60 protein-coding genes are annotated in these 57,548 nt (G+C 40.4%); 18 read left to right on the top strand and 42 right to left on the bottom strand.

The features are described 5' to 3' along the window. Positions 1-731 precede the first annotated feature (731 nt). The 8 genes from bshC to CSV73_RS00270 form a co-directional block, all read right to left on the bottom strand. Positions 732-2,348 (bottom strand): bacillithiol biosynthesis cysteine-adding enzyme BshC, encoded by a 1,617-nt coding sequence (gene bshC, locus CSV73_RS00305; RefSeq protein WP_085133157.1) that lies wholly within the window; start codon positions 2,346-2,348, stop codon positions 732-734. Between the two features lie 84 nt (positions 2,349-2,432). After that, entirely contained in the window at positions 2,433-2,813 is a 381-nt protein-coding gene (locus CSV73_RS00300) for a DUF3397 family protein (protein ID WP_158232256.1), read from the bottom strand. Continuing rightward, positions 2,807-3,700, bottom strand: a complete 894-nt coding sequence (locus CSV73_RS00295; RefSeq protein ID WP_158232255.1) for a ketopantoate reductase family protein — start codon at positions 3,698-3,700, stop codon at positions 2,807-2,809. The genes CSV73_RS00300 and CSV73_RS00295 overlap by 7 nt, the downstream gene beginning before the upstream one ends. 55 nt (positions 3,701-3,755) lie before the next feature. Further along, positions 3,756-5,243 carry an acyl-CoA carboxylase subunit beta gene (locus CSV73_RS00290; protein ID WP_099626569.1) on the bottom strand — a complete coding sequence of 496 codons (1,488 nt, stop codon included), beginning with the start codon at positions 5,241-5,243 and terminating at the stop codon, positions 3,756-3,758. An 81-nt stretch (positions 5,244-5,324) separates the two neighbouring features. Next, positions 5,325-5,540, bottom strand: a complete 216-nt coding sequence (locus tag CSV73_RS00285; RefSeq protein WP_085133154.1) for an acyl-CoA carboxylase biotin carboxyl carrier protein subunit — start codon at positions 5,538-5,540, stop codon at positions 5,325-5,327. 136 nt (positions 5,541-5,676) lie between these two features. After that, positions 5,677-6,438 carry an enoyl-CoA hydratase/isomerase family protein gene (locus CSV73_RS00280; protein WP_085133153.1) on the bottom strand — a complete coding sequence of 254 codons (762 nt, stop codon included), beginning with the start codon at positions 6,436-6,438 and terminating at the stop codon, positions 5,677-5,679. Between the two features lie 106 nt (positions 6,439-6,544). Next, on the bottom strand, positions 6,545-6,718 hold the full coding sequence (gene rpmF, locus CSV73_RS00275; RefSeq protein ID WP_085133152.1) for a 50S ribosomal protein L32: 174 nt from the start codon (positions 6,716-6,718) through the stop codon (positions 6,545-6,547). A 24-nt stretch (positions 6,719-6,742) separates the two neighbouring features. Continuing rightward, a complete protein-coding gene (locus tag CSV73_RS00270; protein ID WP_085133151.1) occupies positions 6,743-7,273 on the bottom strand; it encodes a YceD family protein in 531 nt (176 codons plus the stop codon). Positions 7,274-7,399: 126 nt separating this feature from the next. On the opposite strand from CSV73_RS00270, the gene CSV73_RS00265 reads away from it, so the two are divergent. Next, positions 7,400-8,578 (top strand): nucleotidyltransferase, encoded by a 1,179-nt coding sequence (locus tag CSV73_RS00265; protein WP_099626328.1) that lies wholly within the window; start codon positions 7,400-7,402, stop codon positions 8,576-8,578. A 4-nt stretch (positions 8,579-8,582) separates the two neighbouring features. On the opposite strand, the gene CSV73_RS00260 is transcribed toward CSV73_RS00265, so the two are convergent. Next, positions 8,583-9,629 (bottom strand): SepM family pheromone-processing serine protease, encoded by a 1,047-nt coding sequence (locus CSV73_RS00260; protein ID WP_099626327.1) that lies wholly within the window; start codon positions 9,627-9,629, stop codon positions 8,583-8,585. 127 nt (positions 9,630-9,756) lie between these two features. Here CSV73_RS00260 and CSV73_RS00255 point away from each other — a divergent pair, with 127 nt between their 5' ends. Next, the gene (locus CSV73_RS00255; protein ID WP_143560922.1) at positions 9,757-10,641 is read left to right on the top strand and encodes a hypothetical protein; all 885 of its coding nucleotides are present in this window, start codon (positions 9,757-9,759) and stop codon (positions 10,639-10,641) included. A 116-nt stretch (positions 10,642-10,757) separates the two neighbouring features. Here the strand turns inward: CSV73_RS00255 and coaD are convergent, their stop codons facing one another. From coaD to CSV73_RS00240, 3 genes are read right to left on the bottom strand one after another with little or no spacing between them, the layout of a single operon-like run. After that, positions 10,758-11,240 (bottom strand): pantetheine-phosphate adenylyltransferase, encoded by a 483-nt coding sequence (gene coaD, locus CSV73_RS00250; protein ID WP_085133147.1) that lies wholly within the window; start codon positions 11,238-11,240, stop codon positions 10,758-10,760. 4 nt (positions 11,241-11,244) lie between these two features. Next, positions 11,245-11,799: a 16S rRNA (guanine(966)-N(2))-methyltransferase RsmD gene (gene rsmD, locus CSV73_RS00245; RefSeq protein WP_099626326.1), complete on the bottom strand. Its 555-nt coding sequence runs from the start codon at positions 11,797-11,799 to the stop codon at positions 11,245-11,247. Continuing rightward, positions 11,796-13,238, bottom strand: coding sequence for a hypothetical protein (locus CSV73_RS00240; protein ID WP_099626325.1), 1,443 nt, complete (start codon positions 13,236-13,238; stop codon positions 11,796-11,798). The genes rsmD and CSV73_RS00240 overlap by 4 nt, the downstream gene beginning before the upstream one ends. Positions 13,239-13,309: 71 nt before the next feature. Here CSV73_RS00240 and CSV73_RS00235 point away from each other — a divergent pair, with 71 nt between their 5' ends. Continuing rightward, a complete protein-coding gene (locus CSV73_RS00235) occupies positions 13,310-13,705 on the top strand; it encodes a DUF7147 family protein (protein ID WP_085133144.1) in 396 nt (131 codons plus the stop codon). Positions 13,706-13,719: 14 nt separating this feature from the next. On the opposite strand, the gene CSV73_RS00230 is transcribed toward CSV73_RS00235, so the two are convergent. Then, on the bottom strand, positions 13,720-13,992 hold the full coding sequence (locus CSV73_RS00230; protein ID WP_029052395.1) for a YlbG family protein: 273 nt from the start codon (positions 13,990-13,992) through the stop codon (positions 13,720-13,722). Between the two features lie 285 nt (positions 13,993-14,277). On the opposite strand from CSV73_RS00230, the gene CSV73_RS00225 reads away from it, so the two are divergent. Continuing rightward, entirely contained in the window at positions 14,278-15,147 is an 870-nt protein-coding gene (locus CSV73_RS00225; RefSeq protein ID WP_085133143.1) for a glycerophosphodiester phosphodiesterase, read from the top strand. Between the two features lie 140 nt (positions 15,148-15,287). Here CSV73_RS00225 and CSV73_RS00220 read toward each other — a convergent pair whose 3' ends face one another. Continuing rightward, complete coding sequence (locus tag CSV73_RS00220; protein WP_085133660.1) at positions 15,288-15,728, bottom strand: YlbF/YmcA family competence regulator; 441 nt, start codon at positions 15,726-15,728, stop codon at positions 15,288-15,290. A 71-nt stretch (positions 15,729-15,799) separates the two neighbouring features. Next, positions 15,800-17,212, bottom strand: coding sequence for a UDP-N-acetylmuramoyl-L-alanyl-D-glutamate--2,6-diaminopimelate ligase (locus CSV73_RS00215; RefSeq protein ID WP_158232254.1), 1,413 nt, complete (start codon positions 17,210-17,212; stop codon positions 15,800-15,802). A gap of 111 nt (positions 17,213-17,323) precedes the next feature. On the opposite strand from CSV73_RS00215, the gene CSV73_RS00210 reads away from it, so the two are divergent. Next, a complete protein-coding gene (locus CSV73_RS00210) occupies positions 17,324-18,052 on the top strand; it encodes an amino acid kinase family protein (protein ID WP_099626324.1) in 729 nt (242 codons plus the stop codon). On the opposite strand, the gene CSV73_RS00205 is transcribed toward CSV73_RS00210, so the two are convergent. Beyond that, positions 18,049-19,065, bottom strand: a complete 1,017-nt coding sequence (locus CSV73_RS00205) for a CAP domain-containing protein (RefSeq protein ID WP_158232253.1) — start codon at positions 19,063-19,065, stop codon at positions 18,049-18,051. The genes CSV73_RS00210 and CSV73_RS00205 overlap by 4 nt on opposite strands. A 332-nt stretch (positions 19,066-19,397) precedes the next feature. Between CSV73_RS00205 and CSV73_RS00200 the strand changes: the two genes are divergently transcribed. Further along, positions 19,398-19,757, top strand: a complete 360-nt coding sequence (locus CSV73_RS00200; RefSeq protein WP_029052401.1) for a YugN family protein — start codon at positions 19,398-19,400, stop codon at positions 19,755-19,757. Between the two features lie 104 nt (positions 19,758-19,861). Continuing rightward, positions 19,862-20,917, top strand: coding sequence for a sporulation integral membrane protein YtvI (gene ytvI, locus CSV73_RS00195; RefSeq protein WP_085133139.1), 1,056 nt, complete (start codon positions 19,862-19,864; stop codon positions 20,915-20,917). Between the two features lie 127 nt (positions 20,918-21,044). On the opposite strand, the gene CSV73_RS00190 is transcribed toward ytvI, so the two are convergent. The 7 genes from CSV73_RS00190 to cyoE form a co-directional block, all read right to left on the bottom strand. Next, positions 21,045-21,506 carry a DUF420 domain-containing protein gene (locus CSV73_RS00190; RefSeq protein ID WP_099626322.1) on the bottom strand — a complete coding sequence of 154 codons (462 nt, stop codon included), beginning with the start codon at positions 21,504-21,506 and terminating at the stop codon, positions 21,045-21,047. Between the two features lie 25 nt (positions 21,507-21,531). Next, positions 21,532-22,455, bottom strand: coding sequence for a cytochrome c oxidase assembly factor CtaG (ctaG, locus tag CSV73_RS00185; RefSeq protein WP_085133137.1), 924 nt, complete (start codon positions 22,453-22,455; stop codon positions 21,532-21,534). A 223-nt stretch (positions 22,456-22,678) separates the two neighbouring features. Beyond that, positions 22,679-23,026 (bottom strand): cytochrome C oxidase subunit IV family protein, encoded by a 348-nt coding sequence (locus tag CSV73_RS00180; RefSeq protein WP_085133136.1) that lies wholly within the window; start codon positions 23,024-23,026, stop codon positions 22,679-22,681. Next, positions 23,026-23,652, bottom strand: coding sequence for a cytochrome (ubi)quinol oxidase subunit III (locus CSV73_RS00175; protein ID WP_085133135.1), 627 nt, complete (start codon positions 23,650-23,652; stop codon positions 23,026-23,028). The genes CSV73_RS00180 and CSV73_RS00175 overlap by 1 nt, the downstream gene beginning before the upstream one ends. After that, a complete protein-coding gene (locus CSV73_RS00170) occupies positions 23,652-25,529 on the bottom strand; it encodes a cytochrome c oxidase subunit I (RefSeq protein WP_085133134.1) in 1,878 nt (625 codons plus the stop codon). The genes CSV73_RS00175 and CSV73_RS00170 overlap by 1 nt, the downstream gene beginning before the upstream one ends. Positions 25,530-25,562: 33 nt before the next feature. Next, positions 25,563-26,630, bottom strand: coding sequence for a cytochrome c oxidase subunit II (gene coxB / locus CSV73_RS00165; protein WP_099626321.1), 1,068 nt, complete (start codon positions 26,628-26,630; stop codon positions 25,563-25,565). A gap of 102 nt (positions 26,631-26,732) precedes the next feature. After that, the gene (cyoE, locus tag CSV73_RS00160) at positions 26,733-27,650 is read right to left on the bottom strand and encodes a heme o synthase (RefSeq protein WP_085133132.1); all 918 of its coding nucleotides are present in this window, start codon (positions 27,648-27,650) and stop codon (positions 26,733-26,735) included. Between the two features lie 374 nt (positions 27,651-28,024). Here cyoE and CSV73_RS00155 point away from each other — a divergent pair, with 374 nt between their 5' ends. Then, positions 28,025-28,969, top strand: a complete 945-nt coding sequence (locus tag CSV73_RS00155; protein WP_085133131.1) for a COX15/CtaA family protein — start codon at positions 28,025-28,027, stop codon at positions 28,967-28,969. Positions 28,970-29,073: 104 nt separating this feature from the next. Here CSV73_RS00155 and CSV73_RS00150 read toward each other — a convergent pair whose 3' ends face one another. The 3 genes from CSV73_RS00150 to CSV73_RS00140 all read right to left on the bottom strand — a co-directional run bounded on the left by CSV73_RS00150 (position 29,074) and on the right by CSV73_RS00140 (position 34,050). After that, positions 29,074-32,520: a pyruvate carboxylase gene (locus CSV73_RS00150; protein WP_099626320.1), complete on the bottom strand. Its 3,447-nt coding sequence runs from the start codon at positions 32,518-32,520 to the stop codon at positions 29,074-29,076. Between the two features lie 14 nt (positions 32,521-32,534). Continuing rightward, positions 32,535-33,704: an FtsW/RodA/SpoVE family cell cycle protein gene (locus CSV73_RS00145; protein WP_085133129.1), complete on the bottom strand. Its 1,170-nt coding sequence runs from the start codon at positions 33,702-33,704 to the stop codon at positions 32,535-32,537. Between the two features lie 64 nt (positions 33,705-33,768). Beyond that, positions 33,769-34,050: an Fpa/YlaN family protein gene (locus tag CSV73_RS00140; protein WP_085133128.1), complete on the bottom strand. Its 282-nt coding sequence runs from the start codon at positions 34,048-34,050 to the stop codon at positions 33,769-33,771. Positions 34,051-34,226: 176 nt separating this feature from the next. Between CSV73_RS00140 and CSV73_RS00135 the strand changes: the two genes are divergently transcribed. Beyond that, positions 34,227-34,724 (top strand): hypothetical protein, encoded by a 498-nt coding sequence (locus CSV73_RS00135; RefSeq protein WP_085133127.1) that lies wholly within the window; start codon positions 34,227-34,229, stop codon positions 34,722-34,724. A gap of 13 nt (positions 34,725-34,737) precedes the next feature. Then, on the top strand, positions 34,738-34,941 hold the full coding sequence (locus CSV73_RS00130) for a YlaI family protein (RefSeq protein WP_099626319.1): 204 nt from the start codon (positions 34,738-34,740) through the stop codon (positions 34,939-34,941). A gap of 18 nt (positions 34,942-34,959) precedes the next feature. On the opposite strand, the gene CSV73_RS00125 is transcribed toward CSV73_RS00130, so the two are convergent. Continuing rightward, the gene (locus tag CSV73_RS00125; protein ID WP_369802560.1) at positions 34,960-35,295 is read right to left on the bottom strand and encodes a YlaH-like family protein; all 336 of its coding nucleotides are present in this window, start codon (positions 35,293-35,295) and stop codon (positions 34,960-34,962) included. Between the two features lie 24 nt (positions 35,296-35,319). Continuing rightward, positions 35,320-37,161 (bottom strand): translational GTPase TypA, encoded by a 1,842-nt coding sequence (typA, locus tag CSV73_RS00120; protein WP_085133124.1) that lies wholly within the window; start codon positions 37,159-37,161, stop codon positions 35,320-35,322. Positions 37,162-37,261: 100 nt separating this feature from the next. Here typA and CSV73_RS00115 point away from each other — a divergent pair, with 100 nt between their 5' ends. After that, positions 37,262-37,447, top strand: a complete 186-nt coding sequence (locus tag CSV73_RS00115; protein WP_085133123.1) for a YlaF family protein — start codon at positions 37,262-37,264, stop codon at positions 37,445-37,447. A 55-nt stretch (positions 37,448-37,502) separates the two neighbouring features. On the opposite strand, the gene CSV73_RS00110 is transcribed toward CSV73_RS00115, so the two are convergent. Continuing rightward, the gene (locus tag CSV73_RS00110; RefSeq protein WP_099626317.1) at positions 37,503-38,294 is read right to left on the bottom strand and encodes an inositol monophosphatase family protein; all 792 of its coding nucleotides are present in this window, start codon (positions 38,292-38,294) and stop codon (positions 37,503-37,505) included. Between the two features lie 153 nt (positions 38,295-38,447). Further along, positions 38,448-38,648 carry a hypothetical protein gene (locus tag CSV73_RS00105; protein WP_085133121.1) on the bottom strand — a complete coding sequence of 67 codons (201 nt, stop codon included), beginning with the start codon at positions 38,646-38,648 and terminating at the stop codon, positions 38,448-38,450. Positions 38,649-38,808: 160 nt separating this feature from the next. Here CSV73_RS00105 and CSV73_RS00100 point away from each other — a divergent pair, with 160 nt between their 5' ends. Further along, positions 38,809-39,438: a YktB family protein gene (locus CSV73_RS00100; RefSeq protein WP_099626568.1), complete on the top strand. Its 630-nt coding sequence runs from the start codon at positions 38,809-38,811 to the stop codon at positions 39,436-39,438. A 155-nt stretch (positions 39,439-39,593) separates the two neighbouring features. On the opposite strand, the gene CSV73_RS00095 is transcribed toward CSV73_RS00100, so the two are convergent. From CSV73_RS00095 to CSV73_RS00065, 7 genes are all read right to left on the bottom strand, one after another. Continuing rightward, a complete protein-coding gene (locus tag CSV73_RS00095; protein WP_099626316.1) occupies positions 39,594-39,872 on the bottom strand; it encodes a UPF0223 family protein in 279 nt (92 codons plus the stop codon). A gap of 11 nt (positions 39,873-39,883) precedes the next feature. After that, on the bottom strand, positions 39,884-40,843 hold the full coding sequence (locus tag CSV73_RS00090) for an NAD(P)H-dependent flavin oxidoreductase (RefSeq protein ID WP_085133119.1): 960 nt from the start codon (positions 40,841-40,843) through the stop codon (positions 39,884-39,886). Between the two features lie 76 nt (positions 40,844-40,919). Beyond that, positions 40,920-42,332 (bottom strand): dihydrolipoyl dehydrogenase, encoded by a 1,413-nt coding sequence (lpdA, locus tag CSV73_RS00085; protein WP_085133118.1) that lies wholly within the window; start codon positions 42,330-42,332, stop codon positions 40,920-40,922. 4 nt (positions 42,333-42,336) lie between these two features. Next, entirely contained in the window at positions 42,337-43,710 is a 1,374-nt protein-coding gene (locus tag CSV73_RS00080; RefSeq protein WP_099626315.1) for a dihydrolipoamide acetyltransferase family protein, read from the bottom strand. 34 nt (positions 43,711-43,744) lie between these two features. Beyond that, entirely contained in the window at positions 43,745-44,722 is a 978-nt protein-coding gene (locus tag CSV73_RS00075; RefSeq protein WP_085133116.1) for an alpha-ketoacid dehydrogenase subunit beta, read from the bottom strand. Between the two features lie 3 nt (positions 44,723-44,725). After that, on the bottom strand, positions 44,726-45,841 hold the full coding sequence (gene pdhA, locus CSV73_RS00070) for a pyruvate dehydrogenase (acetyl-transferring) E1 component subunit alpha (protein ID WP_085133115.1): 1,116 nt from the start codon (positions 45,839-45,841) through the stop codon (positions 44,726-44,728). Positions 45,842-46,204: 363 nt separating this feature from the next. Next, positions 46,205-46,831, bottom strand: a complete 627-nt coding sequence (locus CSV73_RS00065; RefSeq protein WP_085133114.1) for a YkyA family protein — start codon at positions 46,829-46,831, stop codon at positions 46,205-46,207. A 168-nt stretch (positions 46,832-46,999) separates the two neighbouring features. On the opposite strand from CSV73_RS00065, the gene def reads away from it, so the two are divergent. The 3 genes from def (at position 47,000) to rnjA (ending at position 49,679) form a co-directional block, all read left to right on the top strand. Further along, entirely contained in the window at positions 47,000-47,557 is a 558-nt protein-coding gene (gene def, locus CSV73_RS00060) for a peptide deformylase (protein WP_085133113.1), read from the top strand. Positions 47,558-47,798: 241 nt separating this feature from the next. Beyond that, positions 47,799-48,008, top strand: coding sequence for a DNA-dependent RNA polymerase subunit epsilon (locus CSV73_RS00055; protein ID WP_099626314.1), 210 nt, complete (start codon positions 47,799-47,801; stop codon positions 48,006-48,008). Positions 48,009-48,011: 3 nt separating this feature from the next. Then, a complete protein-coding gene (gene rnjA / locus CSV73_RS00050; RefSeq protein WP_099626313.1) occupies positions 48,012-49,679 on the top strand; it encodes a ribonuclease J1 in 1,668 nt (555 codons plus the stop codon). A 190-nt stretch (positions 49,680-49,869) separates the two neighbouring features. Here rnjA and CSV73_RS00045 read toward each other — a convergent pair whose 3' ends face one another. The 5 genes from CSV73_RS00045 to CSV73_RS00025 are packed head-to-tail and all read right to left on the bottom strand — an operon-like array spanning position 49,870 to position 54,338. Continuing rightward, positions 49,870-50,529: a potassium channel family protein gene (locus CSV73_RS00045; protein WP_085133110.1), complete on the bottom strand. Its 660-nt coding sequence runs from the start codon at positions 50,527-50,529 to the stop codon at positions 49,870-49,872. Positions 50,530-50,565: 36 nt separating this feature from the next. After that, positions 50,566-51,639: an ABC transporter substrate-binding protein gene (locus CSV73_RS00040; protein WP_099626312.1), complete on the bottom strand. Its 1,074-nt coding sequence runs from the start codon at positions 51,637-51,639 to the stop codon at positions 50,566-50,568. Then, on the bottom strand, positions 51,636-52,433 hold the full coding sequence (locus tag CSV73_RS00035) for an ABC transporter permease (RefSeq protein ID WP_099626311.1): 798 nt from the start codon (positions 52,431-52,433) through the stop codon (positions 51,636-51,638). The genes CSV73_RS00040 and CSV73_RS00035 overlap by 4 nt, the downstream gene beginning before the upstream one ends. Then, positions 52,430-53,242 (bottom strand): ABC transporter permease, encoded by an 813-nt coding sequence (locus CSV73_RS00030; RefSeq protein WP_085133107.1) that lies wholly within the window; start codon positions 53,240-53,242, stop codon positions 52,430-52,432. Before CSV73_RS00030 ends, CSV73_RS00035 begins: the two co-directional genes overlap by 4 nt. Next, a complete protein-coding gene (locus CSV73_RS00025) occupies positions 53,232-54,338 on the bottom strand; it encodes an ABC transporter ATP-binding protein (protein WP_099626310.1) in 1,107 nt (368 codons plus the stop codon). Before CSV73_RS00025 ends, CSV73_RS00030 begins: the two co-directional genes overlap by 11 nt. 668 nt (positions 54,339-55,006) lie before the next feature. Here CSV73_RS00025 and CSV73_RS00015 point away from each other — a divergent pair. The 3 genes from CSV73_RS00015 to CSV73_RS00005 all read left to right on the top strand — a co-directional run bounded on the left by CSV73_RS00015 (position 55,007) and on the right by CSV73_RS00005 (position 57,429). Beyond that, positions 55,007-55,549: a peroxiredoxin gene (locus tag CSV73_RS00015; RefSeq protein WP_085133104.1), complete on the top strand. Its 543-nt coding sequence runs from the start codon at positions 55,007-55,009 to the stop codon at positions 55,547-55,549. A 91-nt stretch (positions 55,550-55,640) separates the two neighbouring features. Continuing rightward, complete coding sequence (locus CSV73_RS00010; protein ID WP_085133103.1) at positions 55,641-56,096, top strand: TlpA disulfide reductase family protein; 456 nt, start codon at positions 55,641-55,643, stop codon at positions 56,094-56,096. A 142-nt stretch (positions 56,097-56,238) separates the two neighbouring features. Then, on the top strand, positions 56,239-57,429 hold the full coding sequence (locus tag CSV73_RS00005; RefSeq protein WP_085133102.1) for an MFS transporter: 1,191 nt from the start codon (positions 56,239-56,241) through the stop codon (positions 57,427-57,429). Positions 57,430-57,548: the final 119 nt, after the last annotated feature.

Genomic DNA, 57,548 nt, shown 5'->3' with positions numbered 1-57,548 from the left:
TCCACCCACTACACCATTTTTCTTCGCATAATTTTTAAAATGTGTCAATAGTACTTCTTTCTAATTTATATTCTCGTCCATATCCCGAAAAAACTACTTTTTTCGCAATTTTCTCTAGTCATTACCTTTAAGAAAATTTCAATACCAATTAGAGAATCTACTAGTGAGTATGAAGGCTGGAAGCTCTAGTTAGAGATGCTTTCTATCTCTAGAGAATGCGTGAGTTGATTACAAATCATTCACTGACGTTAGTATGGGAGATTGCATTGTATTTAAACTTATCTACACGCAATTTTAGATTCCGTACATCCACAAAAAGTGAAACGTAAGAGTAGCAACTCTTTTGAACATCCATTCTCCGCGAGCCCGCGGAATTGCGGCTCTTCTAAAGCGACAATCCCTACCACAACTATATAAGTTGAACAAATTATTTGTTACGTAGTAGTACTAAGTTGCTTGGAGTGCAAGGCGGCTCCTGGGGGATTAGCGTGCGCCTTGAGACCCCGGCCAGATGCCTTAATTTCTGCAAAGTACACAGAAATACGGCAAAGCGAACCCTTCGCTGTTCGCTTGGCTCAAGCCACGCCCCTCGGAAAACGTCCGCCTGGAACGGAAAGCAACGGTTGGTACCGTCCATTTCTTTAATTCATCTTATATAATTGGCTAATTAATCTTTTACATGAAAACAAAACCCGACATTCATAGAACGAATGTCGGGTTTAAGTGGTTTCTTATAAATAGACTAACTGATGTGATCCATTACACGTATAAGGTTGTTTCAGAAGCTCGTCAATCAATCCTTCACCGAACTGATTCATGTAAAAGTATGGCGAGTAGAGACGCTCTTGCAAGGAACCTTCCGGAAATAACTGTTCCGAAATAATGTGAAAACGCTCGTATTGCACATGGTTCTTTAGCAAAATCGACTGTTCTTTTTTCTTCTGTAAATAATCAAATTGACTAGTATGGAATTGTAAGTTTTTATTGAGCAATTGTATTAGTTCCGGATCTGTTGTTTTTAGATGTGACTGTAACTGTTCGTACTGCATCTGCAATTGATTCTTCGTTTCTGCCAACAAACGATCGAATTGCTCATCTCGCTGTTGCTCTCGCCATTTTTCCAATTGTTCCGGTAGTTCGTCATTCATTACTTGAGTCATTGAAATCCCCGTTAACTTTAGGGCTTCTTGAACTTGTCTATTGACCAAAGTAATTGAAAGTCGCGGTACGATTACTGGCATATTGATTCCCATGATGTGAAATGCCTCTTTCAATAAAGACCAATAAGCAATTTCGCCAGGTCCACCGACAAATGCCAATACCGGGAATACGAGATCTTGCATAATAGGTCTCGTAGCGACGTTGTTACTGAGCAACCATGGCTTATTTTTCGCTACAGTATGCATTTCTTGTTCTGTAAAGGACACGCCCGCTTGTTCATTAACGAATTTGCCATCTTTTCTTCGGAGTAGTACTCTGCCTGTATCGTGAACATAAAACAGATTGGCATCTTGTTCTTCCGATTCAATTGGCTTTGCGTAGCCATATGTGTGAAGTTGTTGTTCTGCATAGTAAATGCTTTTCGCCATCGCTTCCGTATTTTCAATCATTTGTGAAAAGTAAGGCGACTCCAATTGACGCAACGGCTTATAAGCTGCGTCCATAAATAATAATCCATGCGCAGTAAATAGGTCATTCATCAATGAAGTAAAGAAACCTGTGAAATTCTGTTGTTGCTCTACAGTTTGTAGCACATCACGCAATAATTTTTGCGTATAGGACGTCTCTCCATAACTTTTAAATATCTTCTTAATATACACGGTCATTTCTTTTTGATCATAATACGTGTCTGAAGCCATCGCTTTTAAAATGGTCGGCTGTTTAAACTGCCGCTTAACCGCTTTTCCTGCCTTCGCAGTATATGTATGATTGATTTCGTTAATATCGTGATCTTCTCCAGCAATCCAAAACACAGGAACTACAGGTTTACCTAATTCCTTTCGTTGTTTTTGTGCCAATAAAATCACGGATATCGCTTTATGAACAGAATATAAAGGTCCTGTCAAAACTCCCGCTTGTTGCCCACCAATTACTACCAATGCGTCTTGAGAAAGCTCTTGAATATACTGAGCAGCCAAGTCTGATATTCCAAACGGCTTCATATAACTTTCTACCGCAGCAGCCAGTTGCTCTCTCTGAAAAGAACGTCGCTGTAGTTCCTCTGCTCTTTCTTCATACCCTGCAGGTGTCATTTCATAGTCGAAAAATCTATGGAAAAATTGTGGATCGTGACGATACGCTTCCATCAATTTATTCTTTTTCGGCAACTCCATTGTGTCCAAGTCCATCTCACAAACCCCTTTATGTACTATACTACAGCAAGTATATCACCTCATCCGATCAGGTTGAATAGATACGCTTATGAGTACCCATTAGTTCACGTAGCGGATGATCTGCACTGTAATTCCGGTAATGAACAGTATAAAGTAAGCTGCCGTTAAGAGTAGAAAATACGCTCGCCACGTTCTGCGTAACACCCAAGATGTCCGAAACTCTTTTTCCCTTGAACGTTCTATCACTGCAAATCCGATGGCAATCAAACACAAAATTCCGATTAACAAAATAGGAAGCCAAACATCCCAAATTGCACGAATCAAAATCAAAACGGTAAGTACCATAAACGGTGTAGTCCAATCTACCGCCCATCCGATCCTCTTTTTCTTAGGTAATCCTATTTTCTTTGCAACAATAATTAATACAACTAAAATGATAAATGGGAACAATAATAACGCTCCAAGTATATTCGTCAACATCCGCCACATTCACTCCTGTTTATTCCAAGCAGTGCAGTCTCTAGCATTTGCAAAAAGGGAGCACTGCCACCTTTTTGATTAATTTCTTTCAACACTGCCGTTAAAATAGTTTCAATTTCCATATTCCGTCCATTTATTCTATCCACAAGCATAGAAGAGTGATTATCGGCTGTTTTACGGCATACCCCTTCTATATCATTATAGCTTAATAGATCGCCATATTCTTCAAAGTTGCTGAGTAACTCTTTACACAACTGGCGGAATAACAAATGGAAATAAGGATTTTCTAATAACAGTCCATTCCTTACTTCCAACAATGCGGTTAGTGGGTTGATCGCACAATTGATCAGTACTTTACGAAGTAATAACTGCTTTGCATTTTGTTGCGTAGTAATGGGAAAGTTCTGTGGATCTATTTCTTGCATCCATTGTATAATTGGAGCAATCTGGTCATTTTCCACCATGTTAATAGGTCCAATACCGTTATGTGAAACTGTTCGATCATCTATTCTTGTTGCACCATGCTCGACTGTCGCGAATGACACACGCCCAAGTGGATACTGCGTAATCAGCGATAGATGTCCAATTCCATTTTGAATGAACAATAAATCCGGTTGTATGGACATAGCACTGATTTTGGATAATACAATGTGCAACGCGTCATACTTCACAGCAATAATCCATAGCGCGTCTTTAGGCAACTCTTCAATATGTATTGTTGAATCTACTTCATATGTAAAATTTCCTGGTTCTCTTACCAGACCACTACGTAAGCGTTTTGCTTGTTCCTCTCGTCTTACCCAAAAGGTCACGTTTCCCTCGTGTTGAGCTAAATAGGAACCGATTAATAAACCAATGGATCCGGCTCCTACCACTACAAATCGCATAGTTTTCCTCCTTAAAAAAGAGACCCAGTGAAGGCGTCTCTGTTGGTACGTTTTATTATACAGGATAGACAGGATGTTTTCTCGAAGAATTCGTAATTTTTTTCGTTTTATAATATTCGAATCTTTCAGCAAGCACTGACCGTAGATGATGAGGGGCGACCACTTCATCAATGATAAGTTCCGAGGCCATTTTATAAATATCAATTTCTTCTTTATACTCTTGCTGCTTCTCTTTAATAAATGCAATTCTCTCTTTCGGATCCGCAATGGCTTCGATTTTATTCGAGTACACCGCATTAACAGCTGCTTCCGGACCCATTACAGCAATTTGTGCAGTCGGCAACGCAATACAGACATCCGGCTCGAATGCAGGACCTGCCATTGCGTACAGTCCTGCTCCGTATGCTTTACGTACGACAACTGAAATTTTCGGTACAGTAGCGGAGCTCATCGCCATAATTAGCTTGGCTCCATGACGGATAATTCCTTGTCGTTCCACTTTCGTTCCAATCATGAACCCTGGCACATCTGCAAGGAATAGCAACGGTATAGAGAAGGCATCACATAATGTAATGAACTTCGTTACTTTATCCGCTGAATCCACAAACAGCACACCACCCTTGACTTTGGGCTGATTCGCAATAATTCCTACAGGACGTCCATCAATACGCCCAAGTGTAGTGATGACTTCCGCCGCAAATAACTTCTTGATTTCGAATAAGCTATTATTATCCACTAATTGATCGATCGCCTCATACATATCAAATGGAGCGTTTTGATTTTCGGGAATGATTTCTTCCAACGAACGACCTTCTTTTACCCCACAGGATTCCACTATTCTAGTAGACTCCTCAAAGTTTGCAGGGAAGTAGGATAGATACCTACGTGCTTCTACAATCGCTCGCTCTTCAGTATTTACTAGCACGTCCCCACATCCACTTACCGTACAATGCATGCGTGCGCCACCCATTTCTTCCAGCGTCACTTTCTCACCTATGACTTTTTCAGCCATCCTTGGTGAACCTAAATACATCGAGGCGTTACCTTCTACCATAATGACAATATCACAGAAGGCTGGAATATAGGCACCGCCTGCCGCAGAGGGCCCGAATAAAAGACAAACTTGTGGAATGACACCCGATAAGCGCACTTGGTTATGGAAAATACGACCAGCTCCTCGACGATTCGGGAACATGTCTAGCTGATCTGTAATACGTGCACCCGCAGAATCCACTAAATAAAGTAACGGTACACGAAGCTTTTCAGCCGTTTCTTGAATACGGATAATCTTCTCTACCGTTCTTGCACCCCACGACCCCGCTTTAACTGTAGAGTCGTTAGCCATCACACAAACTGTTTGACCGTCGATTTTTCCGGTGGCAGTAACCACTCCATCTGCAGGTAGATCTTTTGCTTCACAGTTCGCAAATTTTCCATCCTCTGCATACTTACCATCGTCAAATAAAAGACGCAATCGTTCTCTGACGAATAACTTACCTTGCTCTTCTAATTTTTCATGATATTTTTCTGCACCACCCTTCATAACGTGAGCAGTAATTTCTTGAAGTTTTTCATTATACGCTGTCTTAGTTGATTCATTTGTCAAGGAACTTCCCTCCTTTTATTACGATTGAATGGTCACTAACACTTCATCTTCATCTACGAAATCACCTTCAGCACCGTGAATCTTACTTATCGTTCCATCCACTTCAGCCTCTAGCGGAATCTCCATCTTCATGGATTCCAAAATGACAACAACTTGTCCTTTCGTCACTATATCTCCTTCTTTTACATCTATCTGAAAAATCGTACCTGCCATAGTTGCTTTTACTTCTTGCATACCATCACTCCTCATATACTTAGTGCTAACACTTGCTGAAAATATTTTCTTTATAGATAGTGTATCTTATTCATGAAACCGTTTACAAGTAAATCTTAAACAGTCCCGACAGTGTATGCCTGTCGGGACTGAAAGTTTACTTGCTTTTCGTTAAAAATCTTTGTACCGCTTCATGATGGGCATCACTTTCCCAAAGGATGGAACAAACGCGAGCTTCTTCCTGCATGGCGTGTTCAAGCTCACTAGCTCTCCACTTCCTAGTGGCGATGGATTTATACGCACGGTGTACATTTCTATGTACTTTAAGCTGCGGAGCTAGAAATTGGTCAAGAGCCGCCTTCGCATCCCCCTCATACACTTCAGTCGCCCAGCCAAGCTCTAGTAGTTGTGCAGATGTATGAATGCTGGCGCCGCTTGTAAACTGCAGCAAACGGTCATGAGGGCCGTTTTTCTCGAATAACAATGTAGCTCCGCCCCAACCAGCCGTGATCGCCAACGTACCTTGAATGAATCCAGCTCTTGCATGCGATGCAACCAAACGGTAATCACAAGCCGTTGCCAGTTCACAGCCTCCACCCACAGCCGTTCCATTTACAAGCGCTATCGTAGGCATTGGTAAAGTAGCGATTCGATATAAAATACTAGCCCCCCTGCTCAACATCGGAAAAGCATCCTCTGCGGTTTGAAAGCCGTGAAAATCACTAAGATCTCCGCCTGAACAAAATGCCAAGTCACCTTCTCCCTTAATAACAGCAAAGGAAACTTCCGGGTCATCTTCGATTTTATCTAGAAAGAATTCAAGCCCCTCCATGACATCATAATTTACCGCATTTCGCATAGCAGGACGATTAATTGTAAAATACGCAATGGATTGATCAACCTTTATAGAATAAGACAAAAAAATTCCCCCTTTTCACTTAGCATACCATTTTTATGCAAAACAAAAAAGACTACCTTGAGCCATGGTCTCAAGGTAGTCTTTCATTCGTTGTGTTGAATCTAAATTATTCGCCTACAACGTCTTTTCCTTTGTAGTGTCCGCATGATTTGCAAACGTGGTGTGCCAATTTCATTTCGCCACAGTTGTTACAAGTAGTCATACCTGGCGCTTCAATTTTGAAATGAGTTCGACGCATATTTTTCTTCGTTTTAGAAGTTCTTCTCTTTGGTACTGCCATTGGGGGGCACCTCCTTATAAGGGTTTACTCTTTATCGGTTTCAAAAAAATTAGCCAATCCCGCTAAGCGAGGATCCACTTTTTCTCCTGCTTCTTGTCGTTGCGCTTCCAATTCTTCATCGGTTGTATAGGACCAACCTTTACCTTCCACCTGTTGCATCTCATCTGCATTTTCACAGAATACTTGCATCGGGATTTCAAGCAAAATTAGTTCTTCCAATACAGGAGTAAAATCAATTATTTCCTCATCAACCGGATGAATTTCATCATCCGTCTGAAGTGTCTCCTCGTCCCAGCTGAATTGCTCAACTGTTTCAATGGAGAATGGATAATCGACGTCTTCCCACGTACGTGCACAAGGCAAAATCATTGAACCTTCTAGCCGAAGCTGGCATGTTAACTTTTTCTCACCAATTGTACATGTTCCACTTACTCGAACAGGCTGAATTGCCCTAATTTCTTCATTCCGATTTTTCACAGAATCCAAATTCACTGCTTCGTCAAACAGTAGCGGGCCTTGCCTATGTTTCCGTAATTGATGAATGGACCATTTCATGTCTATCACCTCAAGACAACAATGTTGATTATAGTATTTTAAATAAGGGATGTCAAGATATTTTCTTGTCACCTTATCAAGTTTAACGGTATAATTCATTATACGCAAGTACAGAGGAGGATTTCATTGATAGCTACTGGTATTGTCGTCGAATATAATCCCTTTCATAACGGCCATTTGTTCCATCTCAATGAAGCTAAAAGACTAACGCGTGCAGATGTGATAATCGCTGTGATGAGTGGACATTTTCTTCAACGCGGTGAACCAGCGATTGTCGATAAATGGACACGAGCGCGCATGGCCCTTGCTAGTGGTGCAGACCTAGTCATTGAGTTACCTTATGCTTTTTCTACAGCCCATGCTCCTCAATTCGCTAAAGGAGCCGTCCACATCCTCGACGCACTTCAATGCAAGAACATTTGCTTCGGTAGTGAAGAAGGTCACATCGAGCCATTTATAAATAGTTTAGACACAATGAATACACATCATGAACTTTATGAAAAAACCATAAAGAGTTCCATGCAAGAAGGGATCAGTTATCCGAATGCCTTGCGAATTGCATATGAAGCAATTTCACGCGCCACTGAAAAACCACTCGCTGATTTATCAGAACCAAATAACATTCTAGGATTTCATTATATGCAAGCCATAAAAGAAATTCAATCGAACATGATTGCTGTCACGCTCGAGCGAAAAGGAACACATTATCATGATGAAGTATTACCTGTAGAGTCTATCGCCAGCGCAACAGGAATACGCAAAGAATTGTTTGCGACCGATGTCGCGCACGTTCAACCTTTCATGCCTTCATCTTCCTATGAGCTTCTTCATCAACAGCCTCATCAAAGCTGGGATCATCTCTACCCATTTCTTCGATACATGATTCTTCGTGAAGGGCCTGAACAATTGGCATCCATTGCAGATATCACGGAAGGTATTGAATTTTCTCTATGGCGCGCTGCAAAAGGACATGCTACATTTCAAGAATTTATGCAAGCCGTCAAATCTAAACGTTACACATGGACACGAATACAACGAATGCTAGTACATATTTTGACCGGTTATCGAAAATCAATCCGCGCACAAATCACCAGTCCATCTTATTTACGACTACTCGGTATGTCTGAAGACGGAAGAAGTTATTTGCGCACAGTGAAAAAAGAAGTGACTTTGCCAGTTATAAGCCGAGTAGGTTCTCACAAGGACCCATCACTTCTAATGGATATTAAAAGTACGGATATTTATATGTGTGGTATTCAACGAGAGCCAGGTCTCGATTTTAAAACACCGCCCATATTACTGTGACACTTTACTTTTCCTCTAGTTTTTCCAAATAACTTAATGCATCATCGATCGTTTTGACCGGTACAACTTTCATTTTTGTACCGATTTTATCCGCAGTTGCTTTCGCTTCTTCATAATTTGAGAGAAGCTGCGGATTCTTCTTTTTCACTTCCTCCGGTAATTCATCGTCGGGCGCGAAAAATATCTCCATATCTTGACGATCAGCTGCCATGATTTTAAAATCTATTCCTCCAATTCGTCCTACTGACCCATCTTCAAGCATCTCGCCAGTTCCTGCGATATTATACCCCTTTGTTAAATCGACATCCACTAGTCGGTTCATCAATTCCAGTGTGAACATCAAACCCGCTGAAGGCCCACCGATTTCCTCTGTACGTATATCCACCTTTGGCTCTGTTTCTAATTTAATCTGCTCTTCAAACTCTATTCCTAAACCTACTCGTCCGTCCGTCTCCGGAAGTACTTTTAATTCTACCGGAACATCCAACTTCTGTTTTCCACGTTCTACTTGCAAATGTACTTTTTGACCTTCATGCATATCACCAAATTCTTGCATAAATTCTTCTGCGGAAGCGAGCTTTAGTTGATCAATCGATTGAATGATGTCCCCTACTTCGAGTTTTCCTGCTGACGCTCCTGCGGGTAACACACCCGCTACAAAGACGCCCGTGAATTTTCTGGTAATCGGCAATCCTGCCTTCTCAAACGCTACCGATATGGCATGTATTTTCGAATCAGCCATCAATTTTTTCTGACGCACTCCATACTCTGCATCACTTTCCCCATGCCTTCTTACTTGTGTAGCCGGCATTAACTTCATTTTATCTGAAACCTTTGACCAAGCGTACGTTACAGGTGTTGCCTTGCCAATTGCAATTGTCATCAAACTAAATGTTCCTACGTCGTCAGTATCTCCGCCTATCACTTCTACGAGGGGTGCCAAATCATAGGCTCCGCCTGGTCGAGAAATATACATATCCAACGGGTAAAGTACTAAAACAGCTATCATTAGTAGGATGACCGCCGCTATTCCCCATTTACGCATTTTCATAAAAGCTCACCTCCATTAATAGCCTGTACGAATACTACATATATATTACGGTAGATTTTATTGTATTTCAAAAATTAGGAAGGAGTGCGACAGATGCTTTTTATTTATGATCCTGCCGTATCGAACAATGAGTAACGTACTCTTCATCTGGGCGCTAATTATTTTATTTATTTTGCAACCAGATGTTGCTCATGAAGGAGCCGTTTCGGGAGCCCAATTATTCACTCATGCGTTACTACCCTATTTGCTACCCTATATTATTTTAACGCAGTGGCTATTGAAAATGCCTAGCAAGCGGGGCACCAGTCAATGGAGCCGTTACATAAAGGCTTATGTGCTTGGTTCATTTGGAGGCTTCCCGGTAGGGGCCGTGACCGTTAGTGAAATGAAAAAGAATGGAGAGATCTCTGCAGCTGAAAGTAGTTTGCTGGTCGCATCCTGTCATGCACCAGGACCTATGTTCATTATTGGCTTTGTTGGCAACGAATTATTCGGCAGCACGACAAGTGGTTGGAAGTTGTTGATTGCCATTCATTTAGCTAATATCGTATTTTTCGTATTGGCCATGTCACTTGTGGGAAGCCGATATCAGCAAACAGCTGTCCCGTCCATCCCCCAACAACAACATAAAACATCTCCTTTGTTGCGCTCTATTAAAGACAGTTCATCCGTTATATTGTTAGTCGCGACTACAGTCATTTTCTTCTCTTCTCTAGGCAATGTGCTTTCGCATTCCATATCTTCCGTAATTACTGTGGATATGGGAGTTACCAAAACTTTATTGCTTGCCGTGTTCGAGATGACTTCTGGTGTCCAGTCTGCTACCGAGCATTTTGCTGGAGATGCGATTTATCCGATGCTCATCGCGGCCATTCTTTCGATCAATGGTATGAGCATTCATATGCAGGTCATGACAATCGCTAAAAGCGCTGGTATACGTATACTGCCTTATGTGATTGCAAGGGGCTGGAACCTGTTACTTGTCCCTGTATTATTCATTTGGATTTATTGAGTGAGTAATCAAAAACTGATGGAGTGCCATGTAAAGTATTCGCTGATAAACGTAATACTATGCAAAAAAGGATGCCTCTAAAGGTCATCCTTTTATCATTTTTTAATTACGTATCCTTATTTTTCGAACTTTCTCGTTAGAGCTACATTGACATGGGGTGGTACGAGCGTGGAGACATCTCCACCGTAACGTGCCACTTCTTTGACGATACTTGAGCTGAGGAACGAATACTGACTCTTTGTCATCACAAAGAACGTTTCAATACTCTCATCCAGTACTCGGTTCATCGACGTAATTTGCATTTCATACTCGAAATCCGAAATTGCGCGTAAACCACGAACAATGACGGATGCGTTAACTTCTTGCGCATAATCAATCAACAGCCCTGAAGAAGTATCAATCTTGACATTGTCATACTTCGATATAGCTTCCTGAATAAGAGCAACACGCTCCTCCACTGTAAACAAGGGTTTTTTGGAAGAGTTATTCATTACGGCAACATGCACTTCTTGGAAAGTTTTTGCTGCTCTTTCTATAATATCTAAATGTCCATTCGTGACCGGGTCGAAACTTCCTGGTACGATTGCAATTTGTGTCATGCCGTCAGCCTCTTTTCTTGTAAATCGTAATAGCAGTACTTCCATAAATAGTGGAACTGATTTGACTATATGTATCATAATGATCGGGCAAATCTATATGTTTATCATGTTCACAAATGATGGTTGCATCATCCGCTACCAACCCTTGTGCTATTACGTCTTTAATTACATCATAGTATTCGACCGTTGCGTAGGGAGGATCCACAAATAGTAGATCAATAGAGACTTCTTTCAGCTTAAGAATCGTAGCTGCCTGTCGTGCATCTTTTTTTTCAATCCACAGACATTCTTCCATTCGGCACTTTTCTGCATTTATTTTGATTATAGCGCATGCTTTTGGATTCTTTTCAAAGACAATGGCCTGTTCCATCCCTCTTGATAGCGCCTCAATCGCAATAGAGCCACTGCCGCCAAATAACTCGACAACAGTGCCCCCATCGAAATAAGGACCGATTTTGTTGAAAATAGACTCTTTTACCTTGTCTGATGTCGGTCGCGTCGATGTGCCGGGTAAGGATTTCAAAGACATCCCTTTTCTCGAACCGGAAATGACTCTCATTCTTTTTCCATCTCCTTTATTAACTTTTCAATTTGTTCGATAGAAATGGTTTCATCCGACTTATCAATTAACACCAAGAAGATTCGTCGCAACCAATTTTCATCAAAGTATAATGTTTTATTGATTAAGATATAGGGCTTTTCCGTGTAATCATATTTGCTATTATTCATAATGTAGAAAGGTTGTACTTTAGAAAAACGATAGCTGCGATTTGGACTGTCAATATAAATCGATTGCTCGTTTGTACGAATTGAATAACCCATTTTTGACAATAATTCTTCTGCTGGGTAAAAACTTTTACCATCCTGTACTATTATCTTCACTTCTGGAACTTCTTCTCCATCAAGCAATACAGGCCGTGGATCAAATAAAAGGAATGGATAGTTATATCGCTGCTCTTTCATCGTCTGATGAAAATAGTGAGTGTCAAATGCTAGTATCTTGGATAACGCTCTATCCAAATCGGATGAAGAAATTTTTTTGTCTATTTTCTCTTGGATGTTTTGACGAAATTGTCGAAATTGCTCTGCTGAGATGGATTCTTTCAAACGAATAAATACTTTTTGTTCCGCTTTTGTTCCTACTGGATCATCTGCAAGTATAGATGCAATCATACTGCTCATCGATGGCTCGTCCGCTTGTAAAGTGAAACGTGACTGGACACTCATTCTGGCTACTTGATTTATGACTTGCGACATATTATCTGTTTTATCTATAATAAAGCGTTCCGCATTCAGCGACTGATTACTGGAAGCTAACACTACACTGACATGATTCCCACCGATAGCTTCTAACATATTAACCAGTTGGTCATTATACTTTTTATCGATGCCTTCACCAAAGATTGTCAACTTATTTGAAGAGTATGCTAGTGGCACATCCTGTTTCTGCCAATACAGCTCATTAACAAATCCTACGCCACGATACAAACGATAGGTAATACGCTCTTTATTTGCCTTTCCTACACGTTCCAATCCCGACACCCACATGCCGCCAATACCTTGCTCATCAGTCACGTGAAGAACCGTCGTCAGGGGTTTTGCATCCTGAAGAAACACAAATGGCTCCTTAAATAATTTACGCTCCGTCAGCGGTGTTTTTTTCGGTAGTTTATAACGAATGGATTGTTGATCACGTCCGCCTTCTTCAAATGCTACACTGGAATCATTCAGTCGAGCGCATGCAGAAGAGTCCTCTGCTTCGCATCCGCGCTCCACACTTCCTTCCGGCCAGATAATCTCATGTCTACCTTCCGACAAGTTATAAAAGTGGTGACGAATGTACAATCCATCCGCTCGATTGACAACCTCAATTTCCTGACGATACGTACCTGAATTCGCGCCTTCTCCATTTGCATTGACCGATTGGCTGTAATGCAAATAAACGAGCCCACCGTTTACTGCCGCCAAAAGAAATAAAATCCTTATAATAACTTTCAACGTACAACACCTCATCACATGGTATGATGGACACGAACCATTACTAATCGCCTGAAAGGAAGCGCTTGATTATGATCCAACAACGTTTTATCGAACTAGGGGAAGGCTATAGCGACATCTACGAATTACTCGAAATAATGTCTACAAACTCCCACAGAATTCATAAGTCCTATATTTTTTCATCGAAACATCATTCTAATGAACAATTATCATTAGCCGTTTCCTTTACTCCTGCAAATGAAAACACTCATTTCATGCCGATCTATATTTGCAGAGAAGGAATACGTTATTCTGCAGACAAACCATCGAAACGTTATGACCTGTTTGTTGAGCATGCAGAGTCGCTAAATAAAAAGCCCGTCAGAATTGAAATAAAACATTCAACTGAATTTGCTGAAAATGAGTTATTTTACCAATACATTACAGGCGTCTTACGCTTAAACCACTTGTTGCCGCCGCTAAATTAATAAGCGGCAGCAAGTCACAATCCTGTTTTATAATCATATTCTTTTGCTTTATCGGGCTTTGCATTTTCATATATCGTGCTAACAAAGGGACGTTGTGAAGGCAATACTTTCCGTACAGCCGACAAACGCTCCAACTTAGTGATTGTCGTTTCCACGTCTTCCATATCACAGTAAAGCACAACGTATTTCATTCGTTTGGAAATATAATGAACATGCCCAAATTTGCGCAATGATTTTGCTTGTTTTAAATGATGGAGATAGACAATTATGCCTTGTCGATCAATCATGATTCTCCCCCTCTTTCTTACTTCATACAATACCATAGGTGAGAAAAGTCCTGCAACCTTGCATATGAAATGTTTGCGTAGATATATGGGAGACCAGACCAGTCCCCAATCTTTGTTTGCACACCTTCTCTGGAATAGGTTACACTTAAGAAGACATTTATCTGATTCCAATCTGTCTTTACTTTTACAAGGCGACTAGATACAAGTATTTTCTGTTCAGTTGAAGTATAAACATCAGCTCAACAAAAAAGTGATAACTGACTATATTATTGAGGAGGTTTTAGATTGGGAAGGAAAACAAACGTTGCATTAACTGTGGGAGCTGCAAGTGTAGCTGCATGGGCGGCTTCAAAAGTAATAGCAAAACCAGAACCCCGAGCCGAAAAGAAAGCGCTCCATTTCTCGGAAGTAGCTATTTTAACTGACGCGCAACTGTGCCAAAATACAGAAGTTGACCCACTTACCGCTTATACCAAGATGGCTGATTTAGGTGTTCACGGATTCGCGGTCGATATACAACTCACGAAAGATGAAGATATTTTATTAGTGCCTAACCAGGAACTTTTGCCTTCCAATGAAATAGCCGATTATACAGTAGATGAAATCTTGACAAAATATAATAACGCCCATGATCTTGATACTTTGCATGGAGATGTATCAGTTGTATCATTACGTGAACTGTTGGAAAAGTTCCCCCAATTATTACTTGTCATCTCTATGAATGATTGCCCTACAACGTATGAAGGAAGTTTAATCCCTTCCAAATTGTGGCGACTACTAAAAGAGGTAGATGCTACTGAACGTGTTGTAGTAACAAGTCTATACGATGAACAAATTGATCGATTTAATCTATATGCTCAGAATTCTGTTGCCTTAGGTGCAGGAAGTGAAGAAATAAAAAAAGCTTATGTCGCTTTTACGAGCAAATTTGGTCATCTGTACCGGCCGAATGCAGATCTATTCTGCCTGCCCGAAAAACTTGGTGTGTTCCCACTCGCTTCAGAAGGCTTCGTCCGCTTTTTACAAGATCTCAATATAACTGTATTTTATGCGTTGAATGAGACAGATGAACTTCCAAAACTAGCTAAATTGGACGTCGATGGTTTTATAACATGTTACCCAAAACAATTGTTGACGTTCTTCAATGAGCACTAAAGTGACTATAAGGCTTACCGTGGACATGCTTGCGCTCAAAACGCCACTTTAATGTTTACTTTCTCCTCGGACACTAATTATATCTATAAAGTAACCCCCTGCAGTTTTTGCAGGGGGTTACTCATTCTTATGAAATAAATTTACGCTGAACAAGAACAGCTGCCACCTGAACCACAACCGCTACCGCAAGAGCTGTTAGAGAATGTCCCATCACCTGCTGGTACTTTCACAGCTTCTGAAACGGACTGGCCAATCAAGATACCAATTTCGTCCAACAGATCCTGTACGTCATTTTCAGCCAGACGCAATGCAGCCACTTCATCTTGTAAATCCAGTTCGCGCTTTTGAACTCGAATTTCCTTCATAATTACTTTGTAATCTGGATGATAGCGCCCAAAACGCTGTACATCCTCATATTGTTCTTTCATTTTAGTGAAATCCATGATCTTTTTTCGCAGATCAGCGTTTGAATATACACGGTTATGTGCGTCTTGATAGGTTTTCACCACTTCAGAACACAGCAGCATCTCGGAAAGTTCTTCCGCCATATCGATGACTCGCATCCACTCATCTGTCATCATTACCAATTGCCGCACCTCCTATCACCACTATCATAACAAAAAACTGCTTCCTCGACTATCCATTAAGACTTTTACTTTTTGGTATTTCTCCTACTAAACGTTTTTTTCACTTCTTCCATATCGCAAAAGTGTATCGTCTGATGCTCTATTTGCTGTATTTGTTCATGTCCTTTCCCTGCAATGAGCACAATCTCACCTGGCTGCGCTTGTGTGACAGCGTATTGGATTGCCTGGTGCCGATCGATGAAGATTTCGATAGGGGTTGTAAAACCCACCATGCCCCCCAAAATGTCCACAATAATTTGTGACGGATCTTCTGTTCTTGGATTATCAGAAGTCAAAATCACATGTGAACTGTAGTGAGCAGCAACTGCACCCATTTGTGGACGCTTGTCACGGTCTCTTTCTCCTCCACATCCAAATACAGTAATCAGCCGTTTGGAGGACTCAGACAAGGCTTCCAATACCGCTTGTAAGGCGTCTGGTGTGTGCGCATAATCTACATACACTTCAATACCCGCTTCTTCATATTTCTCCAGTCGCCCAGTTGGAAGGCGCAAAGCATGCAAATGAGGCTTTATGACGCGTAATGAATATCCAAGCGCCATGAGGGCTCCTATAGCCGCTCTTGCATTCATTTCATTGTGATGACCTAAATTAGCAAGTAGCACTTTTTGTTGTGGTTTGCCGTTAATATGTCGACTGCTGAAATAAATGGGTGGTTTGGATAATTCCTCCCCTATAGCACGACATGTCTCGTCATCTTCATTAATTACAAGCTGATCAGCTAATGGAATAAGTAGTTTTTTGGCATCGATGTATGGCTGTCTACCTCCATGTTCTACATAGTGATCCATTCCAATATTCAAAAACACACCAACAGTTAACGGGCAGTGTGCTAAACGATTCTTGAACAGCCCAATTGAAGATGCCTCAAGAACAATATGGGTGACTTGTTGCTTAATACACCTACGTAAAATAGGATGTAATTGCTCAGCTGGCATCGTCGTCATAGAATTTCGAATCGGCTCTGTTAGCTTACCGTCAATATAAAGACCTGTCGTTCCGATAACAGCTGTTTTATGTCCGAGTTCTTTTAATAATTGCCCGATAAAATGACTGACTGTAGTTTTACCGTTCGTCCCCGTAATGCCAATGATGCGTAATTCTTCAGCTGGGTTATCTGAAAACTTCGCACTTCCATATGAAATAAAAAGCGAACTATCGGGAATCAGAACGATCGTAATGTTTGCTGGTATGCGTGTTAGATCTATGTTTTCTCGATCGATTACCAACGTGTTTGCTCCATTTGAAATCGCTTCTTCAATAAATGTCATTCCATCTGTCATAACTCCTTTCTTTGCTACAAATACATAATTCTTCTTGACCCTCTTTGAAGATTCCGTGATCCCATCGATTGCCCGTCGAATTGAGCCCTGTAAAATAGTGCATGGCCAATCCTTTAGTAATTCAGATAAAAGCAAGGTCTCCCGCCCCTTCCCGAACCTTTTATTCTCCAGAGAATATAATGAAACGAAGCATAAAGTATTCTATGAAAGGCATAAGAAGAATGTCACGAAGAAAGTTGGGATTCTATGATTATCCAGAAGTTCGGCGGAATTGCCATGCAGAATCAACAACGTACCAAGTGTATTCAGCATATTCGACAAGCATTGTCGAAATATCGTGCCGTCATCGTTGTAGTTTCTGCAATGGGTAGAAAAGGCGACGCCTATTCCACAGACGATTTGCTTACCCTGACGGACTCCTTCTCGAAATCTGGCGAAGCCAGAGACTTGGCCGCAGCATGTGGCGAATTAATCGCTGCAGCTGTATTATCTGCGGAATTATCCACGGAAGGTATAGACAATACGATTGTCTATGGACAAAATACAGGCATTCGCACATCGGGAGATTTCTGTAATGCAACGATTGATAAAATTAACAGTACACATATTGTCAATACACTTCAAACTCACTCATGTATCATCGTGCCTGGTTTTCAAGGAATGAATATACAAGGGAAGTTTATGACTCTCGGTAGAGGTGGCAGTGATTTGACGGCGATCGCACTAGCCTCTGCATTACAAGCTCAGCATGTAGAGTTTTTCAAAGATGTACCAGGTGTCATGTCAGCAGATCCTCATACTACTTCCGACTATAAACGATTTGATCGACTCACATTCGATGAATTCCTTCCGTTACTAAAATGTAATCGACCCGTTATTCAAGAAAAAGCAGCGGTGTATGCAAAACAAAAAGCGATGCCTCTTCATATACGAGGCATCGCATCAAATGAGGAAGGTACATGGATTCTTCCTTAGTCGTCATGTATGGAGTTTTCTGATTCAGGCTTTGCTATAAATGACTGGGTATAGTATTTATTATAAACGCCAATGCCGGTATGCGTGAAATTCGGATCTAGTAAGACATCCCGGTGTTTTGGAGAGTTTAGCCAACCATGTACAGTTTCAATAGCATCAATATAATTAAACGCTATGTTCTCGCCTGCTTTGTTTGGAGTTAGTCCAACATCTTTTAAACGCTCAGCAAACATTTCCACTGGTCCTTCATCATGAGAACTATATTTACGGAATATCATTTCCTGGCTATGCTTTCTCGAAAGTGTGGCCAGTTTATCGTTATATGATAAAAGTGGCAGTTGATGCTCTTCACGTAATTGGTTGGTCAATTCAAACGTCTGTCGCTCCATTGCGCGGTCCACTTCAGTCTGAACAGTTGATGAAGGCTTCGGTGCTTCCATCATTTCTCCAAGATAGGTCATGTCATAAGGCTGATGTTTCACCAAAGTAGTCGGACTGATGAACCGTACACCTTCAATCCCGCCATCTTCTTGATCGATATATAATTGTACAAATAAATTCTCATATGGTATAAGAAGACGATTTTTAATATCTTCACTATTTAATGAAAATGTATAAATGTTTTCATTAATCTTCACGTCAATCTCGGATTCAATCGGCGTAAAGCGATGAATCTCCTGTATATTCTGTCCGATTTTAAAGGGGGCTATATCTGCCATATGATCAGCCGTATATATTTGGTTCACTTTCCCATTCAAAACCCCTGCCATGAAACGCGGTTCTTGTGTATATACCCACCATTCGTACTGAAAACTCGATGGTTCAATTCTAGAGGGTTTACCAAATTGTTCTTCTAGCTTGTTGATTTTCTGCCCAACAAGTACTGACATACCTTCATCAGGTCTCGGCATACCTTCTCCGCCGATCGATGGACCTTTTTCAGGGACGGCAATCGGTGAGCCATGTTGTACTGGTGACTCTAGGGGCAGATTTTCACTTGTTTTATCAGTCATGAAATAAAAGACTCCCATTACAATCAAAAGCAAAACAAGAATCTTCCATCCTACTCTCCACATGTTATCTTCCTTTCCACTCTTTATATGTTACTCCTATAATAGTATTACGTATTGCAAGAAATCATTTTGCATTGAATACTTATTCAAGATGAACAACTATTCTAAAATGGTAACTTTCTTATATTGTACAGAAGACACACACTATAGTCACCTATATGAGTCAGGAAAGAAAGCGTTGACACAATGTTGTCATTGCAACTAAAAACGATTTGTTTTATGATATAATAGTATACGTATTCGTCAGGATGAACATAGAGGGGGATATACAGATGTATGTTGAAAATATTGGCCTTAAAGGCCTTGTAGCAGATTTACGAGTAATGGAAGAAATTATGAATAAAAATAATCTTGAGATTGATGGGCAATGGGATTATGAGCGTGTAACATTCGATAAGAAGTATATTGTTAAAGAAGGTACATACTACTTGCGCGTTTTTGGTGAACTTGTTGAAGGCGACATCGATGGCAGAAAAGCAACAGTTCGTCTAAAGCAACCCGTTCTAGGAAAGCACTACTACCCACACGGCGTAGAGTACGGCGAAGAAGAAAACTTCCCTGCTAGCTTAGTTAAGGACTGCGAACTAACGTTAAAGAAAGTATATGACGAGTTAAAGCAATATAGTTTGTAATGATAGGAAAAAGCCGGAGAGCTAAATGTTCTTCGGCTTTTTCTACTATTACTCCACTAATTTGGTTATAATAAAAACAGTATCTACGTGGAGGACGATCACTTTTGAAATTGCTCACAAAAAGAAATATCATGATTGCATTCAGTGTCATTGTACTATTGGTTATTATATTCTTCATTTTACCCGTTTCCATCCCTATTATTTTGGCTTTGCTAACGGCGCTTTTCTTAGATCCTCTTGTTAAATGGGTAGAAATACGATTTAAATGGAAGCGTAAAGTTTCTGTCATTGTGAATTTTATCGTATTTGTTGGAATCATTGTACTTGTCCTTTTCTATACCGTCACTACACTCATCGGAAAAATAGTTCATTTTACAAAAGAGATTCCGAATTACTTAAATTCTCTTTCCAGTGTATGGATTGACACTCAAAGCAAGCTATTTCAGTACACGGTAGGCATGCCCGAAGATATTTTGGCTATGCTAGAAAACGAATTCAATGAAATTATCGAATCCATTCGAATTTCAATCATTACACTTTTTAGTTATGATCGCATTTTAGCTTTAATTTCGGATATACCCAATTTCCTTGTTAGCTTTATTGTGTTCATGATCGCATTATTTTTGTTCATGTTGGAATTACCAAACTTGAAAAAAACTTTTTATTTTCATTTAACAGAAGCCACTGCGGAAAAAGTACACTATATGATGAACAGATTACGTTTTGTCGTAGTAGGGTTCGTCAAAGCTCAATTGCTTGTCAGTTTAATTATTCTAGTCGTTTCCTTTATCGGCTTATTGATGATCATACCTAAATATGCAGTAGTGATGGCGTTGGTAATATGGATTATTGATGTCATCCCGATACTAGGCTCTATTATTATTCTCGCGCCTTGGTCGATCTATCAATATATTTCAGGCGATATCGCAATGGGTACAAAATTAGCGATATTAGCTGTAATACTTTTAGTTATCAGAAGAACTATCGAACCAAAAGTAATGGGTTCCCAAATCGGTTTGTCTCCATTACCTACTTTGATTGCGATGTTCATCGGGTTGAAACTTTTCGGCATCCTCGGTTTCTTCATCGGACCATTGCTCGTCATACTCTTTAATACAGCTAGAGAAGCCGGCATCATCAAACTGAATTTCAAGATATAATACCAAAAGGGATATCTCCATGGAGATATCCCTTTTGTATTATAGTATGCGCAGTGCATTCGCTATCTATAAAAAGACTGAAGCCTAACCATAGAACTATGGTCAAGCTTCAGTTTTAAATGAAATATTAAATACCAAGAATCGCTTTAAATACCGAAGTAGTTTCTCCACCTTTATAAAAAACATACAGTAGCAAGTACACAGCGACTCCTGTAATGGCTGTGAAGAACCAGATAACACTCGCAACAGGGCCGATTTTACGATGGCGTACAAGATTGTTCTTCAAGCCCGCATTGATCGTAATGACTCCTAATACGGCCCCTGTCGTTGCTAATATAATGTGGAAAATTAAAAACACTGTATAATAAATTTTTAACTCATCTGGTCCACCAAAAGCCGTGTTTCCTATCAATACTGTTCTAGAGATATAAATGATTAAAAATAATACTGCAAACACAGCTGCCGCTATCATGGTTTTTTTGTGTGCTGCTATTTTTTTTTGCCGTATTAAATTCCAACCAATCGCGACCAGAATAGCAGAGAAGATGATGAAAATTGTACTAATGGTCGGTAATAGTGGTAGTCCCATCCTTTGCTAACTCCTTTTTTCTCAATCAGCCATGCATAGTTAAGTTATGACGTTCGAGTAAATCTTGTCTTGTAATTTCATCCGCATTATCTTTTTCATACTGTGACCAGCTTAAGAAAATGCGACCAATAATAACAACATAGACGATTTCTTGGATAACTTTCATCAATATTCCACCTAATTGCTGATCATACAGTGTAGGCATGTTTGTGAATAGTTCAGGTCCGGAAATGCCAAGACCTGACAGACCTGCTAACGTTCCGCTTGGCACACAAAGTGCCATAGCCTGTAGCCACGCTTCACCACTGCTGTATGTTTCGTACACAGGTACGTCCACGAAGATAATTAACGAACAAGCAGGTGTAATGAGCAATGCACTTAATATTACATACCCAATCTTTTTCAAACCGTGAAGTTGTGGCTGTCCTTTTACGGTATTCACTACTGGCCACCAGAGACAAATAGCAGAGAAGAAAAGGGTGATGGTGAAAATAGTGTGTAATGGTAAACTTAACTTCACCTGATCCAGAATGAGTGGATAATGATACATCGAGAACATAAAAGTAAACAACAACAAACTAACGAGCGGTTTAGTCAATAGCATAAATATTTTCTTGAAAATCGTGAATGATAATAGTCTTTCCCATACCCAGTTGGGTATACCGATTATGAAGAACGGTGCTACAATCAACAGCAATATAGCCATTTGAGCCATATGGACAGAAAATAAGATATGACCTATTAAATCCATGGGTGAACCTTTGACAATATACAGTAACACCATGGAAGTCAAAAAATACACGGCTTGCGTTTTCGTTAACGGTTGTGACCCCTCAAACCGATCCCGCCATTTAACTGTTACGAGATAATATAGAACGATTCCAAGTGCAATGGCTATTAAGAAATAAGGACTCCACAAAGCCCTAAAACCAAAAATACTTAACGGCAAAACAATCACTCTCCTTTAATAATTAATCCGCTAAATCTATTCTGTGTGTAATGCTGAGTTATTTACAATACATATTCGATCACAGCACAAAGTCGACGATGTTCTTTCCTATGCCTATTATACGAGCATACGGTTCATAACTCAATGTACGAACTTTGACAATTTCATCTAAAAGCGAATAGAAAAAGAGCTTATGGAAGAATCCATAAGCTCTTTCTATTGCTTACCACCAAACGATCGTTACAAATGTAAGTGGGAGCAAAAATCCTAACATTGCACCTGTAAACATAAACATTTGTGGAATGCCATGTCCTTTTTCATTCATATGCATGAAGTAATAAAGTTGAAGACCAACTTGTACAGCTGCAAAGAGGAATAGAGTTGGAATAATAAAGAATTTTGAGAAACCAGGAACGTCATTTAGATGAGCAAACACCATAGAAAATGATACAAGTGTTAAGAAAATCATCAGAGAAAACATCGCAACTTGGCTGCGCATTGCTTCTTTTGCTCGACGTTGAGATAGCGACTGTTCAGCAGGAGATCTTTTAATCATTTGAACTTCTGACATCAACCGATCACTCCCATCAAGTAGACTACAGTAAAGATGAATACCCAAACTACGTCAATGAAGTGCCAGTAAAGAGAAAATGTATAATACTTAGTAGCGTTATACAAGTTCAGTCCACGCTTTGAGTTACGGAAGATCAACAACGTGATCCATACTAAACCAATTGCAACGTGGAATCCGTGTGTTCCTACTAATGTATAGAAAGCGGAACTGAACGCACTATTACTGAACGTAAATCCTAATTGAACGTAATGAGAAAACTCATACACTTCTAACATCAAGAATCCAAGTCCTAATAATGCTGTTATACCTAACCATAGCTGCATCTTTTTGAAATTGAAACTCTTCAGATGGTACATTGCGTACACGCTTGTTAGTGAAGATGTTAAAAGAAGCATTGTCATGACAAATACTAACGGCAATGTGTATAGTTCTTGCGTTGTGAAACCAAAGCCGCTCGGACCTTTGTTTTTCAAAGCCATATACGTTGCGAACAACGTAGCGAAGAGAATTGTCTCTCCGCCAAGGAATAGCCAGAAACCAACGAATTTATTTTTAGCTTCCATAGTCGCTCTCTCAGGATGAGCGGGCCACGTTTCAGGGGTGAATTTTGTATTCAAATCCATTAGTTACGCCCCCTTTTAATATTTTCTTGATCCTGCAAGATTTGCTCTTTCGTTACATAGTAACCAAGGTCATCTTTCAATGAACGTGTAGCCATTGCAACGAACGTGAAAGCAAGACCAAAGATCAATACTCCCAGTCCCCATGAAGTTTCCTGTTGGAACATCGCACCGAATCCAGCGATGAATAATCCAAGAGTCATCAACATTGGGATAATTGAACCGTGTGGCATATGAATGTCTGTAATAGGTTCAGCTGGTGTAATCATTTCCTTACTACCTTCCATCTTCTCAATCCATAGAGTATCCAAACCACGGACTAATGGAGTTGCAGGGAAGTTATAGAAAGGTGGTGGTGATGGAATCGCCCACTCAAGTGTACGTCCGTCGCCCCAAGGGTCATTTCCGACGCGCTCATTTTTAACAGTTGTCATAATGATATTGATTACCATGACTGTAAAACCAATTGCCATTAATAGCGCACCGATTGTACTTACCATGTTTGCAATGTTCCAGCCTTGTCCGTCCATAAACGTCCAAACACGACGTGGCATTCCCCAGAAACCTAACCAGTGTTGAATTAGGAATGTCATGTGGAAACCGATAAAGAAGAATACAAAAGTAATTTTCCCTAAAAACTCGCTCAACATCGTACCGAACATTTTTGGCCACCAGTAGTGAAGGCCGGCAAAAATAGCTAGTACTACCCCACCTACGATTACGTAGTGGAAGTGAGCTACGATGAAGTAAGAATCGTGTAGCTGATAGTCAAGTGGTGCTGCCCCTTGCATTACACCTGTTACTCCACCCATTACGAATGAAGGAATAAAACCTAAAGCATAGAGCATTGGAGTTGTAACTTTTATACTACCGCCCCAAATTGTAAGCAACCAGTTAAAGATTTTAACACCTGTAGGTACAGCAATTGCCATCGTCGCTACTGCGAAGATTGCGTTCGCTGTCGGCCCAAGACCAACTGTAAACATATGGTGAGCCCATACCATGAAGCCTAAGAAACCGATTAACACTGTAGCGAATACCATCGCTGTGTAACCGAATAGACGTTTCCGTGAAAATACGGAGAATACTTCTGAGAAAATACCGAATGCCGGCAAAATCAAGATATATACTTCAGGGTGACCGAAAATCCAGAAAATATGCTCCCAGATAATCGTGTTTCCGCCCATCGTATGATCAAAGAAGTTACCACTAAACATACGGTCAAACGTTAGGAAGAACAATCCGATAGTCAACGGAGGGAATGCGAACAAAATCATTGCAGACGCAACAAACGTAGTCCATGTAAACAAAGGCATACGCATATACGTCATCCCTGGTGCACGCATGTTAATGATAGTTACAAGGAAGTTAATCCCTGCCATCAACGTACCACCACCCGCGATCTGTAAACCGATTGCATAGAAATCCACACCATGTCCTGGTGAGTGAAGCGATAATGATGCATAAGATGTCCATCCAGCATCTGGAACTTCACCGAATAACCAAGAGATGTTAAGGAATAAACCACCAAATGCGAACATCCAAAAACCTAATGAGTTGATGAATGGAAACGCTACGTCACGTGCCCCGATTTGAAGCGGCATGATCGCGTTCATAAAACCAAAGAGAATCGGCATTGCTGCCAAGAAAATCATGGTCGTTCCGTGCATTGTAATTAAGTCATTAAAAAGCCCTGCGCTTACGAGATCGTTGTTTGGCGTCATCAACTGAAGACGAATGATCATCGCTTCAATACCACCAAGAACGAAGAAGAATAATCCCCCGAGGAGATACAGAATTCCGATCTTCTTATGGTCGACTGTCGTTAGCCAATCCCATAGTGTTGCGCCAAAGCCACTTTTTTGAGCAACTGAACTCACTGTGTTACCTCCTATTCAATTTCCGTTTGAAAATTATTTTGCTACTTTTAAGCCCATTAAGTATTCAGCTAAAGCATCTAAGTCTTCATCAGAAATTTGATCTTCACTGAATGAAGGCATCGTATTGCCTGGCTTATGTTTCTGTGTATCACGAATCCAATCTTTCAAGTTTTCTTCATCGTGTTCAAGGAAACCTGCCACACGATTACGATCACCGAATGAAGCCAAGTTTGGTCCTTGTGCACCAGACTCACCTACACCTGAAACTGCGTGACAACCGATACAGCTTTGAGAGAAGACTTCTTCGCCGTCAGCGTTTGCAACAACAGGTTCTTCTGCTGTTTTCTGCATAGCTGTAACCCAGCTGTCAAATTGGTCTCTCGGTAATGTTTTCACTTTAAAGTCCATCAATGCGTGAGAAGGTCCACATAGCTCAGCACATTTCCCGTAGAAAACGCCATCTTTCAAGCCCTCAGATTCTTTCTCAAATGACAGATAGAATTTATTTACGTTCTCAACGTTCGTATCTAGCTTACCGCCAACTGACGGAATCCAGAATGAGTGTTTTACGTCCGCTGCGATCAAGTTGAAATAAACTTTTTCATCAGTAGGTACTACTAGTTCCTGAGCAGTAACAATACCTAGATCAGGATACTCGAACTCCCACCAATACAACTTCGCTGTAACATCTACTACTAAGTTCTCCGCGTTGCCGTCTTCATCAACTGCTCCCATTGCCTTCACATCACCTAATTTATATGTGTAGTGAACGGTAGGAATAGCAAGAATCAAAAGTAATACTATTGGAATGAATGTCCAAAGCAGCTCAAGTGTGTGACTTCCTTCCACTTGCTCTGGGATATGATCTTCACCCAATTTGGAACGTCTGAAGCGGAATAATGCAACAGTGTAAATAATTACTACTACAATGATAACCAGTAACATGATTCCTGATGCTAATAGCAACAACTTGAACTGGTCATTAGCGACTTGTCCAGCTGGTTGGAAGGTTGAAATTTCTTCATTACCACAACCTGCCATGAACACAGCGAAAACCGCTAGTAAAGAAAAGAGACGCCACTTTTTGAGTCCTTTAATCATCGCTAACTAATACCTCTCTTTCTAAAAAAATGTTTTTCTACTCTGGAGGACTGAGTGCCCCTTTATGATGAATTCCTGTTTTAAAGAAAGAATTCCGATACGTTAGATGAATATAGAGAAAATAATCATGGATACAAACAAGATTGTCATATAATTTAAAGAATAAACAAACATTCCTGTTGCCCATTTCAAATCTTCTTTGGCTTTGAATCCTTTGATAGATAAATAAAGCCATCCAATATTCAACAGTGTTGCAAAAACTATAAACCCGGTACCGAGCTGTGGTAACAAGAATGGTAATGGAAATAGTAGCAATACCCACATGAGCATCGACTTCTTCGTCCGCTCAAACCCTTTTACAACTGGTAACATCGGAATGTTAGCCGCTCGATACTCTTCTGTTCTGCGCATAGCCAACGCATAGAAATGCGGTGGTTGCCATATGAACATGATGAAAAACAATGCCCACGCTCCCATTGGCAGTGTAGGATCAACAGCTGCCCATCCGATTAGGGGTGGAATTGCTCCTGAAAGACTTCCTACTACGGTATTGCTTACATGCTTACGTTTTGACCACATGGAATACAAAACAACATAAGCGAATACACCCAAGATGCCAAGCCAACCTGCCATAGGTGATGCAGAGAATAATAATACTTCTCCAGCCACTAAGAATGTAACGGCTAACGTCATCACAGCGGGAGCTTTAAATCTACCTGTTACTGTCGGTCTCGACTTTGTTCTCGACATGACGGGATCAATATCGCGGTCAATCAAGTTATTCATTGCGCCCGAAGATGCGATAATCAATCCTGTTCCCAGAATCGCAAATACCAGTAGATCAAAGTTGTGGAGAAAACTTTTACCAGTGAATTGAAATGCCAAAAAAAGACCGGTGAACGTAGTGATCAAGTTCGAGTTGACAATACCTATTTTGATCAGCGCCAAAAAGTCTTTCCACAAGGTAATGGTTTCTACTTTTGGATCTGCAACTGTCGAAAGCGTTCGACCGTTTGACATAATAACCCTCCTTTCAAAGTTTTCAGCAAAGACCCTATCACCTACTATATCTAAAATCGTCCGGAATTTCCAGACCAATTCTCAATTTATAGCGGTTTATGCAACCTTTGTGTCTTTATCATTCACCTTCTATATAGTAATGCATTTGTGGCTCTCATTTGTGAAGTTAAAGAGACTATTTTATGAACAATTTGTGAAAAGCCTTATACATCAGTGGTTTATTCCCTTCATGCATTGTGTTTCTGTCATTTTTTCGTTATCATAAAGCTTGCAATAGATGCTTCAATTCCACAGAATCCATTGAGATTCAACGATATATCTCAATATAATTATTTTTGGAATTCAGGCAAAATTTTACGTAAATCGACCTTTTGATGGTCAATTCAATAGAAGAAGGTGTTTCGTACTTGCGATACAACAGATTTTTAAAATGGTTTGGGGTAGCTTCAACGATCGGCATGCTCGCGATCTTACTTGGTGGAGCGCTAGTTACTAAAACCGACAGTGGTATGGGGTGTGGAAGGCATTGGCCGGGATGTAATGGACAACTTATTCCTGATGACATCACAGCAGAAGTATTAATCGAATTCTCACATCGTTTAGTTACAGGTTCAGTAGGTATTTTCATCGTCATACTGGCTATATGGTCGTGGAAAGCACTTGGTCATGTCCGCGAAACAAAGTTTTTAGCTTTTATGGCAGTATTTTTCTTGATTCTACAGGCATTGATTGGAGCAGCGCAAGTATTATGGGGACAAGGTGATTTTATCTTGGCCTTACACTTTGGGATTTCCCTCATATCCTTTGCGTCAGTCTTCCTATTAACTTTATTGGTTTTTGAAGTAGACCAGAAGTTTGACGCAGATAAGATACGTATAGACAAATCATTACGTTACCACACCATCGGGGTAACTATTTATTCATACTTTGTTATATACACTGGCGCTCTTGTTCGTCATACCAGTTCAGGTCTTGTATGTTCTGACTGGCCTTTGTGCCGGAATAACGAATTCAGCCTACCGAATAATATGTATGAATGGATACAAATGGGTCACCGTTTAGCTGCAGCTTTGATTGTTGTATGGATTGGGTTCATCGCAATTAAAGCCATTAAACATTATAGTGATCAACGCGTTATTTACTGGGGTTGGATTACAGCATTTGGCTTAGTACTCGCACAAGCAACTACAGGGATGATTGTCGTTCTGACTAAATTAAATCTCTATTTTGCTTTGTTACATTCGTTGTTCATCACATTATTATTTGGCTTATTAACTTATTTAGTTCTTTTAGTCTCTCGCAACCGGATAAAGAAGTAATTTGAGAGCGTGCAACAGCTGTTTTAAAGGTTGTTGCGCGCTATTTGTATCTAACTATAGAAAAACAGCTTCCACTGTCTTAACGACATGTGGAAGCTGTTTTTTTAATGTTCTAATTCAATCAATAAGTCTCCTGATGAGATAGAATCTCCAGGACTTGCGTATATGGCTTTAACAACGCCCGCAAAAGGAGCTTGAATCGTTGTTTCCATTTTCATAGCCTCTGTAATTAACAAATGCTCACCGCGTTTTACTTTAGCGCCAATTGAAACCGCAACTTGTAAAACAGTTCCTGGCATAGTAGCCGCAATATGCGTTTCATTTGTAGGATCGGCTTTTTGCTTCGTATCATCTTTTGTTTCCACTTGGAAATCTTGGATAATGATTTCACGTGACTGTCCGTTTAACTCGAAATACAGCGTCCGTGTTCCGTCGGGATTAGGTTCACCGATCGATACCAATTTGACGATAAGTGTTTTACCGAACTCAATCTCAATTTCGATTTCTTCGCCTAAACGTAAGCCATACAGGAATTCTGGCGTATTGATGACAGAAACATCATCAAACTGTTTTCTTACTTCGATATATTCTTCAAAGACTTTAGGATATAGGACGTAAGCGAGCGCATCATGCATTGTAGCGGGCTTTTCCATTTTTTCCGTTAACTTCTTTAGAACGTCCTGGAAGTTTACTGGCGCCAATAACTCGCCGGGACGTACAGTGATCGCTTTGCGCCCTTTTAAAATTACTTCCTGTAGCTCTTTCGGGAAACCGCCATATGGCTGACCGATTGAACCTTCGAAAAACTCAATAACGGATTCAGGGAAATCGATAGTTTGTCCTTTTTCAATGACCGTATGCTCGTCCAATTCATTTTGTACCATGAACAACGCCATATCCCCTACTACTTTAGATGATGGTGTCACTTTGACAATATCACCAAAGAGGAAGTTCACACGGGAATACATTTTTTTCACTTCTTCCCAGCGCTCTCCAAGCCCTACTGCTTTAGACTGCTGTTGCAAATTCGAATATTGACCACCCGGCATCTCATGAACATAAATTTCCGAGTGTGGACTATTCATGCCACTTTCAAAAGGTTTGTAGTATTTTCGTACATCTTCCCAGTAATGCGAAAGTTTCTCTAAGGATTCTGTATTTGCACGTACATGACGTTCATTGTTTTGCATTGCATACGCAAGTGAATTGGCTGAAGGCTGAGAAGTCATACCCGCCATTGATCCAATAGCTGTATCGACAATGTCCACTCCCGCTTCTATCGCTTTGGCATACATATAAATACCGTTGCCGCTCGTATCGTGTGTATGCAAATGAATTGGCAGACTTGTTGACGCTTTCAATTCTGAAACTAGACGATAGGCCGCTTCAGGTTTTAGCAATCCCGCCATATCTTTGATTGCCAATATATGCGCACCGACTGATTCCAATTCTTTGGCCATCTCTTTGTAGTAGTTGACCGTATATTTGGCACGATTGTCGTCCAGAATATCTCCTGTATAACAGATTGTCGCTTCTGCAATTTTTCCTGTCGAACGTGTTTCATCAATTGCCACTTCCATACCTTTAATCCAGTTCAAGCTATCGAAAATACGGAATACATCAATACCTGATGCAGCCGATTCCTTTATGAATTCACGGATGACGTTATCTGGATAGTTTGTATAACCAACAGCATTGGCTCCTCTGAAGAGCATCTGGAACAAGACATTAGGTACTTGCTTGCGTAATTTCTCGAGTCGATCCCACGGGCTTTCTTTCAAGAATCGATATGCTACATCAAATGTCGCGCCTCCCCACATCTCGAATGAGAAGAGATCAGGTAATAAATGCGCACTTTCTGTTGCAATCTGCGTTAACTCTTTCGTTCTCATACGCGTAGCCAATAAAGACTGATGTGCATCACGGAAAGTAGTATCTGTCAGTAGTACATCATCTTGCTTTAATACCCACTCGACTAACCCATCTGCACCTTGCTCGTCCAAAATCTGTTTCGTCCCTTTGGGTATCGGCATACTATAATCAATTTTTGGTATACGTACAGGATGTAAAACAGGACGTGTTGAGTCATCAATGCCAGGGAATCCGTTAATGGTAACGTTTCCAAGATATGATAAAGCTTTCGTTCCTCTATCTTGCTTCTTCGCAAATGCGAATAGTTCCGGCGTTTCATCGATAAAGCTCGTATTGTAGTGGCCCGATAAAAAGTTTTCATGACATACGACATTTTCAAGGAAAGGTATATTCGTTTTAATTCCACGAATTCTGAATTCCTTCAAATTTCTGTGCATTTTACTTGCAGCATCCCCAAAGGTCGAGCCCCAAGTTGAAACCTTCACTAATAATGAATCATAGTACGGACTAATCACAGAACCTTGATACGCATTGCCGGTATCCAAGCGAACACCAAATCCGCCACTCGAACGATAGACCATTACTTTTCCTGTATCAGGCATGAAATCATTCAACGGGTCTTCCGTTGTAACACGTGATTGAATAGCATAACCAAATAACGGAATATCTTGTTGCGCTGGTATGTTCACACGTTCAGAATGAAGTGCTTCGCCTGCTGCGATCAGCACTTGTGACTGCACAATATCAATTCCTGTAATCATTTCTGTAATCGTGTGTTCTACTTGAATACGCGGATTAACTTCGATGAAATAGAAAGAATCATCAGCTACTAAAAACTCTACTGTACCTGCATTGATATAAGATACATTTTTTGATAGTTTAACAGCTGCATTACAAATCTCATGGCGTAACTCTTCCGTCAATGAAATGGAAGGAGCGATCTCCACTACCTTTTGATGGCGACGCTGAATAGAACAATCGCGTTCGTACAAATGGACTATCTCTCCATATGTATCACCTAGTATTTGTACTTCGATATGTTTTGGGTTCGTAATGTATTTCTCTACATAGACTTCATCAGATCCAAATGCTGATTTCGCTTCGGATTTCGCGCGGTTATAAGCCTCTTGCACTTCTTCCGGTGACTCGACGATTCGCATACCGCGACCACCGCCACCTAACGAAGCTTTAATAATAATCGGATAGCTATGCTGCTCACCAAATGCCGCAACCTCTTCTACAGAGGTAACCGGTCCATCACTGCCTGGTATGACGGGGATATCAGCTAATATCGCTTGTTCCCGAGCTTTTACCTTATCGCCAAACATTTCTAAATGGGTTGATGTCGGACCAATAAAGATAATACCCTCTTCTTCTAAACGTGCTGCGAATTGAGCATTCTCCGCTAAAAATCCGTAGCCCGGGTGAATGGCATCGACATTCGCTTTTTTCGCAATGTCGATAATTCCTTCAATATCCAAGTATGCATCGATAGGTTTTTTGCCTTCACCCACTATAAATGACTGATCGGATTTGTAACGATGTAGTGAGGCACGATCTTCAGCTGAATAAATACCAACTGTAGCAATACCTAATTCTGTACATGCTCGAAATACACGAATTGCAATCTCGCCGCGGTTTGCGACTAGTACTTTCCTAATCTCTCTTCTTTCCACCAACAAATCAATCCCCTCTACTCTGTTCTTTCATATTTGACAAACATTGAAACGTTCATCAATATACCAAGCGCAATCGACAAGAACACAACAGACGTACCGCCATAACTAATGAACGGCAATGTAACTCCTGTTAATGGAATCAATCCTGTCAATCCTCCTAAGTTTACCAGTGTTTGAATAGCAATCAAGCTACCTACACCGGCAGCGAGCATTCTGGCATGTGCGTCTTTTGTACGCAGTGCAACAGTAAACGCTCTCATCACGATGAAAAATAGACCTCCAAGAACAAGTGTTGTTCCAAGTAATCCAGTTTCTTCAGAGATTACTGCCATAATAACATCAGTATGTGGTTCAGGTAAATAGCCAAGTTTCTGAATACTGTTTCCTAGGCCTACTCCTTTCAGCCCGCCGGCACCAATTGCAATGTATCCATTGACAATTTGCAGGCCTGAACCTTGTATGTATTCAAAGGGATCTGTAAAGGCAAGAAAGCGCCCCATACGCGAAGCGGTCATGACCGTTTCCCACTTAATCCAGAGAACAATCCCGATTAATACGCCAAGCAGAGCAAAGAAACGACTGATGATCAGATAATTCTTCACTTTCATTCCACTTGCCATGATGACAGATATAGCCACGAGAAATAAAATCATGGTGGCTCCAAAATCCGGTTCCAACAGAACTAATAAAAGAGTGGCTGTTAAAACAGAAAATGTCGGGAATATAGTAGTTTTGATCTCATCCAATGTTCCTGCATAATATTTATTTGCAAATACACCGGAGAAATATACGATAAATGCAATTTTCGCTACTTCTGTTGGCTGTAAGTTCCCTACTCCAAATGGTAATGAAAGCCAACTTTTCGCCCCTACAGCATCACCAAATCCTATGAATTTCACAAGGATCAATAGAGAAAACATGACGGTCAGCGTTCCATACAAGAACTTTTTATTTCTATAATGCCGGTAAGGAATAATAGATGCTAACAGAAACACCGGAATCGCAATGGCTAAGTTCGTCAATTGTTTCTTAAAGAAATGGGATGGTTCAAAGTTATAAATATTCATGGCCCAAACCATGCTTGCACTGTAAATCATAATCAGCCCAAATAAACAGAGCAGTAAATATACGATAAATAATGGATAGTCAAAATTACGTAAAATTCGATTCATATAAGTCTTCATTTTCATTGTACCTCGTCGTCTTAAATAAAAAACTCAAACTGTTGGAGTAGTTTGAGTCTTCCATTTATTTATTTGTATACAGTTCGTGTAAAATATTTAACTCTTTTTCCAGAACAGAGATGATTTCACGGCCTTTATCCTGTTCGACTAGGCCGAGCTTAACAGCAAAATCAATCTCACGGGATAATCCGTACATTTGCGTATCAAGCACTTCCTCATATAGTGGACATTGTGGCATCGTTAAATTATCCATTTGAACTTTGATCAGTTTAGCAATTTTTTCTGCATCGATTTGCAGTTGTTTCATGGCTTGTTCTTTGTACGTATCTTGAACTTCTATTTCCATGGAGACGCCCCCATTATTCATTATTCCCGCAAGGTGTTAATGTCTAAATTGTATCTTTTGCTCTTGCAAAATGCAAGCGTTACCCAATGAAAAAATGAACTGAAATGAAATCCTTTTCACTTCTTCTATGAAAAGGTATACTAAATTTAGTGACTATGGATTGAGGGGGATATATTTTGGAACTTATTATACCGATTACTGGAAATGTGAAACATGCAATTACATTAGATCCTACTGTTTGGATATTTGATGATCGCCGTATTGATTTGGATGAATTTTTCTCAGAGGATTTTGTCGAAATAGATGAAATGGAAGAGTATAAAGAAAAAATGGGTAAACACTGGTCTAGAGAAATCATGGAAGGTGCCACGTACCCACCCACTTTAAAAAGTGAAAAAAGATATGAAAAAGATAAAATGCTGTCAAGCAGCTTTGGAATTGTATTGAAACCATTTATACACAATGCTGTTCCATCTGCAAATGCAACAATGTTTACACTCATTACAAAAGACGAAAAATACACGTATCCACTTGAGGAAGCAGCTAACGTAATTTTCAAATTCAGTCATAATGGTAAACCTCTTCGCGAAGACGGGCCTGTACATGTACTGTTTAAAGACGGGTCAAATCAAGATTCACCGATTCGTTATGTCCAAGCTATCCAAGTGGATTAAAGGAGAATTTCCAATGCGCGTTAAATGTGTCATATGTGACCAAATCGATCAATTAGAGGATGACAATCCGCTTGCTAAGAAATTACGAAACCGGCCCATTCATACGTATATGTGCCCTACTTGTAGAGAGCGGATCAGCAATTTGACAGAGAAACGAATCGCAACTGGTAACTTTGTTTTCCATCGTAGCTCAGATCCAACTGAAAAAGATTTTTAATCCAACTAAAAGACTCCGTTACTGAGTAACGGAGTCTTTTTTGTGTTCATTCATTCGTCGAACACGATAGATAATGAGAATGGCAGCAGCCACAAACAGTCCTTCTACGATTGGCAGGAAGAAAGCTAAGAATGTTAATATTATACACCCGATGAATAAGAACGTATAGATGATAACATTTCGACCAAAACTAATCTTCCTTGCGAATCCGAGTTTATACACAATAGCAGACATGATGAAAACGAGCGCAAACAGAATATAGCCGGCTGTCGTGAAATTTGGCGCATACTCATAAATGATGCGCGCAGTTCCCGACAACCGATTGTAGACCATTTCTGAATCCTCTACTCTCATTCCATACATTCCCTTCTATCTTTATTATTCGCCAAGTTTTTTCTTTTTGTTTACGCGTTCGCGTTCATTCTTATCAAGAACTTTTTTACGTATACGAATAGATTCTGGAGTAACTTCACAGTACTCGTCATCACCAATATATTGCAACGCTTCTTCAAGCGACATAATACGTGGCTTTTTCGTTGTAACAGTTTGGTCTTTCGAAGCCGAACGTACGTTAGTAGCATGTTTGATTTTCGTTAAGTTAATTGTCAAATCGCTATCACGGTTACTTTCCCCGACTACCTGACCAGCATAGATTTCTGCACCTGATGCAACAAACATTGTTCCACGGTCTTCGAGTTGCATAACACCATAACCAGTTACTGTACCGTTCTCCATAGATACAAGAACTCCGTGACGTCTGCCACCGATTTTACCAGTAGTGACCGGCTTATAGCTGTCAAACGTATGGTTTAAGATACCATATCCACGAGTCAATGTAAGGAAATCTGTTGTATAACCGATCAATCCGCGAGCGGGTACTAAGAAGATCAAGCGTACTTGTCCGTTACCGTTATTGATCATATCCAACATTTCACCTTTACGTTCACCAATAGATTCAATGATGGATCCAGTATGTTCTTCCGGAACATCAATTTGAACGCGTTCGTAAGGCTCGCTACGCTTACCATCGATTTCGCGAATGATTACTTGTGGCTTGGAGACTTGAAGTTCGAAACCTTCACGACGCATATTCTCGATAAGAATAGACAAGTGAAGTTCTCCACGTCCAGATACGATCCATTCGTCTGGAGAATCTGTTTGGTCTACTCGTAATGAAACGTCCGTCTCTAGCTGTTGATCTAAACGCTCTTGAATCTTACGTGAAGTGACCCATTTCCCTTCGCGACCAGCAAATGGACTATTATTAACTAAGAAACGCATTTGAAGCGTTGGCTCATCGATGTGGAGTGCAGGAAGCGCTTCTTGATGATCAGTTGGACAAACTGTCTCACCGACATCAATGTCACCCATTCCTGAAACGGCTACGAGGTCGCCTGCGTATGCTTCTTCAACTTCGACTCTCTTCAAGCCTAAGAAACCGTATAGTTTCGTCACACGTAAAGTCTTGACAGATCCATCACGCTTAAGAACTGCGACTTGTTCTCCAACTTTCATCGTTCCACGGAAAATACGTCCGATTCCGATACGACCAACGTAGTCGTTGTAATCAAGTAGAGATACTTGGAACTGAAGCGGCTCGTCACGATTGTCGATTGGTGATGGTATGTTTTCAAGAATGGATTCATAAAGAACACGTAACGTGTCTTCTTGTGTTGCAGGATCTGGAGAAAGGCTCGCAGTACCATTGAACCCAGAAGCAAAAACAACCGGGAATTCCAATTGCTCATCATTCGCATCAAGCTCGATGAATAATTCAAGTACTTCGTCTACTACTTCCTCTGGTCTTGCGAAATCACGGTCAATTTTATTTACAACAACAATTGGCTTCAAGTTTGTTTCCAAAGCTTTTTTCAAGACGAATCGAGTTTGTGGCATACATCCTTCGAATGCATCAACCACTAAAATTACGCCGTCTACCATGCGCAAGATTCTTTCTACTTCGCCACCAAAGTCAGCGTGTCCTGGTGTATCCAAGATGTTGATTTTTGTGTCATTATATTCAATAGCAGTGTTTTTAGCTAGGATCGTAATTCCTCGCTCACGCTCAAGTTCGTTCGAGTCCATTGCACGTTCATCTACGTGCTCATTCGACCGGAAAATACCGGATTGTTTAAGTAATTGGTCGACCAATGTCGTTTTACCATGGTCTACGTGGGCAATAATTGCAATATTTCTAAGATCAGTACGTTCGTTTGTCATTTTTTCACTCCGTTTATCTTTATTTCAGATGTTCAACTGTGTTATTATAGCACAAGATAGTTCAATTAAATAACATTTTAATTTATATGGAGGGATTTTTTTGAAAGACATTAAGTGGATTTTCGTAATTTATTCACTCGGCGCCGTACTTTCCATGTCCGCAATTGGTATTGGAGTAGGTATGCGTAGCCTATTAGTTGTCGTCCTTGCCATTGTCGCTCTAATTTTAATAATGGGTAACGGATTCAAAACAAAAGCACGTATGCGTAGAGAAGGCACGCTATAAATAACTCAAAGGGACTGTACATTAAACCGTTTTGGTTTAACAAACAGCCCCTTTTTTATTTTAGTCGGATATATTTTGATAAAATTTCCTCATGTAATCCCGGACGTGTGACAATAAATGTGTCAGATCCAAGTAGATGTGGTGTCTCACCTTTTAAATTCGTTGCTACAGCCCCTACTTCTTGCGCAATGACAATTCCCCCAGCGATATCCCAAGGCGCCAGTCGCATAGAAATATACGCGTCAATCTTACCAGATGATACATACGCCAGCTCAATCGCTGCTGAACCATATGATCGCGTTCCGCGGCAACGTGTGACGAGCTCAATAATTTTTTCGTTTTCTACGCGCTGATTTGGCGCAACCCAGCTAGCATTGATGCCGATGATTGCTTCTTCAAGTGGAGTAATTTCCAGTTGCGGTAGACGCTCATCATTGAAATAAGCACCTTCACCTTTCGCTGCATGGTATAACTCATCCCGCATTACATCATATATGTAGCCCAGCATCCCCACGCCGTCTACATAAATCCCCAATGAAATCGCAAAGTTTCTTCTCTGATGGATAAAATTCATCGTTCCGTCTATTGGATCTAGGAACCAAACTACTCCGTCAAGCGAAGAAATTTCATCTCCAAATCCCTCTTCTGAAACCATTTTATGCTCAGGAAAATCTTGTCTTACCCGTTCAATAAAAAAGCTTTCCACTTCTCTATCAATATTGGTAACTAAATCATTAGCGTCTGCCTTTGAATCGATGTCAATTGTACTAAAAAAAGACACTCGTATTTTGTGGCCAGCCTCTTTGATTAACGATTTCGCATATCGATCTATCGCATTAAGATTCATTCTGCCACCTCTTCCCACTCCGACTATCGCTAGTATAACACAGAGGCAACGGAACGAAAAAGATAACAGTGATAGGATATTAAGTAAAAAGACACCCCGTCACATTTTCTTCATTTCTGAAGTAAATGGGGATGTCTTTTTACTAAACCGTACTTACATCGAAAAAACATTAAGCGTCTCCAATTCATTGTGAATTTCTGTCAATCGTAGTTTACTTTTATCAACTTGAACTGTGTCTTGGTCTTGTAGTGCGTCGTATAGAGTAGCTAATTCATAATCCAATTCCAATTGTAAAGTTCTCACATATTCTCTCTCAACATCTTCTTTTCGGATAAAATGAACGACCTGTTTCATAAGTAGCACCCCTTTTAGTTAATATTTGACTCTAACCGTCTTATTAGTAAGATATGCGAAAATTCCGACTTTTATTGGTTAGAAGCCTTGTTATTTTAAATTATTCCCCGTTTACTGATAAGATAAACGTAGTCACTACAAACTGGAGGAGATTTTCTTGATTCAGTCTTATTGGTCATCAAATGATTTTGATGTTTTCACCGTTGATGGCTTGGATAATCGCATGAAAGCTTTGCAGGAAAAGATACAACCAAAATTCATAGAATTAGGAAATCATTTTGCACACCGCCTTTCCGCACACGGTACGGGTGAGTTTTTTCCACATGTTGCAAAACACGCAAGACGAACTGTAAATCCGCCACGGGATAGCTGGGTGGCATTCGCTCCTGCTAAGAGAGGCTATAAAGCGTTACCTCACTTTCAGATTGGCTTGTGGGGCACACATTTATTCATCATACTGGCAATTATTTATGAAAATCCCGATAAAAAAGGAATTGCTACACGTTTAGAAAAAGAAATGAACGAAATGACTTCGTTGCCGAAGGATTTTGTTATATCTGGAGATCATATGAAGCCTGAAGCCGAGCGAATTGGTGAAGTAGGTACAGAAGGACTTGAGAAGTTGCTGGATCGTCTGCAAACTGTGAAAAAAGCAGAGTTTTTAGTTGGTCGTCACCTTTCAAGAGATGAAGCATCCAAAATGAGCGAAAAGCAATTTTATGAGTATGCAGAAGATACGTTTACCAAATTATTACCTGTTTATGATGTAGTTATTGATTCTTTTGATTGAAAATAAAAATCGCTAGCGAAATAGCACCGCCGGTCGATGTCCGATGCAGAGGATTTCCCCTCATGATCAACTAATTCGGCATTCCAGGCAAATCATCCATCACATATGAGAGCAAAATAAAAGACACCCTTTGAGACAGGTGTCTTTTATTTTGATTATTTTTTCACCTTTAGCAGTTCGCCAGGTTTACTCTCTTTAGCAGCCTTCACTACGCGAAATGCTACATAGTCACTACTTTCCTCGAATTCCTTGCACAGCGTTTTTTCTTCAGCCATGGATGGAACCACACTTTTGAAAGCTCGATAATATCTCATAAATTCGTCTCGTTCGATATTCGTTTCATACGCTTGCTCTACTTTTGTGAAAAAATCGATCACCTTAACGATCTCTTCTGTTGACCAATCCGCACGTAGCGGATATTGATAACCTGCCATTTACTTCTCTCCTATCTGACACTCCATTTTTCTCGTATTGTTAACGCTTCATTTTTCATTCGTTCAAACAATTTGGCGACGCTTGGAACATCCTCGATCATACCCGCTACTTGGCCACCCCAACCAAAGCCTTGATCATTCATACCATCGTGAATGAATTTACGATTGGCATCTCCGCTAATAAATGCTTTCAGCCCTTCGTAACCGGCATCTTCCGCTTCTAATTTTAGAATCTTCTCTGTCCACTCATTCGTTAATGCACGTGCAGGTGCACCGATTGTCCGTTTGATAATCGTCGTGTCCTGTTCACTACTTGCTAAAAGAGTTTCTAGATAAGCAGGTGATGCATCGACACATTCTTTCGTCGCTATGAAACGAGTGCCCATCTCGATCCCTTCTGCCCCGAGTGCTTGTGCTGCCATCCAGCCCCGCCCATCTCCAATACCACCTGAGCCAATGACTGGTATAGTAACGGAATCTACAATTCTTGGGATTAATACCATCGTACCTATATCATCACGGCCTAAATGTCCGCCGCCTTCTTGTCCAACTGCTATGACAGCATCCGCGCCAATCTCTTCAGCTTTTTGCGCTTGCCTTCTAGCCGCCACCAACACCATCTTCTTCACATCAGTACCTGTTAACATTTCAAATAGTGGCGCAGGATTCCCCCCGGTAACCGATATAATATTGATGTTTTCTTCCAATGCAGCTTCCACCATCGCTTCATACGATCTACCATGATTGCCAATGGCAAAATTTACACTAAAGGGTTTATTTGTCTTTTGGCGAACTTTGCGGATTTCTTCTTTCAATGCTTCAGGCGAAGTTAGACTCATCGCTGTAATTTGGCCAAGTCCGCCTGCTTCCGAAACGGCAGCAGCCAGGTCTGAATAAGCCAGATATGCAAGTCCTCCTTGCACAATCGGATAATCAATTCCAAACAGTTTTGTCACTCTAGTTTCCCACATGAAAATCCCCCATTTTTCCATAATGTAAAAAGGCCCATGAGAAAAAATCCCCATGGGCTGTTCAATTCTAGCTGTTTTATTTCGTCATCATGTGAATTGGCTTACCAAGGGCAACTTCCGCTGCTTCCATGGAAATCTCGCCTAATGTAGGGTGAGCATGAATCGTCATAGAAATATCTTCAAGTGTCATACCTGCTTCAATCGCTAGACCAAGTTCTGCAATCATGTCAGAAGCATTTTCCCCAACGATTTGAGCGCCAAGTAATAAGCCGTCTTCTTTGCGGCCTACAAGCTTCACGAAACCTTCTGTAGCATCCAATGAAAGAGCACGGCCGTTTGCTGCAAACGGGAACTTACCGCTTATTACGTCATATCCTTCATCTTTTGCTTGCTTTTCGTTTAAGCCTACAGTTGCTAGTTCAGGATCTGTGAAGCATACAGCTGGAATCGCCATATAATCTACTTCAGATTTTTCTCCAGCAATAGCTTCTGCTGCAACTTTTGCCTCGTAAGAAGCTTTGTGCGCAAGCTGAGGTCCCGCTACGATATCACCGATTGCATATACATTCGGTAGATTTGTACGGCATTGCTTGTCCACTTCGATCAAACCGCGGTCCGTCATGTTCAAGCCAAGACTTTCCAAACCGATTTCATCTGTATTCGGACGACGGCCCACCGTTACAAGAACGTAGTCCGCTTCAATTTTCACTTCTTCACCTTTAGCTTCGTAAGTTACTACGACACCATCTTTAGTTTCTTCAACGCCCTTAGCAGATGCTTTTACAACTACTTCAACGCCTTTTTTCTTCAAGCCTTTTTTAACGATTTGCGTCATTTGTTTTTCGAAACCAGCAAGGATATCATCCGCACCCTCAAGAATGGTTACTTCAGATCCTAGATTAGCATAAGCAGATCCAAGTTCTGTACCAATATAACCGCCACCGACAACGACAAGCTTTTTCGGTAATTCTTTCAAACTTAGAGCACCGGTAGAATTGATTACACGGTCTGTAAATTTGAATGAAGGGATTTCAACTGGGCGTGCACCCGTTGCGATGATAACGTTGTTGAATTTATAGGTTTGAGCAGAGTTGTCTGTCATCACACGTACAGTGTTCGCATCCACGAAATACGCTTCACCTGCAACAGTTTCTACTTTGTTTCCTTTAAGCAAACCGGATACGCCGCCCGTTAACTTAGACACAACACTTTCCTTAAACTTCATAGCTTTAGAAAAGTCTAGTTCGACAGATTTCGCAGTGATTCCCATAGCATCTGCATTCTGAGCATCCACAAAGCGGTGTCCAACAGAAATCATTGCTTTAGAAGGAATACATCCAACGTTCAAACAAACGCCGCCGATTGTATCTTTTTCTACGATTGTAACTTTTTGACCAAGTTGAGCTGCGCGTATTGCTGCCACATATCCTCCTGGGCCTGAACCTACTACAAGTGTGTCAACTTCAATTGGAAAATCTCCTACTACCATTGCTTTACGCCTCCATTAATAAAAGTGATGGATTACTTATTAATTCCTTAAGATAGTTTAACGCTAATTGCCCCGTTACGCCATCAATCACTCTGTGATCAAATACTAATGATAATGCTAACATAGGTGCCGCTACAATTTCACCATTTTTCACAATAGGTTTTTCAGAAATTCTTCCAATACCTAAAATAGCTACTTCTGGATGGTTAATGATCGGTGTAAACCACTGTCCACCTGCAGAACCAATGTTCGTGATCGTACATGATGCACCTTTCATTTCTGCTGCTTGAAGTTTTCCATCGCGCGCTTTTCCAGCAAGCTCATTCACTTCATTTGAAATAGCAAACATGGACTTGCGATCAGCATTTTTAACGACGGGTACCATTAGACCGCGATCTGTATCTGCTGCAATTCCGATATTATAGTAGTGTTTTTGAATTAATTCTTCTGTTGCATCGTCTAATGACGTGTTCAGTTGAGGGAACTCACGCAATGTTGCTACAAGCGCTTTTACTACATACGGAAGATACGTTAACTTAACATCTTTCTCCGCCGCAATTGCTTTGAATTCTTTTCGATGTGCAACTAGTGCAGTAACATCCACTTCATCTAACAATGTAACATGTGCCGCTGTGTGTTTTGAATTTGACATTGCTTTTGAGATGGCTTTCCGCACAGGAGACATTTTCTCACGAGTCTCTGGGAATTCACCTTCAAAGATAGGCGCTTGCTTCTCTGGAGTACCAGGCGTTGCCGCGTCTTGCTGGGATTGGGCCTTTTCTTCAACAGATGGTTGTTGACCTCCCGCTTTAAATGAATCTATATCTTCTTTTACTACACGGCCGTTTTTTCCACTCCCTGCAACTTGCGCTATCGCTACATCGTGTTCTCGTGCATATTTACGAACAGATGGCATTGCGATTACTCGGCGATTTTCATCGACTTCACTAGTAGTTGTCTTGGTAGTTTGTTGTTTTTGCGGTTCTGCCGATTGTTGTTCTCCAGATGCTTGTTCAGGTTTCTTGGAATCTACGCTACCAAGTGCTTCCCCTACTTGTTCATGAGACTTTTCTGCACTCGCTTCTTCATTAGAAGAGTCCGTACCTTCTTCATCGTCTTCATGATCTGGAATACCATGATCCGGTGCATCAAAACGCACTAATTTATCACCAACAACTGCTACAGTACCTTCAGTAACATAAATTTCTTCTACTGTACCTGATACAGGTGATGGAATTTCTACTACGGATTTATCATTTTGTACTTCTAGTAATGTATCATCTTCTTGGATTTCATCGCCTGGTTTTACGAACCACTTGACGATCTCCCCTTCGTGTATACCTTCACCAATGTCTGGTAATCGAAATTCATAAGTCACGTAATTCACCCTTCCTGGATTGTCCGACTAGTATTTAAAATGTAAGAACTTCTCTTGCTTTCGCTGCAATGTCTTTGGCATTAGGCAACCAAGTGTTTTCGCCTGCCGCAAACGGATATACCGTGTCTGGTGCCGTCACGCGCAGCACTGGAGCTTCTAGGCTCAAAATAGCGCGTTCAGTAATTTCAGCTACAACGTTAGCAGCAATTCCCGCTTGCCGCTGAGCTTCTTGTACGACGATTGCGCGATTTGTTTTTTCAACGGATTGAATGATTGTTTCTATATCAATAGGCTGAATCGTACGTAAATCGATGACTTCCACTGAGTAATTTTCTTTTTCAAGCGCTTCAGCAGCTTTTAAGCTTTCCTGCACCATTGCACCATATGTGACAATCGTCAAATCTTTACCTTCACGCTTAATATCAGCTTTTCCTAAAGGAATAGTATATTCTTCTTCAGGAACTTCTTGTCTGAATGAGCGATATAGTTTCATATGCTCCAAGAAAATTACGGGATCATCACTCTTGATTGCAGATATAAGTAATCCTTTTGCATCGTACGGAGTAGATGGGATAACCACTGTTAAACCAGGTTGTGATGCCACTAGACCTTCTAAGCTGTCTGCGTGCATTTCTGGAGTGGCTACACCGCCACCAAATGGAGCACGTATCGTAATCGGTGCATTGAAATGGCCACCTGTTCTAAAGCTCATTCTCGCAATTTGTCCACTCACTGAATCCATTACTTCAAATAGAAAACCGAAGAATTGAATTTCCATAATAGGACGAAAACCAGTAAGTGCTAGGCCAATTGCCAATCCACCAATACCAGATTCAGCTAGCGGCGTATCAAATACGCGCTCCTCACCGAACTCTTTATGAAGGCCTTCCGTCGCACGGAAGACACCTCCATTTGCGCCTACGTCTTCACCGAATAGCAATACATTTTCATCCGTTTTCAGCTCAGTACGAAGCGCATCTGTAATCGCTTGAATCATTGTTAATTCTGCCATGGATTATTTCGACTCCTTTCCAGCATACGCATCTAATTGTTCTTGTAAGTTAAATGGCATTTCGCCTTTATACATAATCTTCATAAAGTCTGTCGCTTTTTGTTTAGGCTGTCCATCTGCTTTTTTGATAGCTTCTTTAATTTCTTCTTTCGCACGTTCAATTACTTTTTCCTCTTGTTCTTTAGACCAAATACCTTTGGCTTCCAAATATGTTCTAAAACGCACGATCGGGTCACGTTTTTCCCATTCATTATCAATATCCGATGTACGGTATCGTGTCGGATCATCACCAGCCATCGTATGAGGTCCATAACGGTAACACATTGTTTCGATCAACGTTGGTCCATCTCCATTGACTGCACGTTCTCTTGCATCACGTGTTGCCACATATACTGCCAATGGATCCATTCCATCTACCAGTACACTTGGCACGCCTGCCGCTACACCCTTTTGAGCGAGTGTTTTTGCTGCTGTCTGTACATCACGATGTGTGGAAATCGCATATTGGTTATTCTGAATGACGAAGATAGCAGGTACTTTATATGCCCCTGCAAAGTTCAATCCTTCGTAGAAATCACCTTGTGATGTTCCGCCATCACCTGTGTACGTAATGACAACTGATTTTTGCCCTTTTTTCTTAAAGCCTAGACCTACACCAGCAGCCTGGACATATTGTGCACCAATGATGATTTGGGGTGGGAAAATATTAAGCCCATCAGGAATCACACTTCCTGCATAATGCCCTCTTGACCATAGAAATGCCATATGCAATGGCCAACCATGGAATAATAACTGAGGAACGTCACGATATCCAGGGAGAATGAAATCATCTTTTTCCAACACATATTGAGAAGCTAACTGGGAAGCTTCTTGTCCTGCCGTAGGAGCATAAAATCCGAGACGTCCTTGTCTATTTAAAGAAATGGATCGTTGGTCAAGGATACGTGTATAAACCATGCGATTCATCAATTCCACTAATTCTTCATCGGGAAGTTTCGGATCCAAGTCCTTGTCTACGATCTTTCCTTCTTCATTCAATATTTGTACCATATCAAATTGACTTTCAATCAGTTGAAGCGCTTTCACAGGATCATACTGATTACCTTTTTTAGCTACCATATCTTGATCTCTCCTTCATATCTGTATTATATCGATTTCAAATAAAGTTAATACAACTTCTTATAAATATTAGTATACGCAAAACTGAGCACTTGGTCAACCATTGTAATCAAAGACTTCTTAGTCTTTTTTATATTTTTCTAAAAACATACTGTACTAACACAATATCCATTCTGTATTGGTACAGATGCGTTTTTTCTTAACTGACACTCAGCATTCCGCAGCCTTAAAATTCATCATTAGATATCCATACAGCAACTCAGATTACAGCCTCATTCTCATTCTTGATCTGCTCCAACAATCGATTATGGCGTACTACTTGTTCCTTTTAATAGTATTTACTCCATACTTTACATTTCCTTTTTAATGTGTTTCTAAACTTTTCAAAGCACGAGCAGCTAATCTGTTTACTTCCCTAGTCGCTTCATTAAATTCTATAAGTGATTGTTGACTGGAAGTGATTAACTCGTTTACTTCATTGACTTGTTTTTGAAGTTCATGCTCACGGATAGAGTGATCTTCAATTTGCGTATATAATTGCGTCTGACTATCTATCAACTTTTTATACTGCATGATGAACGTCTCATGTATATCCGAACGTTCATAAAGTGTTTCAATTACTACACCTAATTGATCATGTAAATCCATCTGCTCCATCCATTCAGACATACGGTCTATCTCTTTCTTCGATTCGCGTAAAGAATTTTCCTCTTTTTCTACTAGCAGAGCCCGTTCATGTGCAGACTTCTTCATCGCAACCACACGCTGCTTCACTTCTTGATATTGCTGTTGAGTCAGTTCCATGGTCTCAACAAATAAGACTTGTTCTTTCTGTTCTTTCTCAAGTAACTTCATCCCAAAGTTGTTCCCTTGTTTTTCTTTTTCATTCACAGCCACAAGTAAATCTGTAAGTTGTTGAGTTACTTCAGACTCTTTGGAACAACCAGTTAGTAGAAGGAATATGAACAATAAACAAATTACTTTCTTCATTAATTACCCTCCTGATGCTTTATATACTTTTTTCTTTCACCATTTTTATCATTCGTCTATACTGTATAAGAGGAAATTGTTTTTTACGATTATATCCCTTAATGCACGTCTGTTACCAGTTTATTGCAGATTGTACTATACCTAATATATCCGAGAGGAAGAGTAGAAATGATTTTAATGAATGATATTATCCGAGAGGGTCACCCGACGTTGCGCCTAAAAGCAAAAGAGGTGAGCTTTCCTTTAAGTAACGAAGACCGTCAATTATGCGATGATCTGTTGGAGTATGTAGTCAATAGCCAACATGATGAGTTGGCAAAAAAATACGGTTTACGTTCGGGCATCGGATTGGCTGCACCACAAGTGAATGCATCCAAAAGAATTTTCGCCCTGCATATTCCTGACGGCGAGGTTCTACTGGAAGACTTTATAGCGATTAACCCTAAGATCATTAGCCATTCCGTAGAAAAAACATATATAGAGAACGGTGAAGGCTGTTTATCGGTAGATCGTGAAGTGCCTGGGTATGTTCCGCGTTACGCAAGAATTACCGTAAAAGCTTTCGATAAGGAAGGTAACGTAATCAAGAAACGTTTAAAAGGATTGCCCGCCATTGCGTTCCAACATGAACTTGATCATTTGAATGGCATTATGTTCTATGATCATATCGACAAAAATGCCCCTTACAAGGAGATTGCCGGTGCCATAGCATTCGATAGAGAGTAAAGCTCTTATACTTGACAGACAGGAGTTTTTCTGTTATAGTCTTGTCAAGGAGTGATGATGCCATGTATAAACGTCTAAAACGCAAACTGCTAAGACGACTTAATGGCCTGCTCGGTAAAAAGACAATTGCTTAGACTTTTACGCCCGCCAACTAAATTGGTGGGCTTTTCTTTATTTTAGGGAAATTGCATGCTATTATTGATGATATGTATTATTAGGAACGTAAAAAGGAGAGTTAAACATGATTTTCAAAGTATATTACCATTTAAACGTACAAGAAGTTCCAGTCCGCGAGAACACACTCAGCTTGTATGTAGAAGCTGAAACAGAAAAAGAAGTCCGTGATCAATTAAAAGGTCGCGATCTGATGATTGAATACGTACAAAAGCTGGAGGGCGAGCATTTAACATACGAACAAGCCTCCCCAGACTTTCGCGTTGAGCAGGTCTAATCAATGAAATCTATTAAAAACAATGAAACAGCCGTTTTTGCCCTAGGCGGACTAGGTGAAATCGGTAAAAATACGTATTGTGTACAATTCCAAGATGAAATCATCATTATTGATGCTGGAATCAAGTTTCCTGAAGACGAATTGCTAGGTATTGACTATGTAATTCCAGATTACACTTACCTCGAACGCAATATCGATAAAATTAAAGGACTTTTCATCACACATGGTCACGAAGATCATATCGGTGGAATTCCCTATCTATTACGCAAAGTGAACGTTCCCGTCTATGGCGGTAAACTAGCAATTGGTTTACTTCGCAATAAGTTGGAAGAACACGGATTATTGCGCACTACGGAAATTCATGAAATTGAAGAAGATGATTTTATCAAATTCCGTAAAACTGCAGTGTCCTTCTTCAGAACTACGCACAGTATTCCTGATGCATTCGGTGTAGTGGTCAAAACTCCATCGGGTAACATCGTCCATACAGGTGACTTTAAGTTCGACTTTACGCCTGTCGGTGAACCTGCTAACTTGCATAAGATGGCGAAAATCGGTAGTGAAGGTGTCCTTTGTTTATTATCAGACAGTACAAACGCAGAAGTACCTAACTTCACGATGTCGGAACGTAAAGTTGGAGAAAGCCTGAACGATATTTTCCGTACTGTAGATGGTCGGATTATTTTCGCTACATTCGCTTCGAATATCCACAGATTGCAACAAGTGATTGAATCGGCGCAGATATTTGGCCGTAAAATCGCTGTCTTCGGTCGTAGTATGGATAATGCAATTACTATCGGTCGCGAACTCGGTTATATTGACGCTCCAAAAGATTTATTCGTAGATGCCCAATCACTCAACCGACTTCCAGCTAATAAAGTGATGATTTTATGTACGGGTAGCCAAGGTGAACCGATGGCTGCACTATCTCGTATCGCAAACGGTACGCATAGACAAGTTCAAATCCAACCTGGCGATACCGTTATTTTCTCATCTTCACCTATTCCAGGAAATACACTTAGCGTGAACAAAGCGATTAATTCATTGTTCCGTGCAGGTGCAGAAGTTATTCATGGTCCTTTAAACAACATCCACACGTCCGGTCACGGGTCACAGGAAGAGCAAAAGCTTATGTTGCGTTTAATCAAACCTAAATACTTCATGCCAATCCACGGGGAATATCGCATGATGAATATGCACTCTCAACTTGCTGTAGACTGTGATGTCGAACCTGATAACATTTTCATTATGGGTAACGGTGATGTACTTGCACTCACTGACTCAACCGCAAGACTTGCTGGACGTGTACCGTCAGGCGATGTTTACATCGACGGAAGCGGCATCGGCGATATCGGTAACGTTGTACTACGTGACAGACGAATTCTCTCTGAAGATGGTCTGGTCATCGTTGTAGCAACCATCGACACCAAAAAGAACCGCTTAGTATCTGGTCCCGACCTGATCTCACGCGGATTCGTCTATATGCGGGAATCTGGCGCTATGATAAACGAAGCACAATATATGCTTTCGAAAACATTACAGCGCAAACTGGCTGCTAAACCTGATTCCATCAACAACCTAAAAGGCGACATCATCGATACACTCGTTCCGTATTTATACGAAAAAACGAAACGTAAACCGATGATCCTTCCTGTAATTATGGAACTCTAAAAAAACATACAAAAAAAGCAAGTGCACTTTAGCACTTGCTCCAAACTGAGGGCAACTCCGATAAATCAGGGGTTGCCTTCAGTTTTTTATTTGGATTTTTTATAATATCTTTTAACCATTTACTAGATGTTCCAAGTTGAAAAACAACACTAGTTGATCGACGTTCTCTTCTTCTTCCACTTTCTATTCATTAATGCAATGCTCTCCGTTCAAACCGATGAATATCCAGATCAGAACCAATCACAATCAACACATCATTAACTTCTATTTGCTCAATCGCTTGCGGAGAAACTAGTATATGTGTGCCACGCTTGATCGCTACAATATTCACACCGTACTTGGCACGAATGTCTAAATCGATCAGCGAAGAACCTGCGATGTGATTATTAGCTTGAATCTCCACGATCGAGTATTCGTCGGATAACTCTAGATAATCCAAAATATTGTTTGAGACCAAGTTATTTGCAATACGCTTCCCCATATCTCGCTCAGGGTGAACGACTTGGTCCGCTCCAATTTTTCGCAATACTTTTTCATGATAGTCATTTTGCGCTTTCACAGTAATACGTTGTACACCGATTTCTTTCAAAATCAGCGTAGTCAAAATACTCGCTTGTATATTTTCTCCTATTGCGATCACCACATGTTCGAAATTCCGTATGCCTAATGAACGCAATGCCGCTTCGTCGGTCGTATCGACAGCTACAGCTTGCGTGGCAATATTCGCAAATTCCTCCACGCGTTCTTGTGACTTATCGATCGCCATAACATCAGCTTCCAGTTCAATTAGTTCTTTAACGATACTGCCACCAAAACGACCTAAACCAATTACTACAAATTCCTTTTTCATCTCATTACTCCTCGCCATTGCGAATAGTCACATGTCTTATCGCAATCCCATTTTAAATTTCAGGAATAACTCATTATACACTCCAAGTGTTTCTAAACCTAAATTTTCATACACTTCAAGGTTTTTCCTCGCCTCTTCATCAGGGTAAAATCGTTCATCACTTGTAATATCTTCATCCATAAATGACAATGCTGCAGTATTCGGTGTAGAATACCCCACGTATTCTGCGTTTTGCGCTGCCACTTCAGGATCAAGCATGAAATTAATAAATTTATATGCACCTTCAACATTCGTAGAGGTTTTCGGGATGACAATATTATCAAACCATAAGTTCGAACCTTCACTTGGCACGATATAATTAATGTCGTCGTTTTCAGAGATCATATCTGCCGCCTGGCCAGACCACGTGAGCGCAACGGATGCTTCGTTATTGATCATGAGTTGGGTAACTTCATCACCTATAACCGCTTTAACATTCGGACCCATCGTTTCCAGCTTGTCTGTTGCCTGTTTTAGTTCCTGCAAACTAGTTGAGTTCAATGAGTAGCCGAGTGAATTCAATGATATTCCGATCACTTCACGCGCACTATCTACTAAAATGAGCTTCTGTCGCAATGAAGCATCCCATAAACTTTCCCAACTCTCAAACGTCTGACCTTCCAATAAGGATGCATTATATGCGATACCTACAGTTCCCCAGAAATACGGAATCGAATATTGATTGTCTGGATCAAACGGCAAATTCATGAAGTATGGATCGATGTGTTGAACGTTCGGAATTTTCGAGAAATTCAATGGCAGTAAAAGATCCTTCTCTTCCATCATCTGCACTGCATATTCAGACGGGACTGTCACATCGTAAGCAGTTCCCCCTTGTTCGATTTTCCCCATCATTCCTTCATTGGAATCAAATGTTTCATAAATCACTTTGATGCCTTCTTGTTCCTCAAATTGCTTCAGAAGATCCGGGTCAATATATTCGCCCCAGTTGTATACCGTAATCGTATCTTTACCCGCACTCCCCGCTTTATGCTCGAGCTGATAATTGGCAAACAACAGGAGACCAGAAACGAGTAAAATTACAAATGCACTACTTATTAATCCTTTCATTTTTTCACCCCCTGAGGTGATTTTGCTTTATTACCGATAATATAATAACCCAGTACTAGAATTATTGTGAGTAAGAAAATCAATCCGGATAGCGCATTGATTGTTAACGTGATTCCTGTGCGTGCCATGGAGTAAATTTCCACGGACAATGTCGAGAATCCATTTCCTGTTACGAAAAAAGTAACTGCAAAATCATCCAATGAATACGTTAACGCAAGAAAGAACCCTGCGAAAATTCCCGGCTTGATATAGGGCAATATAACACGCGTCAGTATATCTTTACGTGAAGCTCCTAAATCCCGCGCTGCATCTATTAACGTAGTACTCATTTCTAGCAACTTGGGCAACACCATAATGACGACGATCGGTATACTAAAAGCGATATGGGAAATGAGCACTGAAGCAAAGCCCAATTTCACACCGATCAGCGTGAATAAGATTAAGAAAGATGCACCGATAATTACATCAGGACTGACAATCAATATATTGTTCAGAGATAATACGGTCTGACGCGCAGATTTATTTTTCATGAAGTAAATGGTAAGTGCACCCATCACGCCGATTGTAGTGGATAGTAAGGCGGATAATAATGCGATAATGACCGTATTCAAGACAATGATTAGAAGTCGCGTATCTTGAAATACCGCTTGATAGTGATCTAAAGTAAATGATTCGAAATTCGACATCCCGTCTCCGGAATTAAATGAATAATATATGAGATAAAAAATAGGAGCATATAAAATTACAAAGACTGCTGCCAAATAAACTTTCGGCAAGATCCCCAGTTTCTTCATTTAATGATGCCCCCTTTTTTTCCAGACGTCAGTACCATAATTAAGAACATGAAAATGATTAGAAAGACAGCAATCGTGGAACCCATTCCCCAGTTTTGTGTAACGAGGAATTGTTGCTCGATCGCGGTTCCAAGTGTAATTACTTTATTACCAGCAATTAAACGAGTAATCATGAATAGGGATAAGGCCGGTATGAATACAACTTGTATACCTGATTTCACACCATCCGTAGTCATTGGCCAAATCACTCGTTTAAATGTTACCCATGCATTCGCCCCTAAATCCTTGGATGCATCCAATAAAGTAGGATTAATTTTATCCAAAGAGTTAAAAATAGGCAATATCATAAATGGAATAAATATATACACGGAAACAAACACGAAACTAAAATCGGTGAATAATATTTGCTGACTGCCTATACCGACAGTTTCCAAAAAGGCATTAATGGGTCCATAAATCCCCATCAACCCAATAAATGCATAGGTCTTCAACAATAAATTAATCCACGAAGGTATGATAATGAGTAATAACCATAACTGCTTATGCTTCGTCTTAGTTAAGAAGTAGGCTGTCGGATAGGATATCAATAAAGCAAAAAAAGTTATGAGAAATGCATACCAAAACGAACTCATTGTTAATTTGAAATAGATCGATGAAAAGAAGTTTCGATAGTTAGCCAACGTTAAATGACCCGATAAATCAAAAAACGAGTAATACACAATGACAGCAATCGGTGCTAGCACAAATAATAATAACCACGCTGCATACGGTGTGGCATATATAAAACGTAACGGGTTTTTATTCCTCATCTTCCGCCACTCCAAACGATTCCAGACGTGCATCAAAGTCCGCTTCAGATTCATTCAGACGCATAACATGAATGTCTGCCGGTTCAAAATCCAAACCGATTAACGTCCCTACATCCGCTGGTTTAGTTGAATGGACTAGCCACTCATTACCGTCAGAGTCATACGTTGATAGTTCATAGTGTACTCCCCGGAATAATTGCGTATCTACAGTGACAGTTAACCTTCCTTTTTCGACGGTTGTCATTTCCAAATCCTCAGGACGAATGACGATATCCACTTTTTCATTAGGATAGAATCCACCATCTACACATGGAAATTGTTTGCCAGTAAATTCCACTAGATAATCTTCAATGATTCTCCCTGTTACTATATTCGATTCGCCAATAAAGTCTGCTACAAAACGGTTAATGGGCTCATCGTAAATATCAATCGGTGTCCCCGACTGTTGAATTTCACCGTTATTCATAACGAAAATTTCATCGGACATCGCAAGTGCTTCTTCCTGGTCATGCGTAACAAAAACAAATGTTTTGCCAAGACGCTGCTGGAGCTCTCGCAATTCATATTGCATTTCAGAACGTAATTTCAAATCTAACGCCGACAATGGCTCGTCTAGTAAAATCACTTCAGGATCATTGATGATCGCTCTAGCAATCGCAACGCGCTGACGCTGCCCGCCGGACATTTCAGTTATTTCACGGGATTCGTATCCCTCTAAATTCACGAACTTCAACGCTTCTTTTACTCGGCGATCCACTTCATTTTTTTTCACTTTTTTAATGCGTAAACCAAATGCAACATTTTCATACACATTCAAATGAGGAAACAATGCGTAATCTTGAAATACCGTGTTCACTTGACGTTCATTTGCGGGTACAGAGTTGATCTTCCTTCCATTGAAGAAGATCGATCCATCCGTCGCTTCCGTAAAACCAGCGATCAAACGTAAAATAGTCGTTTTTCCACAGCCCGAAGGTCCAAGTAATGTATAAAACTTACCGCGTTCCATTTCAAATGAAACACGATCGAGGACAGTTGTAGATTCATTATAGCGTTTTGTAACATTCTCAAAACGAATAATCGGTTCAGTAGTCAATAGGTTTCCTCCTTGCATACCATATTATTTCTTATAATAAATGAATAGTTGTAAACTTACTCATTATACCCAAAATGATAATGAAATCAACTATCATTTTATGTCGAATAACAAAACAGCCCACAGGAAAATAGTCATGAAAATTGTTTTTTCGCAAATGACATAGTAGAATGAAACCATATATTGAGGAGGGATTCAGTTGGAAGACCATTTATTTTTTTATCTGGACTCTGATGACAAGCGGAATCGAAAAGTCGAGCCCGCAACAAGAGAAAATCATCTAGAAGGAATTTTTCTAGTACAAAATAAGAAAATACGAACGTGGAAAGAGATGGCTTCTCATTGCGTAGAATGCATGGAACCATTACATTATAGCGATGAATTTGACGCACGGTACTGCAAAGATTGTGATGAATGGCGAGAATTGATATGTGATCCTAATTGTAAAACATGCCAAACACGCCCTATGAAACCTTCTGACTGTAAACAAGACTTTGAGTAATCAGATGCTCAAATCCTAAATATATGAAGTTTATCGCTCTTTATAATAATTATTATTATCTTCGAGTCATTCTAATTGAATTTAACTTGAAACTTTGTTATTCTAGATAAGAATTGTGCAACACAGTCATGTGGTTGTACAAAAGACTAATTGGAGGTTTTATATAATGGCTGAACGTATGGTAGGTAAACAAGCTCCAGATTTTACAATGGAGGCAGTACTAGCTGACAAATCTTTTGGTAAAGTTAGTTTACAAGAGAACATTAAAAACGACAAATGGACAGTTCTTTTCTTCTATCCAATGGACTTCACTTTTGTATGTCCAACAGAAATCACTGCAATGTCGGATCGTTACGATGAGTTCGAAGACTTGGATGCAGAAGTAATCGGTGTTTCTACTGATACTATCCACACTCACCTAGCTTGGATCAACACGGATCGTAAAGACAATGGTCTTGAACAACTAAAATACCCACTTGCAGCGGATACTAACCATTCTGTTTCACGCGACTACGGTGTATTGATCGAAGAAGAAGGTATTGCATTGCGCGGCCTTTACATCATCAATCCTGAAGGCGAACTTCAATATCAGACAGTATTCCACAACAATATCGGTCGTGACGTGGACGAAACTCTTCGTGTACTACAAGCACTACAAACTGGCGGTCTTTGCCCAGCAAACTGGCGTCCAGGTCAAAAAACTCTTTAATTTTTGGACAACCATCCCCACGCGTTACACTAATCGTGGGGATTTTTTTATCAACTACTATATACACCCACTTAGCTAGGAGGAATTCTTGATGAAATTACGTGAACAAATGCCTGAACTTCAAGGTGCTACAACTTGGTTGAATGGTGAAACTTCCAAATCGGAACTTGTTGGAGAAAAACCGACACTTGTACACTTCTGGTCTGTTAGTTGTCATATGTGCAAAGAAGCGATGCCGGATGTAAACAATTTCAGAGATCGATACAAAGATGAACTGAATGTTGTGGCTGTACATATGCCTCGTTCAGAAGATGATGTCGATTTGGAACAAATCAAGGAAGTAGCAGCTGAGCATGATATTACACAACCGATTTTCGTTGATAGCGAATTGAAGTTGAACGATGCATTTGAAAACCAATACGTCCCTGCCTACTATGTCTTTGACAAAGATGGTGCATTACGTCACTTCCAAGCGGGCGGTAGTGGTATGAAAATGCTTGAAAAACGTGTGAATCGTGTACTAGATGAAATGAAAAAAGAAGATTAATTGTACCAACGACTCTTGCTTTAAGGGAGTCGTTTTTTCATATCCCTTTTCCTCAAAACACTCCGTAGCAAACACAATACAAACATTGTCGATTTTTTTATGATACGATTAGTAAAAAGTTTTTTGGAAAGCGAGTTGCCGAATGAACAAACTATCTACACAAATCGCACTTTATATTTTAATGTTCAATATGTTCATCGCTATGGCTGGTGTCGGCTTGATCATCCCCATAATGCCCGAATTCCTAGGTACTTTTGGAGTTGCAGGACGCGCACTCGGACTATTGATTGCCATGTTCTCTTTTGCACAATTTATTTTTTCTCCTATTGCAGGAAATCTCTCAGATAAATACGGCAGAAAAAGCATTATTGTTTTCGGCTTGATTATTTACGGATTTTCTCAATTAGCTTTTAGTTTATCAACTGAACTATGGATGCTCTATCTCGCACGATTCTTTTCCGGCTTCGGTGCCGCCTTTATTATTCCACCTACTATGGCATTTGTGGCGGATATTACATCCCCGAAAAACCGCGGTCGCGGAATGGGATTACTTGGCGCTTCGATGTCTTTAGGTTTTATGATAGGTCCCGGAATTGGCGGTTTTCTCTCTAATATCAGCTTATACTTCCCTTTCTACTTTGCAGCAGCGGCATCCATGGTAGCAGCGGTTGTATCTTTATTACTGCTACCTAACCCTAAGCCCGTATTGCAAGGTGCTGCAACGAATGAAAACATCTTTCAGCAAATGCGTAGATCTACGCAAACGTCGTATTTCGTCATGCTGATTGTCATGTTTGTATTTTCTTTTGGATTAGCTAATTTCCAATCAACCATTTCGTTGTATGTAGATCAAAAATACAATTACACACCTTCCCAAATCGCAGTCATCATTACGGTTGGCGGATTTGTCGGGGTCATCATCCAGACATTTGTCATCGATCGTTTGTTCAAACGTTTTGGTGAAATGCGTGTCATTCTCATCAATTTAGTCATAGCTGCTTTCGCTATGTTAGGTATTTTATTCGTCAACACATTCTTCACTATTCTATTGGTAGCAACGATTTTCTCAACTGCTACTTCATTGTTGCGACCAGCAGTCAACACCTTAGTCTCGAAACTAGCCGGTAAAGAGCAAGGGTACGCAGCTGGGATGATGAATGCCTACATGAGCCTCGGAAATATGATCGGTCCAGCTACAGCGGGATACATATTCGATATGAATATGGAATCACCCTATATAGTCGGCACAATCATTCTCCTACTTTGCTTTATTCTCGCTTTATACTGGGCAAGAAACAACAAGTCACTTATAGAATCTGCAAGAACTTCTTAAATAGTGTCACGATAGCAGCCTATAACAAAAAATAAATAGAGAAGAGACTGAGACATAACTATCTCACCCCGTTTCCTTGCACTCCGAAAGGCACGCTTTCCGAGGGGCGTGGCTTGAGC

This window comes from Sporosarcina sp. P1 (assembly GCF_002743155.1).
GTDB classification, from domain to species: Bacteria; Bacillota; Bacilli; order Bacillales_A; family Planococcaceae; genus Sporosarcina; species Sporosarcina ureae_B.
Note: the sequence above shows the minus strand (reverse complement) of the source record. Positions and strands in the feature narration are given on the sequence as shown.

What these genes read in the sequence shown, in the direction of transcription:
- CSV73_RS00140 (WP_085133128.1), bottom strand. Translation starts at nt 34,050, where the DNA reads ATGGAAATAGAAGTTCAAGATACGTACAAAGAACAAGCCATGAAACAA.
- CSV73_RS00155 (WP_085133131.1), top strand. Translation starts at nt 28,025, where the DNA reads ATGGTCAATTCAATAGAAGAAGGTGTTTCGTACTTGCGATACAACAGA.
- CSV73_RS00055 (WP_099626314.1), top strand. Translation starts at nt 47,799, where the DNA reads ATGATTTTCAAAGTATATTACCATTTAAACGTACAAGAAGTTCCAGTC.
- CSV73_RS00090 (WP_085133119.1), bottom strand. Translation starts at nt 40,843, where the DNA reads ATGTGGGAAACTAGAGTGACAAAACTGTTTGGAATTGATTATCCGATT.
- lpdA (WP_085133118.1), bottom strand. Translation starts at nt 42,332, where the DNA reads ATGGTAGTAGGAGATTTTCCAATTGAAGTTGACACACTTGTAGTAGGT.
- rsmD (WP_099626326.1), bottom strand. Translation starts at nt 11,799, where the DNA reads ATGAGAGTCATTTCCGGTTCGAGAAAAGGGATGTCTTTGAAATCCTTA.
- CSV73_RS00295 (WP_158232255.1), bottom strand. Translation starts at nt 3,700, where the DNA reads ATGCGATTTGTAGTGGTAGGAGCCGGATCCATTGGTTTATTAATCGGT.
- CSV73_RS00010 (WP_085133103.1), top strand. Translation starts at nt 55,641, where the DNA reads ATGAAATTACGTGAACAAATGCCTGAACTTCAAGGTGCTACAACTTGG.
- CSV73_RS00300 (WP_158232256.1), bottom strand. Translation starts at nt 2,813, where the DNA reads ATGTTGACGAATATACTTGGAGCGTTATTATTGTTCCCATTTATCATT.
- coxB (WP_099626321.1), bottom strand. Translation starts at nt 26,630, where the DNA reads ATGATTAAAGGACTCAAAAAGTGGCGTCTCTTTTCTTTACTAGCGGTT.
- CSV73_RS00045 (WP_085133110.1), bottom strand. Translation starts at nt 50,529, where the DNA reads ATGAAAAAGGAATTTGTAGTAATTGGTTTAGGTCGTTTTGGTGGCAGT.
- CSV73_RS00105 (WP_085133121.1), bottom strand. Translation starts at nt 38,648, where the DNA reads ATGAAACAGGTCGTTCATTTTATCCGAAAAGAAGATGTTGAGAGAGAA.
- CSV73_RS00110 (WP_099626317.1), bottom strand. Translation starts at nt 38,294, where the DNA reads ATGAATCTTAATGCGATAGATCGATATGCGAAATCGTTAATCAAAGAG.
- bshC (WP_085133157.1), bottom strand. Translation starts at nt 2,348, where the DNA reads ATGGACTTGGACACAATGGAGTTGCCGAAAAAGAATAAATTGATGGAA.
- CSV73_RS00235 (WP_085133144.1), top strand. Translation starts at nt 13,310, where the DNA reads ATGATCCAACAACGTTTTATCGAACTAGGGGAAGGCTATAGCGACATC.
- CSV73_RS00290 (WP_099626569.1), bottom strand. Translation starts at nt 5,243, where the DNA reads ATGAAGGGTGGTGCAGAAAAATATCATGAAAAATTAGAAGAGCAAGGT.
- CSV73_RS00130 (WP_099626319.1), top strand. Translation starts at nt 34,738, where the DNA reads ATGCGCGTTAAATGTGTCATATGTGACCAAATCGATCAATTAGAGGAT.
- CSV73_RS00200 (WP_029052401.1), top strand. Translation starts at nt 19,398, where the DNA reads ATGTATGTTGAAAATATTGGCCTTAAAGGCCTTGTAGCAGATTTACGA.
- CSV73_RS00125 (WP_369802560.1), bottom strand. Translation starts at nt 35,295, where the DNA reads ATGAGAGTAGAGGATTCAGAAATGGTCTACAATCGGTTGTCGGGAACT.
- rnjA (WP_099626313.1), top strand. Translation starts at nt 48,012, where the DNA reads ATGAAATCTATTAAAAACAATGAAACAGCCGTTTTTGCCCTAGGCGGA.
- CSV73_RS00065 (WP_085133114.1), bottom strand. Translation starts at nt 46,831, where the DNA reads ATGAAGAAAGTAATTTGTTTATTGTTCATATTCCTTCTACTAACTGGT.
- CSV73_RS00210 (WP_099626324.1), top strand. Translation starts at nt 17,324, where the DNA reads ATGATTATCCAGAAGTTCGGCGGAATTGCCATGCAGAATCAACAACGT.
- CSV73_RS00005 (WP_085133102.1), top strand. Translation starts at nt 56,239, where the DNA reads ATGAACAAACTATCTACACAAATCGCACTTTATATTTTAATGTTCAAT.
- coaD (WP_085133147.1), bottom strand. Translation starts at nt 11,240, where the DNA reads ATGACACAAATTGCAATCGTACCAGGAAGTTTCGACCCGGTCACGAAT.
- typA (WP_085133124.1), bottom strand. Translation starts at nt 37,161, where the DNA reads ATGACAAACGAACGTACTGATCTTAGAAATATTGCAATTATTGCCCAC.
- CSV73_RS00180 (WP_085133136.1), bottom strand. Translation starts at nt 23,026, where the DNA reads ATGTCAGAAGTTCAAATGATTAAAAGATCTCCTGCTGAACAGTCGCTA.
- CSV73_RS00175 (WP_085133135.1), bottom strand. Translation starts at nt 23,652, where the DNA reads ATGGATTTGAATACAAAATTCACCCCTGAAACGTGGCCCGCTCATCCT.
- CSV73_RS00255 (WP_143560922.1), top strand. Translation starts at nt 9,757, where the DNA reads ATGAGTAACGTACTCTTCATCTGGGCGCTAATTATTTTATTTATTTTG.
- CSV73_RS00030 (WP_085133107.1), bottom strand. Translation starts at nt 53,242, where the DNA reads ATGAGGAATAAAAACCCGTTACGTTTTATATATGCCACACCGTATGCA.
- CSV73_RS00230 (WP_029052395.1), bottom strand. Translation starts at nt 13,992, where the DNA reads ATGATTGATCGACAAGGCATAATTGTCTATCTCCATCATTTAAAACAA.
- CSV73_RS00075 (WP_085133116.1), bottom strand. Translation starts at nt 44,722, where the DNA reads ATGGCAGAATTAACAATGATTCAAGCGATTACAGATGCGCTTCGTACT.
- CSV73_RS00205 (WP_158232253.1), bottom strand. Translation starts at nt 19,065, where the DNA reads ATGACTGATAAAACAAGTGAAAATCTGCCCCTAGAGTCACCAGTACAA.
- CSV73_RS00285 (WP_085133154.1), bottom strand. Translation starts at nt 5,540, where the DNA reads ATGCAAGAAGTAAAAGCAACTATGGCAGGTACGATTTTTCAGATAGAT.
- pdhA (WP_085133115.1), bottom strand. Translation starts at nt 45,841, where the DNA reads ATGGTAGCTAAAAAAGGTAATCAGTATGATCCTGTGAAAGCGCTTCAA.
- CSV73_RS00270 (WP_085133151.1), bottom strand. Translation starts at nt 7,273, where the DNA reads ATGAAATGGTCCATTCATCAATTACGGAAACATAGGCAAGGCCCGCTA.
- CSV73_RS00015 (WP_085133104.1), top strand. Translation starts at nt 55,007, where the DNA reads ATGGCTGAACGTATGGTAGGTAAACAAGCTCCAGATTTTACAATGGAG.
- CSV73_RS00040 (WP_099626312.1), bottom strand. Translation starts at nt 51,639, where the DNA reads ATGAAAGGATTAATAAGTAGTGCATTTGTAATTTTACTCGTTTCTGGT.
- def (WP_085133113.1), top strand. Translation starts at nt 47,000, where the DNA reads ATGATTTTAATGAATGATATTATCCGAGAGGGTCACCCGACGTTGCGC.
- rpmF (WP_085133152.1), bottom strand. Translation starts at nt 6,718, where the DNA reads ATGGCAGTACCAAAGAGAAGAACTTCTAAAACGAAGAAAAATATGCGT.
- cyoE (WP_085133132.1), bottom strand. Translation starts at nt 27,650, where the DNA reads ATGTCAAACGGTCGAACGCTTTCGACAGTTGCAGATCCAAAAGTAGAA.
- CSV73_RS00220 (WP_085133660.1), bottom strand. Translation starts at nt 15,728, where the DNA reads ATGATGACAGATGAGTGGATGCGAGTCATCGATATGGCGGAAGAACTT.
- CSV73_RS00145 (WP_085133129.1), bottom strand. Translation starts at nt 33,704, where the DNA reads ATGAAGACTTATATGAATCGAATTTTACGTAATTTTGACTATCCATTA.
- CSV73_RS00095 (WP_099626316.1), bottom strand. Translation starts at nt 39,872, where the DNA reads ATGGCAGGTTATCAATATCCGCTACGTGCGGATTGGTCAACAGAAGAG.
- CSV73_RS00190 (WP_099626322.1), bottom strand. Translation starts at nt 21,506, where the DNA reads ATGGGACTACCACTATTACCGACCATTAGTACAATTTTCATCATCTTC.
- CSV73_RS00035 (WP_099626311.1), bottom strand. Translation starts at nt 52,433, where the DNA reads ATGAAGAAACTGGGGATCTTGCCGAAAGTTTATTTGGCAGCAGTCTTT.
- CSV73_RS00260 (WP_099626327.1), bottom strand. Translation starts at nt 9,629, where the DNA reads ATGAAAATGCGTAAATGGGGAATAGCGGCGGTCATCCTACTAATGATA.